This window comes from Bacillus sp. AY3-1, from assembly GCF_008368785.1.
Lineage (GTDB): Bacteria > Bacillota > Bacilli > Bacillales > Bacillaceae_G > Bacillus_A > Bacillus_A wiedmannii.
This window is the reverse complement of sequence record NZ_QORZ01000029.1, coordinates 1-57,671: the sequence shown is the minus strand read 5'-3', so window position 1 is coordinate 57,671 and position 57,671 is coordinate 1. Positions and strand designations below refer to the sequence as shown.

General features: G+C 35.5%; 56 protein-coding genes, 8 tRNA genes, 1 rRNA gene and 3 riboswitches (1 of these 68 running past the window's edge). Of the genes, 23 read left to right on the top strand and 42 right to left on the bottom strand.

Annotated elements, in window-relative coordinates:
• The 5 genes from DN389_RS25110 to DN389_RS25090 all read right to left on the bottom strand — a co-directional run.
• On the bottom strand, positions 1 to 209 hold the start of the coding sequence (locus DN389_RS25110) for a TatD family hydrolase (protein WP_149237726.1). Its footprint begins 556 nt before the window's first position; only the first 209 of its 765 coding nucleotides appear in the window; it begins with the start codon at positions 207 to 209; the stop codon falls past the left edge of the window.
• Between the two features lie 744 nt (positions 210 to 953).
• The gene (locus DN389_RS25105) at positions 954 to 1,310 is read right to left on the bottom strand and encodes a YxeA family protein (RefSeq protein WP_000728373.1); all 357 of its coding nucleotides are present in this window, start codon (positions 1,308 to 1,310) and stop codon (positions 954 to 956) included.
• Between the two features lie 138 nt (positions 1,311 to 1,448).
• Positions 1,449 to 2,285 carry a YitT family protein gene (locus DN389_RS25100; RefSeq protein WP_149237725.1) on the bottom strand — a complete coding sequence of 279 codons (837 nt, stop codon included), beginning with the start codon at positions 2,283 to 2,285 and terminating at the stop codon, positions 1,449 to 1,451.
• 117 nt (positions 2,286 to 2,402) lie between these two features.
• The gene (locus tag DN389_RS25095; protein WP_149237724.1) at positions 2,403 to 2,732 is read right to left on the bottom strand and encodes a PH domain-containing protein; all 330 of its coding nucleotides are present in this window, start codon (positions 2,730 to 2,732) and stop codon (positions 2,403 to 2,405) included.
• Positions 2,733 to 2,879: 147 nt separating this feature from the next.
• On the bottom strand, positions 2,880 to 3,857 hold the full coding sequence (locus tag DN389_RS25090; RefSeq protein ID WP_001273921.1) for a LacI family DNA-binding transcriptional regulator: 978 nt from the start codon (positions 3,855 to 3,857) through the stop codon (positions 2,880 to 2,882).
• 305 nt (positions 3,858 to 4,162) lie between these two features.
• On the opposite strand from DN389_RS25090, the gene DN389_RS25085 reads away from it, so the two are divergent.
• Positions 4,163 to 4,258: a DUF3948 family protein gene (locus DN389_RS25085; RefSeq protein ID WP_001060007.1), complete on the top strand. Its 96-nt coding sequence runs from the start codon at positions 4,163 to 4,165 to the stop codon at positions 4,256 to 4,258.
• A gap of 73 nt (positions 4,259 to 4,331) precedes the next feature.
• On the opposite strand, the gene DN389_RS25080 is transcribed toward DN389_RS25085, so the two are convergent.
• The gene (locus DN389_RS25080) at positions 4,332 to 4,937 is read right to left on the bottom strand and encodes a lysophospholipid acyltransferase family protein (protein WP_000277788.1); all 606 of its coding nucleotides are present in this window, start codon (positions 4,935 to 4,937) and stop codon (positions 4,332 to 4,334) included.
• A gap of 336 nt (positions 4,938 to 5,273) precedes the next feature.
• Here DN389_RS25080 and DN389_RS25075 point away from each other — a divergent pair, with 336 nt between their 5' ends.
• Positions 5,274 to 5,369: a DUF3948 family protein gene (locus DN389_RS25075; protein ID WP_001060011.1), complete on the top strand. Its 96-nt coding sequence runs from the start codon at positions 5,274 to 5,276 to the stop codon at positions 5,367 to 5,369.
• Positions 5,370 to 5,429: 60 nt separating this feature from the next.
• Here DN389_RS25075 and DN389_RS25070 read toward each other — a convergent pair whose 3' ends face one another.
• Both DN389_RS25070 and DN389_RS25065 read right to left on the bottom strand, forming a co-directional pair.
• Positions 5,430 to 5,570 carry a YrzO family protein gene (locus DN389_RS25070; RefSeq protein WP_000894068.1) on the bottom strand — a complete coding sequence of 47 codons (141 nt, stop codon included), beginning with the start codon at positions 5,568 to 5,570 and terminating at the stop codon, positions 5,430 to 5,432.
• A gap of 21 nt (positions 5,571 to 5,591) precedes the next feature.
• Positions 5,592 to 6,560 carry a DMT family transporter gene (locus DN389_RS25065; RefSeq protein ID WP_149237723.1) on the bottom strand — a complete coding sequence of 323 codons (969 nt, stop codon included), beginning with the start codon at positions 6,558 to 6,560 and terminating at the stop codon, positions 5,592 to 5,594.
• A 127-nt stretch (positions 6,561 to 6,687) separates the two neighbouring features.
• Between DN389_RS25065 and DN389_RS25060 the strand changes: the two genes are divergently transcribed.
• Positions 6,688 to 7,554: a LysR family transcriptional regulator gene (locus DN389_RS25060; RefSeq protein ID WP_149237722.1), complete on the top strand. Its 867-nt coding sequence runs from the start codon at positions 6,688 to 6,690 to the stop codon at positions 7,552 to 7,554.
• Positions 7,555 to 7,809: 255 nt separating this feature from the next.
• Complete coding sequence (locus DN389_RS25055) at positions 7,810 to 7,911, top strand: DUF3948 family protein (RefSeq protein WP_001060020.1); 102 nt, start codon at positions 7,810 to 7,812, stop codon at positions 7,909 to 7,911.
• Positions 7,912 to 7,976: 65 nt separating this feature from the next.
• Here the strand turns inward: DN389_RS25055 and DN389_RS25050 are convergent, their stop codons facing one another.
• Entirely contained in the window at positions 7,977 to 8,924 is a 948-nt protein-coding gene (locus DN389_RS25050) for a helix-turn-helix transcriptional regulator (protein ID WP_179955905.1), read from the bottom strand.
• Between the two features lie 133 nt (positions 8,925 to 9,057).
• On the opposite strand from DN389_RS25050, the gene modA reads away from it, so the two are divergent.
• The 7 genes from modA (at position 9,058) to DN389_RS25015 (ending at position 17,627) form a co-directional block, all read left to right on the top strand.
• Positions 9,058 to 9,864, top strand: coding sequence for a molybdate ABC transporter substrate-binding protein (gene modA, locus DN389_RS25045; protein ID WP_001032233.1), 807 nt, complete (start codon positions 9,058 to 9,060; stop codon positions 9,862 to 9,864).
• A 5-nt stretch (positions 9,865 to 9,869) separates the two neighbouring features.
• A complete protein-coding gene (modB, locus tag DN389_RS25040) occupies positions 9,870 to 10,544 on the top strand; it encodes a molybdate ABC transporter permease subunit (protein WP_097857553.1) in 675 nt (224 codons plus the stop codon).
• A gap of 300 nt (positions 10,545 to 10,844) precedes the next feature.
• The gene (locus DN389_RS25035; RefSeq protein ID WP_149237720.1) at positions 10,845 to 11,696 is read left to right on the top strand and encodes a GRP family sugar transporter; all 852 of its coding nucleotides are present in this window, start codon (positions 10,845 to 10,847) and stop codon (positions 11,694 to 11,696) included.
• A gap of 212 nt (positions 11,697 to 11,908) precedes the next feature.
• Complete coding sequence (proC, locus tag DN389_RS25030; protein ID WP_098189282.1) at positions 11,909 to 12,712, top strand: pyrroline-5-carboxylate reductase; 804 nt, start codon at positions 11,909 to 11,911, stop codon at positions 12,710 to 12,712.
• 1 nt (position 12,713) lies between these two features.
• A complete protein-coding gene (locus DN389_RS25025) occupies positions 12,714 to 13,547 on the top strand; it encodes an aldo/keto reductase (RefSeq protein WP_149237719.1) in 834 nt (277 codons plus the stop codon).
• 153 nt (positions 13,548 to 13,700) lie between these two features.
• Positions 13,701 to 13,805, top strand: a riboswitch (SAM riboswitch).
• Positions 13,806 to 13,937: 132 nt separating this feature from the next.
• Entirely contained in the window at positions 13,938 to 15,578 is a 1,641-nt protein-coding gene (locus DN389_RS25020; RefSeq protein WP_098189284.1) for a peptide ABC transporter substrate-binding protein, read from the top strand.
• Between the two features lie 408 nt (positions 15,579 to 15,986).
• Positions 15,987 to 17,627, top strand: a complete 1,641-nt coding sequence (locus tag DN389_RS25015) for a peptide ABC transporter substrate-binding protein (protein ID WP_149237718.1) — start codon at positions 15,987 to 15,989, stop codon at positions 17,625 to 17,627.
• A 42-nt stretch (positions 17,628 to 17,669) separates the two neighbouring features.
• On the opposite strand, the gene DN389_RS25010 is transcribed toward DN389_RS25015, so the two are convergent.
• The 3 genes from DN389_RS25010 to DN389_RS25000 are packed head-to-tail and all read right to left on the bottom strand — an operon-like array spanning position 17,670 to position 19,116.
• Complete coding sequence (locus tag DN389_RS25010; protein WP_098189286.1) at positions 17,670 to 18,017, bottom strand: ABC-2 transporter permease; 348 nt, start codon at positions 18,015 to 18,017, stop codon at positions 17,670 to 17,672.
• Positions 18,014 to 18,205, bottom strand: coding sequence for a hypothetical protein (locus DN389_RS25005; RefSeq protein WP_098189287.1), 192 nt, complete (start codon positions 18,203 to 18,205; stop codon positions 18,014 to 18,016). Before DN389_RS25005 ends, DN389_RS25010 begins: the two co-directional genes overlap by 4 nt.
• 11 nt (positions 18,206 to 18,216) lie before the next feature.
• Complete coding sequence (locus tag DN389_RS25000) at positions 18,217 to 19,116, bottom strand: helix-turn-helix domain-containing protein (protein ID WP_097857548.1); 900 nt, start codon at positions 19,114 to 19,116, stop codon at positions 18,217 to 18,219.
• A 172-nt stretch (positions 19,117 to 19,288) separates the two neighbouring features.
• Here DN389_RS25000 and DN389_RS24995 point away from each other — a divergent pair, with 172 nt between their 5' ends.
• A complete protein-coding gene (locus DN389_RS24995) occupies positions 19,289 to 19,756 on the top strand; it encodes a YusW family protein (RefSeq protein ID WP_001221562.1) in 468 nt (155 codons plus the stop codon).
• Between the two features lie 16 nt (positions 19,757 to 19,772).
• Here the strand turns inward: DN389_RS24995 and DN389_RS24990 are convergent, their stop codons facing one another.
• From DN389_RS24990 to DN389_RS24970, 5 genes are read right to left on the bottom strand one after another with little or no spacing between them, the layout of a single operon-like run.
• Positions 19,773 to 21,386 (bottom strand): peptide ABC transporter substrate-binding protein, encoded by a 1,614-nt coding sequence (locus tag DN389_RS24990; RefSeq protein WP_098189288.1) that lies wholly within the window; start codon positions 21,384 to 21,386, stop codon positions 19,773 to 19,775.
• A 13-nt stretch (positions 21,387 to 21,399) separates the two neighbouring features.
• Positions 21,400 to 22,173 (bottom strand): ABC transporter ATP-binding protein, encoded by a 774-nt coding sequence (locus DN389_RS24985; protein ID WP_088121111.1) that lies wholly within the window; start codon positions 22,171 to 22,173, stop codon positions 21,400 to 21,402.
• The gene (locus DN389_RS24980) at positions 22,170 to 23,180 is read right to left on the bottom strand and encodes an ABC transporter ATP-binding protein (protein ID WP_098189289.1); all 1,011 of its coding nucleotides are present in this window, start codon (positions 23,178 to 23,180) and stop codon (positions 22,170 to 22,172) included. The genes DN389_RS24985 and DN389_RS24980 overlap by 4 nt, the downstream gene beginning before the upstream one ends.
• Positions 23,137 to 24,141 carry an ABC transporter permease gene (locus DN389_RS24975; RefSeq protein ID WP_098189290.1) on the bottom strand — a complete coding sequence of 335 codons (1,005 nt, stop codon included), beginning with the start codon at positions 24,139 to 24,141 and terminating at the stop codon, positions 23,137 to 23,139. Before DN389_RS24975 ends, DN389_RS24980 begins: the two co-directional genes overlap by 44 nt.
• A gap of 16 nt (positions 24,142 to 24,157) precedes the next feature.
• Positions 24,158 to 25,075 (bottom strand): ABC transporter permease, encoded by a 918-nt coding sequence (locus DN389_RS24970; protein ID WP_098189291.1) that lies wholly within the window; start codon positions 25,073 to 25,075, stop codon positions 24,158 to 24,160.
• A gap of 134 nt (positions 25,076 to 25,209) precedes the next feature.
• Positions 25,210 to 25,315: riboswitch (SAM riboswitch) on the bottom strand.
• Positions 25,316 to 25,712: 397 nt separating this feature from the next.
• Here DN389_RS24970 and DN389_RS24965 point away from each other — a divergent pair.
• Positions 25,713 to 25,847: a DUF3951 domain-containing protein gene (locus DN389_RS24965; RefSeq protein WP_087984984.1), complete on the top strand. Its 135-nt coding sequence runs from the start codon at positions 25,713 to 25,715 to the stop codon at positions 25,845 to 25,847.
• Positions 25,848 to 25,865: 18 nt separating this feature from the next.
• Here DN389_RS24965 and DN389_RS24960 read toward each other — a convergent pair whose 3' ends face one another.
• The 6 genes from DN389_RS24960 to DN389_RS24935 all read right to left on the bottom strand — a co-directional run bounded on the left by DN389_RS24960 (position 25,866) and on the right by DN389_RS24935 (position 32,636).
• Positions 25,866 to 26,369 carry a hypothetical protein gene (locus DN389_RS24960; protein WP_000756533.1) on the bottom strand — a complete coding sequence of 168 codons (504 nt, stop codon included), beginning with the start codon at positions 26,367 to 26,369 and terminating at the stop codon, positions 25,866 to 25,868.
• Positions 26,370 to 26,618: 249 nt separating this feature from the next.
• On the bottom strand, positions 26,619 to 27,869 hold the full coding sequence (locus DN389_RS24955; protein WP_080377454.1) for a multidrug effflux MFS transporter: 1,251 nt from the start codon (positions 27,867 to 27,869) through the stop codon (positions 26,619 to 26,621).
• Positions 27,870 to 27,996: 127 nt separating this feature from the next.
• The gene (locus DN389_RS24950) at positions 27,997 to 29,715 is read right to left on the bottom strand and encodes a DUF3981 domain-containing protein (RefSeq protein WP_060486390.1); all 1,719 of its coding nucleotides are present in this window, start codon (positions 29,713 to 29,715) and stop codon (positions 27,997 to 27,999) included.
• Between the two features lie 78 nt (positions 29,716 to 29,793).
• Positions 29,794 to 30,327: an MFS transporter gene (locus tag DN389_RS24945; RefSeq protein ID WP_048567287.1), complete on the bottom strand. Its 534-nt coding sequence runs from the start codon at positions 30,325 to 30,327 to the stop codon at positions 29,794 to 29,796.
• Positions 30,324 to 31,760: an FAD-binding oxidoreductase gene (locus DN389_RS24940; RefSeq protein ID WP_098189292.1), complete on the bottom strand. Its 1,437-nt coding sequence runs from the start codon at positions 31,758 to 31,760 to the stop codon at positions 30,324 to 30,326. The genes DN389_RS24945 and DN389_RS24940 overlap by 4 nt, the downstream gene beginning before the upstream one ends.
• A gap of 111 nt (positions 31,761 to 31,871) precedes the next feature.
• Positions 31,872 to 32,636 (bottom strand): hypothetical protein, encoded by a 765-nt coding sequence (locus tag DN389_RS24935; protein ID WP_000720089.1) that lies wholly within the window; start codon positions 32,634 to 32,636, stop codon positions 31,872 to 31,874.
• Between the two features lie 145 nt (positions 32,637 to 32,781).
• Between DN389_RS24935 and DN389_RS24930 the strand changes: the two genes are divergently transcribed.
• The 4 genes from DN389_RS24930 to DN389_RS24915 all read left to right on the top strand — a co-directional run bounded on the left by DN389_RS24930 (position 32,782) and on the right by DN389_RS24915 (position 36,479).
• Positions 32,782 to 33,690: an NAD(P)-dependent alcohol dehydrogenase gene (locus tag DN389_RS24930; RefSeq protein WP_149237717.1), complete on the top strand. Its 909-nt coding sequence runs from the start codon at positions 32,782 to 32,784 to the stop codon at positions 33,688 to 33,690.
• An 80-nt stretch (positions 33,691 to 33,770) separates the two neighbouring features.
• Positions 33,771 to 33,885: riboswitch (SAM riboswitch) on the top strand.
• An 85-nt stretch (positions 33,886 to 33,970) separates the two neighbouring features.
• Positions 33,971 to 34,783: a MetQ/NlpA family ABC transporter substrate-binding protein gene (locus DN389_RS24925; RefSeq protein ID WP_149237716.1), complete on the top strand. Its 813-nt coding sequence runs from the start codon at positions 33,971 to 33,973 to the stop codon at positions 34,781 to 34,783.
• Positions 34,784 to 34,795: 12 nt separating this feature from the next.
• Positions 34,796 to 35,836, top strand: coding sequence for a methionine ABC transporter ATP-binding protein (locus DN389_RS24920; protein WP_060486387.1), 1,041 nt, complete (start codon positions 34,796 to 34,798; stop codon positions 35,834 to 35,836).
• The gene (locus DN389_RS24915; RefSeq protein WP_060486386.1) at positions 35,811 to 36,479 is read left to right on the top strand and encodes a methionine ABC transporter permease; all 669 of its coding nucleotides are present in this window, start codon (positions 35,811 to 35,813) and stop codon (positions 36,477 to 36,479) included. Before DN389_RS24920 ends, DN389_RS24915 begins: the two co-directional genes overlap by 26 nt.
• Before the next feature lie 37 nt (positions 36,480 to 36,516).
• Here DN389_RS24915 and DN389_RS24910 read toward each other — a convergent pair whose 3' ends face one another.
• Positions 36,517 to 37,293: an SDR family oxidoreductase gene (locus DN389_RS24910; protein ID WP_060486385.1), complete on the bottom strand. Its 777-nt coding sequence runs from the start codon at positions 37,291 to 37,293 to the stop codon at positions 36,517 to 36,519.
• 386 nt (positions 37,294 to 37,679) lie between these two features.
• Between DN389_RS24910 and DN389_RS24905 the strand changes: the two genes are divergently transcribed.
• The 3 genes from DN389_RS24905 to DN389_RS24895 all read left to right on the top strand — a co-directional run bounded on the left by DN389_RS24905 (position 37,680) and on the right by DN389_RS24895 (position 39,835).
• Entirely contained in the window at positions 37,680 to 38,171 is a 492-nt protein-coding gene (locus tag DN389_RS24905; protein ID WP_000514142.1) for an RNA polymerase sigma factor, read from the top strand.
• Positions 38,171 to 39,088: a sigma factor regulator N-terminal domain-containing protein gene (locus tag DN389_RS24900; RefSeq protein WP_046960236.1), complete on the top strand. Its 918-nt coding sequence runs from the start codon at positions 38,171 to 38,173 to the stop codon at positions 39,086 to 39,088. The genes DN389_RS24905 and DN389_RS24900 overlap by 1 nt, the downstream gene beginning before the upstream one ends.
• Before the next feature lie 240 nt (positions 39,089 to 39,328).
• On the top strand, positions 39,329 to 39,835 hold the full coding sequence (locus DN389_RS24895; RefSeq protein ID WP_000236367.1) for a DoxX family membrane protein: 507 nt from the start codon (positions 39,329 to 39,331) through the stop codon (positions 39,833 to 39,835).
• Between the two features lie 51 nt (positions 39,836 to 39,886).
• Here the strand turns inward: DN389_RS24895 and DN389_RS24890 are convergent, their stop codons facing one another.
• Positions 39,887 to 40,453, bottom strand: a complete 567-nt coding sequence (locus tag DN389_RS24890) for a DUF4256 domain-containing protein (protein WP_046960237.1) — start codon at positions 40,451 to 40,453, stop codon at positions 39,887 to 39,889.
• A 151-nt stretch (positions 40,454 to 40,604) separates the two neighbouring features.
• Positions 40,605 to 42,569, bottom strand: a complete 1,965-nt coding sequence (locus DN389_RS24885; RefSeq protein WP_098189295.1) for a S9 family peptidase — start codon at positions 42,567 to 42,569, stop codon at positions 40,605 to 40,607.
• A gap of 574 nt (positions 42,570 to 43,143) precedes the next feature.
• Between DN389_RS24885 and DN389_RS24880 the strand changes: the two genes are divergently transcribed.
• From DN389_RS24880 to DN389_RS24870, 3 genes are all read left to right on the top strand, one after another.
• The gene (locus tag DN389_RS24880; RefSeq protein ID WP_097857568.1) at positions 43,144 to 44,295 is read left to right on the top strand and encodes a DUF3994 domain-containing protein; all 1,152 of its coding nucleotides are present in this window, start codon (positions 43,144 to 43,146) and stop codon (positions 44,293 to 44,295) included.
• Positions 44,296 to 44,639: 344 nt separating this feature from the next.
• A complete protein-coding gene (locus DN389_RS28980) occupies positions 44,640 to 44,768 on the top strand; it encodes a hypothetical protein (RefSeq protein ID WP_000790095.1) in 129 nt (42 codons plus the stop codon).
• A gap of 694 nt (positions 44,769 to 45,462) precedes the next feature.
• Complete coding sequence (locus DN389_RS24870; protein ID WP_149237715.1) at positions 45,463 to 48,078, top strand: immunoglobulin-like domain-containing protein; 2,616 nt, start codon at positions 45,463 to 45,465, stop codon at positions 48,076 to 48,078.
• A 111-nt stretch (positions 48,079 to 48,189) separates the two neighbouring features.
• On the opposite strand, the gene glmS is transcribed toward DN389_RS24870, so the two are convergent.
• From glmS to rrf, 16 genes are all read right to left on the bottom strand, one after another.
• Positions 48,190 to 49,992 carry a glutamine--fructose-6-phosphate transaminase (isomerizing) gene (gene glmS / locus DN389_RS24865; RefSeq protein WP_000334153.1) on the bottom strand — a complete coding sequence of 601 codons (1,803 nt, stop codon included), beginning with the start codon at positions 49,990 to 49,992 and terminating at the stop codon, positions 48,190 to 48,192.
• A 12-nt stretch (positions 49,993 to 50,004) separates the two neighbouring features.
• Positions 50,005 to 50,190, bottom strand: coding sequence for a hypothetical protein (locus tag DN389_RS24860; RefSeq protein WP_001208183.1), 186 nt, complete (start codon positions 50,188 to 50,190; stop codon positions 50,005 to 50,007).
• Positions 50,191 to 50,476: 286 nt separating this feature from the next.
• Entirely contained in the window at positions 50,477 to 51,823 is a 1,347-nt protein-coding gene (gene glmM, locus DN389_RS24855; protein ID WP_000521484.1) for a phosphoglucosamine mutase, read from the bottom strand.
• Complete coding sequence (locus DN389_RS24850) at positions 51,816 to 53,279, bottom strand: CdaR family protein (RefSeq protein WP_149237714.1); 1,464 nt, start codon at positions 53,277 to 53,279, stop codon at positions 51,816 to 51,818. Before DN389_RS24850 ends, glmM begins: the two co-directional genes overlap by 8 nt.
• A complete protein-coding gene (gene cdaA / locus DN389_RS24845; RefSeq protein ID WP_001115707.1) occupies positions 53,272 to 54,093 on the bottom strand; it encodes a diadenylate cyclase CdaA in 822 nt (273 codons plus the stop codon). Before cdaA ends, DN389_RS24850 begins: the two co-directional genes overlap by 8 nt.
• A gap of 249 nt (positions 54,094 to 54,342) precedes the next feature.
• A complete protein-coding gene (rocF, locus tag DN389_RS24840; protein WP_087979131.1) occupies positions 54,343 to 55,236 on the bottom strand; it encodes an arginase in 894 nt (297 codons plus the stop codon).
• Between the two features lie 209 nt (positions 55,237 to 55,445).
• Positions 55,446 to 56,591, bottom strand: a complete 1,146-nt coding sequence (locus DN389_RS24835) for a glycerate kinase (RefSeq protein ID WP_149237713.1) — start codon at positions 56,589 to 56,591, stop codon at positions 55,446 to 55,448.
• 107 nt (positions 56,592 to 56,698) lie between these two features.
• Positions 56,699 to 56,774: transfer RNA gene (locus DN389_RS24830), tRNA-Ala, on the bottom strand.
• A 90-nt stretch (positions 56,775 to 56,864) separates the two neighbouring features.
• Positions 56,865 to 56,940, bottom strand: a tRNA-Lys gene (locus DN389_RS24825).
• Positions 56,941 to 56,945: 5 nt separating this feature from the next.
• Positions 56,946 to 57,020: transfer RNA gene (locus DN389_RS24820), tRNA-Gln, on the bottom strand.
• Between the two features lie 65 nt (positions 57,021 to 57,085).
• Positions 57,086 to 57,169: transfer RNA gene (locus tag DN389_RS24815), tRNA-Tyr, on the bottom strand.
• A 17-nt stretch (positions 57,170 to 57,186) separates the two neighbouring features.
• Positions 57,187 to 57,262, bottom strand: a tRNA-Val gene (locus DN389_RS24810).
• Positions 57,263 to 57,267: 5 nt separating this feature from the next.
• Positions 57,268 to 57,342 (bottom strand) — tRNA-Glu (locus tag DN389_RS24805).
• Between the two features lie 22 nt (positions 57,343 to 57,364).
• Positions 57,365 to 57,437 (bottom strand) — tRNA-Thr (locus DN389_RS24800).
• A 4-nt stretch (positions 57,438 to 57,441) separates the two neighbouring features.
• Positions 57,442 to 57,516 (bottom strand) — tRNA-Asn (locus tag DN389_RS24795).
• Between the two features lie 9 nt (positions 57,517 to 57,525).
• Positions 57,526 to 57,641 (bottom strand): 5S ribosomal RNA (rrf, locus tag DN389_RS24790).
• Positions 57,642 to 57,671 lie beyond the last annotated feature (30 nt).

Below are 57,671 nucleotides of genomic sequence, written 5' to 3'. Positions count from 1 at the left end.
TGAATCGGTTGCTCCGGATGAAAACCTATCGCTGGATGTACAAAAGGATATCGCTTTGCTAAAGATAAAGTTTCTTTACATGATTGATAATTCATAGATACCGCGATAAGCCCCTGTATCTCTTTACTATGTTCCACATCTTTAAGTAATCTACTTTTTTCTTCATCCTTATATTGGTCAACATGTATATGACTATCAATCCATTTCATCTTTATTCCCCCATAAAAAAAACAAGAAAGGATCTCCCTTCTTGTTTTATCATCTATATTATTTAACAATTAAGTTTGTTATGATATCAAATAATCCAATACATACTACGGCAACAGTAAAGTAGCTACAGAAATCTTTAATTGGAAACTTCACTACTTCTTCTTTACGCATCCCAATTTTCTCCCTTCTTACTATATCCCTAATTATTTTATCTATTTGTATCTATTATGCAAAAAATATGACAAATTTACTATCGAATTAACTTACGTAAACCTTACAATGTTGTAAGGTTTATAAAAAGAGCCTCATCTAAATACAGATGAGGGCTATTAAAAAGTAGTTGGTTTTTCATTCTTCATTAATATTACAAACAGAAAGTAATACAGTGAGACTTTCTAATTACACTATATGAAATTAACTATCTTTTAACCATCGAATTACATTACAGAAGACTTACATGTTTGTAAGCTATGTGTAATGTAATTCGATAGTTTCTCTTACCTACATCTCGTACAATAAAGTTAGAAAGCAAGCCAAATAAGAAGAACACTCACATAACCAAATTACATTGCTAGTAGCTACTCTTCTTATACCTTTCACTCATGCTACTACGATGTACCCCCTTCCCCTTTATATAATAAAAAGAGCCTTAGTCCATATAGACTAAGGTTCTTTTATGAACCTTAAAATACCCCTACCTAGTATTTTTATTTTCGACAAAAAATAGGTGGGGGTATAATCTGCTATCTCATCGTTAAAAGTTTACTCTTCGCATTAATAGGAATATTTACAGCTTCAATTTCTTCAATCGCCTCTCCGTAGCGTCCTTTTGCATACACCTTTAACGCTTCATCTCTCTTTAACATATGCTTAACAGTCTTCTTTATTTTTTGTTCTCTTCCACGTTCGTCAAATGCAATAAATTCATATTCATACCACTCATCACCAATATGCTGACCAATTGTATTCACGACCGTATAGTATTCTTTCGTCTTATAAAGTGGATTATATTTATCGATAACTGGTCCAAGTTTCGTAGGCAGTAACATTACTACTATCACTATCATCGCTATTATAGTAGCGATCATTTTTTTCTTCATAATCAATCTTCCTCCTCTGCAGGATATATATACATCCATTTTAAAAAGAAGGAATAAAATCTACTATTGAATCTCATTACATTACACTTACATTTTTGTAAGAATTAAAAAAGGTGAACGAATTTACTCGTTCACCTTTTAGCTCGCTTTAAAGCCACCGCCAAGTACATCACGTACATCATGAATAACAACGAAAGCACCTTCATCTACTCGACTAATAACCTGCTTTAACTTAACAAGCTCTTGTTTATTTATAACAACATATAACACTTCTTTATTTTTACCAGTATATCCGCCGCGTCCTTCTAATACAGTGACACCGCGTGTCATGTTTTTCGTAATAGTTTCACGGATTAAATCCGGTTGATTTGAAATGATTGTAACAGCTGTTTTTGTATCCATTCCTTCTACAATGAAATCAATCACTTTTGCTCCGATGAATACTGCAACAAGTGTGTACATTGCTTTTTCTTGCCCTATTATAAATACAGAACCAGCAATTACCACAATATCAATAATAAGTACGCCTTTACCAACGCTCCACCCTAAATATTGATTGGCTAACCGAGCTAAAATTGCCGATCCTCCTGATGTACCTCCAGCTTTGAACATACAGCCTAATCCGACACCGACAAATAAGCCAGCGAATAGAGCCGCTAATAACGTATCACTATTTACATGATACTCAATATGTTCCGTAACATATAAAAACAAGGATGTTTCTACAATCCCTAAAATTGTATAAACCATCGTTTTCTTATCAAAAAATTTATAACCAATAGCTAGTAAAATTGCATTTATAGCAAAGTTTACAATCCCCGGCGACCAATCAAATAAATAGTACGTAACAACCGTTAAACCAATAATTCCACCCTCTGATAAACGGTTTGGAATTGCAAAGTAATTAATACCAATTGCGAATAATAATGAACCAATTGTAATTAGTGTTATTTCCTTTATACGTTGATTAACCATAGTTCATACCTCCCCCCATTTGACATTGTATCACTATCTCCTAGAGGTTTAGAAGTTGTTTTTATTGCGCATTTTTACTCTTAAAGATCGGGATATTATGTTTAAACAAAGGGGTGATTAATTATTCATATTCGCTCTAACTGTACAGACAAATCGCTCCACATTCCCCTTCTGAATATACTTAGCTCGAATGGTTTCATGATTACAAGTACATTCGAAATGCGGACGAAAATCTATGCTATCTATATGCAAATATGAATAATCTTTAAATGTTGCAGGATAGTATGGAAATTTCCCATAAAAGAGAAGACGTCTAGTAGTAGCAGCAAAAATCCCATGTTGATACGATAGCGTAAAATTATCCTTCTCAAATATCCCTACGACAAAAGCCAAAATCTTTTCATCATCCTCTATATGCTTTTTCATACTCAATAAAAGTTCATTCATGCATATCCCTCCAAATACTATTCTTGAAAAGAATCCATGGATCATTACAGACCGGTGTAACTCCTTTATAAAGTATGAAACGCGTTTCCTGTCAAAGATATTTCAAAAAAATAATCCGTTATGCAATTTACACATAACGGATTAAAACTAAACGGTAGAGCGTTCCACAAGTTCATATGGAATTTCCACCTTTTCTTGTTTAGAACTTTCATCACGTATTTGCCTGTAAAACATTTCAAAGGCCTTTTTACCTATTTCCTTTAAATTTTGATCAATGGTTGTAAGTTGTAACACTTGCGAAATAGGTTGATTATCAAAGCCAATAATCGCTAAATCCTCAGGAACTTGAATACCTAATTTTTCAGCTTCTGTCATAACCCCAATCGCAACTTCATCTCCTGCTACTATTAATGCTTCGGGAAGATGCTGCATCCCCTTTAATTTATGAGCCACTTTCACACCATCTTCTAATGTAAAACATTCTGTGAAAATCCATTCTTCATTCACTTCTTCATCTATAGATTGCAATTGCTGTTTATAAACATCAAAACGTTTTTGACTACTCGGACCTAATTTCCTCCCCGTACAATAACCAATTTTTTTATAACTTTTCTCAATCAAATAATCCATTCCTAATTGAAAAGCTGCCGAATGATTCGTATATACACTTGAGATATTTGAAATATCATTATCTTCACAAGCAACGATTGTCCCATAGGAAGCATACGGCTCTATCGTTTCCCAATCATTCGCACGAGAACAAATAATAAGGCCATCCAATTGTTTTGTTTTTAACATATGTAAACTTTTCATTTCTTCTTTTTTATTATAATTCGTTTGGCAAAGTAGCACTCTGTAATTATGAGCTAACGCCACCTCCATCATCCCGCCCACCATCGCATCAAAACATGGATGATTAATATACGGTAAAATCACACCAACAATATTCGTTTTCCCTTTTGATAAATGAACGGCATTTGCGTTTTGTGAGTAATTCAACTTCTCAACTATCTCCATAACCGCTTTCCTTTTTTCTTCACTTACATATGGGTGATCATTCAACACTCTCGAAACAGTCGTAACTGAAACTCCCGCCATCTTTGCAATATCTTTAATATTGGCCATACACTCACCTCTATTTTTAACTTAATGAATTCCACGAACATATGTCAAACTTTCTCATCATTACACCTTCATTCGTTTTTCTTACAAAAGTGTAATTTTCCTGTAAGCTAATTCGATAGTTACTCTCCTCAATATTTCATACAATTAAGTCAGAAACAGGACAACAACTATTCGAAAGGGAGCGGATTCATATGATGAACAAAATGAAATCAAACAATTTTTTAAATACAATGGGCATGGTATTTTCCGCTCTAATCGATGCTAAAGCTGTTGCTTCTACATTAAACAAGTAAGGAGAATGTATGATGAATAACATCACTTTTAACAAATTAGATTTTTTAGGACTAGCTAGTGGCTCTCTTCTTCTTACTGCTTTTATTTACGCCGCTACGCTTGTATAACTTTTGTGTCCCCTTTCCCCTTTATTATAAATAGTAATAGAAAAGACGACCGTCTATGCCCGGTCGTCTTTTCTTACTTTTGATTTGATTGCAAAGTTTCCTTTAGCTCATCAAACTTCTCATTTAATTGATCTGTCATCATTTTCATAGCTGTTTTTCGATCTATTTGTTCTTCCGCATCAATTTGAATTGGGTCGCCAAAAATTAATTGTGCCTTTTTCCCTTTTATTAATTCTTTTACACTTGATGGACCAACATAAGCTGCCGGTACTAACGGGACATTAGAACGCAATGCAATCGTAACAGCCCCAGCTTTTAATGAAACGTCTTCTGTTGATCGTGTCCCACTCGGAAAAATCCCTACTACTTTCCCTTCTTTTAATAGGCGTGACGGAATTTTGAGTGTACTCGGTCCTGGATTCGCACGATCTACAGGGAATGCATTCACATTTTTAAAGAACCAATTTTTGAACTTCCCTTCAAATAACTCTTTTTTTGCCATGTAATGAATTTGGGTCGGGTACATCCCTGTAGCTAACATTAATACATCCATAAAACTTGTATGTGTACACGCAACAACATATGGGCCGCCTTCTGGTAACTTTTCTCTTCCTTGCACTTCTACTTTCCCAGCTGTTTTAAATATATATTTTAACAAAAATGTAATTGGTTTATACATTTGTTTCGTTCCTTTCTGAACATCCGAATTATAGTCATTCTCTTACAATGATTATAACACTAAGTTTTAGGAGTTGGTAATAAAAATAAGTATTAATTGTTAAATTTCAATTCTTACAAAAGTGTAATTTTCTTGTAAGCTAATTCGATAGTTACTTCCCCAAATATTTCATACAATTAAGTCAGAAAGAAACAACAACTATTCGAAAAGGAGCGGATTCATATGATGAACAAAATGAAATCAAACAATTTCTTAAACACAATGGGCATGGTATTTTCCGCTCTAATCGACGCAAAAGCTGTTGCTTCTACATTAAACAAGTAAGGAGAATTCATGATGAATAACATCACTTTTAACAAATTAGATTTTTTAGGATTAGCTAGCAGCTCTCTTCTTCTTACTGCTTTTATTTACGCTGCTACGCTTGTATAACTTTGTGTCCCCTTTCCCCTTTATATAGAAAAAGACGACCGTCTATGCCCGGTCGTCTTTTTACATTTTTCTTTCTTTTAACTCTTTTAAAAGCTGTATCATTTCAGCTTGTTGTTTTATCTTTTTACGACCATTTCGGTTAATTGCTGCAAGCTCGCAGGCAACTCCGACGGCGAAGAAAAACAATAAACTTTCTAACATGTGAAATCCTCCAATTGCCTATTAAACAGCTTGACGTAATTGCTCTTCTTGTAAAATTCGCTTGTTTATATTTTCTTCTTTTCTCTGACAAACGTTATTGCGAATAAGTGCTGCAATAACAAGTAAAGTCCCTATAATATCAAACATTGTTATTCGATATCCTTGCATCATCATAATAACTAAAGTCGTGATTGGTACAAAATTAATAAATAAAATCCCATTAATGGACGATAAAATTTTCACACCATAGTTCCAAGCAAGTAACGCTACGATACCTGGTAATGTCATCATAAACAATAAATCATATCTCACGATAGAAATCGTTCCCATACTCGGAACCGATACGTATCCAAACGATGTAATGATTACAGTTATAATACCTGTGACAGTCGTACCAAATACACACGTCAACGTAGAATAACGTAATGTTGACCAATCGCTACACGTTTGACCACCCATCGTATAAATAACCCAACCTACAACACCCACAAATATAAAGGCCAGCGAAAACACGTTATCTTTCAATGTTAAAAAGAAACTCATATCACCTTTCGTAATAACGAATATAGCTCCTACAAAAGCGATAATCATACTCGTTATCATATACTTTTTCGGTTTTACATGCTTATAGCCCCATAGAATACAAATAGAAATCATCGGCATAAGTGCTTCCATAATGGAGGCTACCATCACGCCTGATTTTCCCATTAACATTTGACCTAAAAATATAAGTACATTATATACCGTAAACGCCATCGTTCCGAAAAAGACGAGTAACTTTCCTCTTCCCTCTAAACGAAATGCCTGCTTTCCTTCTTTCGCTAACAACAATACAATCAGTACGATCGCCACCGCTCCATAGCGAATAAGCGAAAAATAAAATGGATCTATGTATTCTAGCGCATGATCAGCAACCGGAAACATTGCTCCCCACGACATACTTGCAATTAAACACGCTAAAGCCCCTATTATCATTTGACCTTTTTTCACCACAATCCCCCACTTCTTTCTATTTGCACAAAGAGAATTGTAAAAGAAAAAATATATCACGTAAAATGATTCAAAATGATGTTAACTATCACTTATAATGATAGTTAACATCAAGGAGGAGCATAAAATGGAATTAAGAGACTTACAAATCTTCCGAAGCGTTGCCGAACAAGGCAGTGTAAGTAGCGCAGCAAAGGTATTAAACTATGTACAATCAAATGTCACCGCGCGTATTAAACAACTAGAAAATGAACTGAAAACACCGCTCTTTTATCGTCATAAACGAGGCATGACTTTAACAGCTGAAGGAAGAAAAATGCTCGTTTATGTTAATAAAATTTTGCAAGATGTTGACGAGCTAAAACAAGTATTTTTAGATAGTGAAACACCGTCTGGTATATTAAAAATTGGCACAGTCGAAACAGTAAGTACATTACCTACCATTTTATCTTCTTACTATAAAAGCTATCCGAATGTCGATTTATCATTACAAGCGGGTCTAACAGAAGCATTGATTAGAGAAGTACTTGATCATCAATTAGATGGTGCCTTTATATCAGGGCCTATTAAACATCCACTAATTGAACAATACGATGTTAGTACAGAAAAATTAATGCTTGTAACACAAAATAAAGCTTTTCATATAGAAGAATTTACAACAACGCCCCTACTCGTTTTTAACCAAGGATGTGGATACCGTTCCAAACTAGAACGATGGCTTAAAGATGAAGGTTTGCTCCCAAAAAGAATTATGGAATTTAATATATTAGAGACAATATTAAACAGTGTTGCACTCGGCCTTGGAATTACACTCGTACCACAGTCTGCTGTCCACCATCTTTCTAAAGCTGGTAAAGTACATTGTCATGCAATCCCTGAAAAATATGGTAGTATTTCAACGGTTTTCATACGCCGCAAAGATAGCTATATGACGAATTCAATGCGTAGCTTTTTAAAAATAATTGAAGAGCACCACCACATTAATATGCTTTAAGGGACATTCTTACACGAATGTCTTTTTTTCTTACAAAAGTGTAAGTCTTACGTAAGCTAATTCGATAGTTGCAGGCGATCATATTTCCTATAATTAAGACATACAGCAGGGCAACGACAATTCGAAAAGGAGCGGATACGCATGATGAACAAAATGAAATCAAACAAATTTTTAAATACAATGGGCATGGTGCTATCCGCACTTGTCGATGCAAAAGCTGTTGCAACTACATTAAACAAATAAGGAGAGATTATAATGAACAACATTACTTTCAACAAATCAGACTTTATCGGACTTGCAAGTGGAGCTACTCTTCTTACGGCCTTCATTTATACACTTGCTCAAAGTCTTGTTTAATACTTTGTTTCCCCAAACCCCTTTATATATAGAAAAAGCTGCTTGTCTTATAGACAAGCAGCTTTTTAGTTTGTTTCATATATAATTTGACCTATTTTCGTCATATCGTATCCGCCAATCGCTTTTAATTCATTATGAAATTCTTCCGATTGCAAAATATCTTTCACGACTTCGATCAGCTCTTCATTTTCTTTATTCTTCAAAATCACTAAATCATACTGTTCTTTCATGATTGGAATAAAGTCTACATTTACAATCTGTGAAAACTTTTCTGAACCTACTCCTACATCAGCTTTTCCATTTGCGACTTGCGTGGCAACACCAAGGTGATTTGATTCTTCCCATTCATATCCACTAATACGTTCTTTATTTAACTTTTGAATTCGCAATTGTTCATCCACTAATACCCTAATACCTGAACCTTTTTCTCGATTTACAAATCGTATAGATGATTGAGATAAATCATCCCATGTTTTTATATTTTTCGGATTTCCCTTTTGCACATAAAACCCAACGTTCCTTGCTAATAAATTAATCATCGTACATGGTTGTCCAACTAAAATACGTTTTACATATGGAACATTATATGTCCCCGTTTCGCCATCAAACAAATGAAGACTAACAATACTTCCTTCTCCTTGATACATTTTTATTAAACTCGTTAAACTACCTTGATATGCCCGTAATATATTTGAACCTATCAGGCGATTTTCTATACGTTTTGCCAACATATCTAACGTTAGTTCTTGTCCGCTAATAATACATGTATCCAAGCCCCTACTATCTTCGCTCTTTACAGGAGTCCCTTGTATTTTCCCTGTTTTCATTTGCTTTATATATTGTTCTAAATCCGTTGCATCAATGCGCATCTGTCTACCAATTCTATAAGAAGGTAGTTCTCCTTTTTTAATTAGATCGTATACAGTTAATTTTGATACTTTTAATCGCTTCGCTACTTCTTCCGTTGTGTAGGAATGATGATCCATAGACGATTCCTCACTTTCTTCCTTCATTGTAACAAAGAAAAGAATATTTCTCCTATATTAAAAAACAACTACATCGTTCAAATTATATTCAATTATAACTAGTTATATCTATTTATAATTAGTTATAATTAAACATGTCAAAACGAAAGGGGATTTTTTTATGAACAAGTTTACATTACGATCCATCGGAGCACTTATACTTTCTTTTCTTCTTATATTTAGTGCTGCATGTACAAGCGGCGAAAAGAAAGAGAAATCAACTGCTAAAGAAGGAAAAGCAGTAGAACTTACTATATCAGCTGCTGCAAGCTTACAAGATGCACTAAAAGAAATTGAAACAAAATATAAAGAAAAAGAACCTAATATTAAACTTTCTTTTAACTTCGGTGCTTCTGGTGCACTTCAACAACAAATTGAACAAGGCGCGCCTGCTGATTTATTCTTCTCAGCAGCCGAAGATAAATTCCAAACCCTTGTTAAAAAAGGATTCATTAATAAAAAAGAAGGGAAAAATCTTCTTGGAAATGAACTTGTTCTAGTTGTCCCAAAAGATAGTTCTCTTACGAAAATTCAAGATTTAAAAGATGAAAAAATTAAGAAAGTCGCACTTGGTACACCTGAATCTGTACCCGCGGGAAAATACGCAAAGGCTTCTCTCACGCATGAAAATCTTTGGAATGACATTCAAAATAAAATCGTATTTACAAAAGATGTTCGCCAAGTGTTAACATATGTAGAAACAGGTAATGTCGATGCTGGTATTGTATACAAAACAGATGCTCTTATTTCAAACAAAGTAAAGATTGGTGAGACAGCAGCAGCTACTTCTCATGAGCCAATTCACTATCCTTTAGGTGTTATAAAAGAATCTAAGCACAAGAAAGAGGCGACTTCATTTTATGAGTATTTGCAGTCAAAAGATGCACAATCTATCTTTAAAAAATATGGATTTACAGTCCTGTCATAATTGCCATGAGCTTTGATGCTATTTTGTCACCAATCTTTCTATCTATACGAGTAGCTGCATGCGCCACCATTATCGTTACAATTTTAGGGACGATTATCGGACGGGCGTTAGCACGCTCCTCATGGAGATATAAAGTACTATTAGAAACTATTTTCTTATTACCAATGGTACTTCCACCAACTGTAATCGGCTTTTTTCTCATTATCATTTTTGGAAATAATAGTCCCATTGGAATGTGGATAGAATCAATATTTCAGCAGTCCATTATGTTCACATCTACTGCTGCAATCATCGCTTCTACAGTTGTTGCATTTCCGCTCATGTACCAATCAGCAAAAACAGGATTTTCTATTGCGAATATACAAATTGAAGAAAGTGCTCGTGACCTTGGTGCCAGTGAATATCAAGTTTTTCTACACGTCACACTTCCGCTTGCATTTCCCGCCTTACTAAGCGGAATGATTTTGAGCTTTGTTCGTGCGCTCGGTGAGTTTGGTGCTACACTCATGTTTGCTGGGAACATTCCTGGTAAAACACAGACTATCCCAACTGCAATTTATATGGCGATTGATGCAAGTAATATGCAACTCGCTTGGACACTAGTAGTTATCACTATTAGTATGTCACTCCTATTTCTGCTATGTATTCAGCTTATTAATAAAAGAATTACTAACTCTTAAAGCAGCTTTTTCGAAGCTGCTTCTTTATTTCTTAGGAAATAAAAATATACCATCGGGAAATAACTGAATTTTACCTTTTATTAAAATATACATTTTATTTGAATTCACTTTCTAAAATAGGCAATTTCCTGTTATTATATGGAGGTGTTTCAAAAAATGAAGAAATGAAAACGCATTTATATCGTGAATTCTTCATCCTGTTTTAGCGATCGGTAATCTTCTACTCTAGTAGTGGGGCATTACCGATCGTTAGAACGATATGTAATTATATTGGTATAGAAAACCGAAGGGAGTCTTGTAATGGACATTTTATTAGCGCTTCTTCCTGCAATTGCATGGGGAAACATCTTATTAGTAAGCGTAAAAATGGGCGGTGGTGCATATAGCCAAACGGTAGGTATGACAATCGGTGCTCTATTCTTCGCAACAATTATGTATGTATTTACTCAACCAGCTTTAACAATGACAGTCTTAATTGTTGGTTTTATTTCAGGTTTATTCTGGGCATTAGGACAAGTAAACCAATTAAAAACAGTTGAAAAACTAGGTGTTTCAACTACTGTAACAATTTCTACTGGTATGCAACTTGTTGCAACTTCTATCTTTGGGGTTATCGCTTTCCGTGAGTGGACTACTACAACAACGATTGTTCTGGGAACGATTGCAATCCTATTAATCGTAGTTGGTGTTGTATTCACATCACTAGATGACAAAGAAAATGCACAGCCACCAGGACAATTGAAAAAAGGACTTCTTACTTTAATTGTTTCTACTTTCGGCTACCTTGTATATGTAATTATTATTCGTTGGTATAATATCGATGGTTGGTCTGCTATTTTACCACAAGCAGTTGGTATGTTTGTTGGTGCGGTTGTATTGACATCTAAACATAAACCATTTAACAAATATGCAATCCGTAATGCTTTATCTGGTTTACTATGGGGAACTGGAAACTTATTCTTACTTCTTTCATTACCACGTGTCGGAGTAGCAACAAGCTTCCCATTATCTCAAACTGGAATCGTTATCTCAACATTCGGTGCGATTGTCTTCTTAGGTGAAAAGAAAACAAAACGTCAATTGATCTTTATTGCACTAGGTAGTGTTTTAATTATCGGCGGTGCTGTATTGTTAGGTATGACAAAAGAATAAACTTATAATCTATTAATCCCTGAAGCAGTTATGCTTCAGGGATTTTTTATTACAACTATTTTTTAAGTATAATAATTTTTATAACCTTATTTATATTAACCCTCCTCCTTCCATTTCCATCCTTTTCACAATAAGTCTTTTCTTTTTACAAAATTCTCTTAAAGATGGTATCGTTTTTTATAACATATCTTCACTAGAAAGGAATAAAGGATATGCTAACTAAACATCGAATTCTATTTATTGGTGCTGGTCGTATGGCAGAAGCTATATTTTCCGGATTACTTAAAACAAGCAAAGAATACATCGAAGAAATTATCGTTTCTAACCGAAGCAACGTAGAAAAGCTAAAGGAATTACAAGGGCGATATAATGTATCTACTACAACAGATTGGAAACAGCATGTTTCATCTGTTGATACGATTGTTTTAGCAATGCCGCCTTCTGCACATGAAGAATTATTAGCAGAATTATCTCCGTTACTATCGAATCAACTTGTCGTAACGGTAGCTGCTGGCATTGGTCCATCTTATTTAGAAGAAAGACTTCCCGAGGGGACACCTGTTGCTTGGATTATGCCAAATACAGCTGCTGAAATTGGCAAGTCTATCTCCTTATATACAACGGGACAATCAGTAAACGAGATGCATCAGGAAACCTTGCAACTCCTTTTAAGAGGCATTGGTACTTCGCAACTTTGTACTGAAGAAGAAGTTCATCAGCTTACTGCAGTTACTGGAAGTGCACCAGCTTTCCTTTATTACTTTGCTGAAAGCTTAATTGAAGCAACAAAAAGTTATGGAGTCGATGAAGCAACTGCAAAATACCTTGTCATTCAAATGATTTCTGGCTCTGCTTCTATGCTTGAACAAACGCAAGATCCAGCTAACCTCCGCGAACAAGTAACAACACCAGGTGGTTCCACAGCTGAAGGTCTCAAAGCTTTATATGAATATAATTTTTCAGAGGCAATTCAAAAAGCAGTAGAAGCAACAAACAAAAAAGCTAGGGGGAAATAATATGAATTTAACAAGTTTAAAAGACTATACTACATTACATAACGGTGTAAAAATGCCTTGGTTCGGTTTAGGTGTTTTTAAAGTAGAAGATGGTTCAGAAGTAATTGAATCTGTAAAGGCAGCAATTAAAAATGGCTACCGCAGCATCGATACTGCAGCAATCTATCAAAACGAAGAAGGCGTTGGACAAGCGATCCGTGAAGCAGGTGTTTCACGTGAAGAATTATTTATTACATCAAAAGTATGGAATAGCGATCAAGGATATGAAACAACACTTCAAGCATTTGAAACTACATTAGAAAAATTAGGTCTAGAATATTTAGATTTATATTTAGTACATTGGCCTGTAAAAGGGAAATATACTGAATCATGGAAAGCGTTAGAAAAACTTTATAAAGATGGCCGTGTTCGTGCTATCGGTGTGAGTAATTTCCACATTCACCACTTACAAGACGTATTTGAAATCGCTGAAATTAAGCCAATGGTCAATCAAGTGGAATACCACCCACGTTTAGCACAAGAAGAATTACACGCTTTCTGTAAAGAACATAACATCCAGCTTGAAGCTTGGTCACCATTAATGCAGGGACAACTACTGGATAACTCCACATTACAAGACATTGCGACAAAATATAATAAATCAACTGCACAAATTATTTTACGCTGGGATTTACAAAATGAAGTTGTAACAATCCCTAAATCTATTAAAGAACATCGCATTATTGAAAATGCAAATATATTCGATTTTGAATTAAGTGCTGATGACATGAAAGCAATTCAAGCTCTAAATGAAGATCGTCGCGTTGGTCCAGATCCAGATAACTTTGACTTCTAGTAGAAAAACCACTGCCATATGCAGTGGTTTTTCTCGTTAAATAAAACTGAAAATTTAAACTATATTCCAATTGGTTGACACTTCATCATCCAAGGTGTAAGATTTTGAATTATCAAAGAAACACAAAAATTAATAAAATTTATTCGTTTACTCATTGTATCAAGAGAGGTGGAGGGACTGGCCCTTTGAAACCTCGGCAACAGGTTCATTTTGAATACTGTGCCACTTCCTGCAAGCATTGTGCTTGAAAGATAGAATGAGGGACTTCGTTTATATACGGGTGCATAACTTGTACGTAAAAATCCCTCTTTCTCAATATGAAAAGAGGGATTTTTTATTTTTCATTTCCCTCATCATCATCCAAACTTAATTATTTAGGAGGAAAATCAAATGAAAAAGAAGTTTGTACCCGGTATTGCATCAGTTGTAGGAGTAAGTATTTTATTAACTGGTTGCGGTAGTTATAAAAACGAAGCAAGCGGAGCAAATGCAAAAGACGAGGCGCCTAGTAAACAGGTTTTAAACTTATCTTCACCTACTGAAATACGAACAATGGATACAGCTCGTGCTACAGATACCGATTCTGGTCAAGTAATGAGAAACGTATTTGAAGGTTTGTATAATCTTGGTGAAGGTAACAAACCTGTCCCTGGCGTTGCAAAATCTCATGAAGTAAGTGGCGATAAAACGAAATACACATTCCACCTACGAGATTCAAAATGGTCAAACGGCACTCCTGTCACAGCAAAAGATTTTGTCTTCGCTTGGCAAAGAGCTGTTGATCCAGCAACAGCCTCTGAATATGCATTTCTATTCTTTGATATTAAAAACGCAACAAAAATTAACAACAAAGAACTTCCAGCCGATCAACTTGGTGTAAAAGCAATTGATGACCATACGTTTGAGGTAGAATTGGAACGTCCTGTTCCGTACTTTATAAGCTTAACAGCGTTCCCAACATTTCTACCAATTAACGAGGAATTCTTTAAAGCACAAGGTGATAAGTATGCGTTAGAAGACAATACAATTTTGTACAACGGAGCTTTTACACTAAGCGATTGGAAGCATGAGCAAAGCTTTAAATTTAAGAAAAACCCTACCTATTGGGATAAAGATACTGTCAAACTGGAAGAAATCAATTTTAACGTCGTAAAAGAAAAATCTACAGAAGTAAATTTATTCGAGTCAAAACAATTAGATCGTATCAAACTAACATCTGACTTCGTTGATAAATATAAAAAGGATGCTAACTTTAAAGAACGGCCAAACGTAGGGGTACAGTTTCTACGTATGAATCAACAAAACAAAGTACTTCAAAACGTTTCTGCACGCCAAGCAATCGATCAAACAATTGATCGAAAATCTTTTGTAAATACGTTATTAAATGACGGCTCCACACCAACCTCTAGTCTCGTGCCGAAAAACTTTGCAAAAGGACCTGACGGAACAGACTTCCGTACTGCAAACGGCGATTTAACAAAGGTTGATACAAAATCTGCTCAAGAATTATGGAAAAAGGCAAAACAAGAACTTGGGTCTGAAAAAATAACATTAGAACTATTAATAAGTGACGGTGACCTTGAAAAGAAAACTGGTGAGTTCTTAAAAGGACAATTAGAAAAGAATTTAGATGGCTTAACAGTAAATATAAAGCCGCAACCACGTAAACAACAAGTTTCACTTTTATTAAAAGGTGACTACGAAATTGGAATTGACGGCTGGAGCCCTGACTTTGCAGATCCAATTACATTCCTTGAGCTATTTACAACGAATAACCCTTACAACTTAGATCATTACTCTAATGAGGAGTTCGATGAAACAATAGCAAAAGTGAAAACAACTTTAGCCGGTGATGAAAAAGCTCGCTGGGAAGCATTACTAGCATCCGAGAAAATATTATTTAAAGACTCTGTTATCGCTCCTCTTTACCAAAAAGGCGAATCTTATTTAGAACGTTCTTATGTGAAAGGAATTGTGCAAGTAGACTTTGCAGGTCAATTAAACTTCAAATGGGCCAAAATTGAAAAATAAAGCGAAACTTTAATCAGTTGGGTTTTCTTCATCCCCCACTGATTATTAGCCCACACCAATTGTTTTTTTAGCAAAACATATTAAAAGCAGATTCCCTAATGCGAGGAAATCTGCTTTTTTAATATATTATTCTAAGAAATTAACAATCTATTTTTATTATTGACATATAGTTCTTTCTAGTGTTAATATTCTAAATAATCAAAGAAACAAAATATTTCACCATCAAAATATAACGTCTACTACGTTGAAACATATAACGATAGATTATAGCTCAACATGTATATACATATAGAACACCTGATTACCTACATACACATATCTATAATAGGTTTTCTCTTCTTCTATAGCTACACTTCAAAACGTGGACATTACGACGTTACGAACAACACATTTAGGGAGGAACGAACAATGAAGAAAAAAGTTGTACCTGTTGTTGCATCTGTTTTAGGGGCAAGTCTATTACTAACTGCTTGCGGAGGAGATAAAGATCATGCAAGCGGAGCGAAAGCAAATGATAAAGCAAATGATAAACAGGCAATTAACTTATCATTCGCTTCAGAAATTCCAACAATGGATGTTGCAAAAGCAACGGATGGGGAATCCATGAGCGTAATGCGCAATGTTTTTGAAGGTTTATATGCAATGGGAGAAGATAACAAACCAATTCCTGGTGTTGCTGAGTCGGTTGACCTTAGTCCCGATAAAACAAAATATACATTCCACCTGCGTGATTCAAAATGGTCAAACGGTACTCCAGTTACAGCAAAGGACTTTGTCTTCGCTTGGCAACGTGCCGTAAATCCTGATACAGCAGCTGAATATGCATTCTTATTCTTCGATATACAGAATGCGAAACAAATAAGCCAGAAACAATTGCCAATTGATCAACTAGGTGTCAAAGCTCTTGATGATAAAACGTTAGAAGTACAACTAGACCGTCCTGTTCCCTACTTCTTAAGCTTAACAACATTCTCAACATTCTTACCAATTAATGAAGATTACTTAAAATCTCAGGGCGATAAATATGGTTTAGAAACAAATCATTTAATTTACAACGGTGCTTTCATATTAGATAACTGGAAACACGAGCAAAGCTTCCAATTGAAGAAGAACCCTAACTATTGGGATGCTAAAACTGTAAAATTAGAAGCAATCAACTTCAATGTCGTTAAAGATAAATCTACAGAAGTTAACTTATACGATTCAGGACAAATTGATCGCGTTGCTTTAACTGCGGAGTTTGTTGATAAATATAAGAGCGATCCAAACTTCAAAGACCGCGCTGAAGTTGGCATTCAATTCTTACGACTCAATCAAAAAAATGAAACATTAAAAAATCAACATGCACGCCTTGCTATTAACGGAGCAATGAATAAAAAAGCATACGTAGAAACAATTTTAAATAACGGTGCTGTTCCAGCTGAAGGAATAGTACCTGCGAAATTCGCGAAAAGCCCAGAAGGCACTGACTTCCGTAAAGAAAATGGAAACCTAGTCAAAGATGATGTGAAAACAGCAAAAGAAAACTGGAAAAAAGCGAAACAAGAACTTGGTACTGACAAAGTAACAATCGAACTATTAACAAGTGATAATGCCTTAGCTAAAAAGACTGGTGAATATTTAAAAGGTGAGCTAGAAAAGAATCTAGATGGATTAACAGTGACGTTAAAACCACAACCACGTAAACAACAGCTGAAACTACTATTAAGTGGTGACTATGAAATCGGTATTGATGGCTGGGGCCCTGACTTCGCTGATCCAATTACATTCTTAGATTTATTTACAACAGATAGTGCTTATAACTTCGATAAATACTCTAACAAAGAGTACGATGCGCTCATTCATAAAGTGAAAACAGATTTAGCTGGCGATGAAAAGGCTCGCTTTGAAGCAATGAAGCAAGCTGAAAAAATCCTATTACAAGACGGTGCTGTCGCTCCTTTATACCAACAAGGTCGTTCTTACCTACAACGCGGATTTATTAAAGGGCTTGTAACAACTGACTTCGGCGGTGAGTTTAACTACAAGTGGACAGAAGTTGCAAAATAATAAAGTAAAAAAGGTATCCAATCGCAGGATACCTTTTTTATTTTATACTTCTTTAACTACATGACTTCTTCTCTTTACTATTCCTTTTATAGATACAGTAATTACTGCTACCAATTGTGTAACGAATATAATGACTAATAATAAAATAATATTTTTCTCTAAACTTACTCCCCCAAATATTATTGTATAATAGCCATTCGCTGCATATGTTGCGGGAAATAATTCACCGATTGTTTCATATGTTTTAGAAAGCATCTCATGTGGTACAATTACACCCGAACTTACAAGTTGTAATGATAGTGAAATTATATTAAAGATCATACCTGCATTTCCGAAAACAGTTATGAACATTTGTGTTAATGAAAGAAAGGCGAAGAAAACTACTGTCAATAATCCTCTTCCCCTTCTTTTTGCATCGAACTAAAACTCATCATAAATATAAACATAAACATCAAATATGTTCTCCACGTCAAAGAAGGTATATGCTCTGACCACAGATAGCTAATGAAATAGTTAATTCCCATAATACAAGACGATACTACTAAACTAATACATATTAGTTTTACATATTTGAGCATATCTTTTCTCCTTACTTTTCTATCTCTTCAAATTGCAGATTTACCGGCTCTTCTAGGAGTGTTTCATAAAAGTTTTCAGCCAAATCTGTTGAAGGAATTTTTTCATCCACTTCATCAAATCGAATACTATCTAGCCACACACAACCTTCTCCTGATAATAAAACACCAAATGCAATACCAAGCGCTTCTTCTTTTATATCTAATACAACCGAGTACGATTGCCAGTTATTCGTATTTTTAATTGGGCGATTTTGCATGTTATCCATAGCGAGTGGTTCTGTATCTTTTCCGTCTACTCTCATCCACAATCCCGCCCAATCTCTTACGTTCTCACTCTTAACAAATGCTGTTAAACGTAATCTTTTACCTACATATTTATCCGCTCGGAACATTTGCATTAATGTTGTAAATCCTCCATGTGTAACATTCTCTTTTGCCTTTATGTATGCAGATACTTTTCCTTGATGGGCAACTTCATAGTCTAAACCCATCTCATATTCAGCAGGATGACTTCCACTTAAGATCCATCCTTTCGGTATACCTTTTTGCATTGAAACACCCTCTCTTTCTATATAAAATGACTGGAAGTACTTTCGATATTTCTTCGGTGGCAATTGAAACATTCTTTTAAAAGCTCTCGTAAATGCCTCTTGTGAGGAAAAGCCGTATTGTACTGCAATATCAATAACAGCCCTCTCCGTTGACACTAAGGCTTGCGCAGCATGAGTTAACCTTCTCTTTCGAATATAATCCGTTACACTCATCCCAACATATCTTTGAAAGATGCGATGAAAATGGTACATCGATACTGCACTGTGAGACGCCACTCTTTCCGTTGTAAGCTCCTCATGTAAATGCTCCTCTATATATTCAATTGCTTTTTTTATCATCTCTTTATATTCTTCATGCATTTTAGTACCTCCTCACAACCTTAATTTACCATATACATACAAATCATTTTTGATTTAAATTGCGGATTAAACTTTGTGGCTACAAGTTAATAATTTATTTTCAACACATACATAATTACATGATTTTGGGAAAAACTTGTATAGAACGAATTTACATAAGGAGGAATTTATAATGAGAATTTTACTATCAGTTTTATTAGCTCTTATGCTAGTACCTGTATTAACAGGATGTAAAGCTCCTGCAAAAGAAGATACAACTTCTAATAAGAAAACTACTGAAGAAGCAAAAAATGAAGCTCCTGCTGATTTAAAACTTAACTTCAATGAATTTAGTTTAGATGCAGACTATCAAGATACGAAGAAAGACTACGAGGCTGATTATAAGAATGTAGCAGCTGATAAGAAAATGGAAGCAAAACTTGAAGACCATAAATCAAATGCAAAGTTTACAGGTGACGAGGCTATTACAAAATTAAGCCCACTTCTACAAGAATTAAAATTTGATAAAGATACTCCTGACCAAGAAGTAATCGATCAAGTAGTAAATGTGTTCAAACTTGATAAAGACTACCAAAAATTTGATTTAGAAGTTGTCTTCTCTGATGGAACGAAAAAAGAATATAAAAGAGAAATAAAATAAAGAAGTAGGCGGTTGCCTACTTCTTTATTTTTGCATATCTTAGTTCTGGGCTAGACCCGATAATGAATTGGACGCCAGATACTGATGATTTTTGTAAATACGAAGCACTTGGGAAAATAATTGGGATCAATGGTGTATCATCAAACATAATATCTTCTGCTTTATGCAATAAATCAAAACGCTTATCTTCATTTTGTTCAACTTCTGCTTCTTTGATTAGAGCGTCAAATTCTTTATTATGCCATTTTGCATAGTTGTTTGGACCATCACCTGCATATAAATCTAGTTTAGTAATTGGGTCTAATAAAGAACCGCCCCATCCCATATAAGCTAATTGGAAATCACTTTGCTTATATGTATCAATGTAGCTCTTCCACTCTTTATTTTCTAATTTAATATCTACGCCAAGATTTTTCTTAAACATTTCTTGCATTGCTTCTGCTACTTTTTTATGTTGTGTATCTGTAGTGAACTTTAATGTTACTTCAGGTAATGTAGACCACCCTTGCTCTTTCATACCTTCTTCTAGTAATTTTTTCGCTTCCGCTGGATCGAATTTAACGTAATCACCTTTTTCTTTACGGAAATCACGACCACCTTGTGTTTTTGCTCCTTCTGGAACGAATGCATATGCTTCTTCTGCATTATTTTTATACAATTTTTCAACAATAAACTTACGATCAACCGCTAATGAAAATGCCTTACGTACTTTCTCATTTGTAAAAGGCTCTTTTTCTACGTTAAACGAATAAATATAAGATGAGAACCCTGCAACACGCTTATATTCTTTGTTTCCTTTTTCTTTCTCAATCATTTCTTGTGGTAAACCACTTAGTAAATCTAATTCTTTTGATTTGTATAATTGGTACGCTGTTTTAGAATCTGGAATAATACGAAACTCAATTTCTTTTAATGTTACCTTTTTATCATAGTATTCTTTATTTTTTTGTACTGTAATTGCTTGGTTATGCTTCCATTCTTTTAACGTGAATGGTCCATTTGTAATTAACTCTTTTGGATCTGTTTTTAATTTGTTGTTATCATCAATTGATTTTTTAGATAATGGAATAAATAATGAACTCGCTAATTTTTGTTTAATAGAAGCAACTGGGTGCTCAAGTGTTACCTTTAATGTTTGAGGATCAACGACTTGAATACCAACTTGTCCTTCTTCACCTTTTCCAGTATTATATGCCTCTGCTCCTTTAATAAAATACATTTCTGTCGCATTCATAGAACCTGTTTTCGGGTTTAATAATCGCTTCCATGCGAACTCAAAATCATTTGCTGTAATAGGCGAACCATCTGACCATTTAATATCTTTCTTTAAATGAATTGTATATTCAGTTCCATCAGCATTTACTTCTTCTTTCTCTGCTAATTCATTTTGATATTTCCCATCACTATCTTGCGTATATAAACTTGAAAACAACTGTCCAATTATGTAACCTGACGTGCTATCTGTCGCAATGGCAGAATCAAGCGTATAAGGATCACTGCTAATATTCGTTACTAATCGATCTCCTTCTCCCTTACCAGCACTCGCCTTTTGTGTGTCTTTCTTATTACCGCAAGCGACAGAAGTAATTGCTAATATGGTCATAATGACAAATAATAAAAACTTCTTCATTTTACATTCCCCTTTAACCTGAAATTTTTGGTGTTGATGCTAATAATGTTTTTGTATAAGAATGTTGAGGATTACGGAACACTTCATCCGTATTTCCAAATTCAACAAGTTCTCCTTTATATAAGACAGCCACTTTTTCACATAAATAGTGAACCATCGGTAAATCATGTGCGATAAATAAATATGTATAGCCTTGTTCCTTTTGAATTTTTTGCAGTAAATGCACAATTTGAATTTGCAATGAAACATCTAATGCTGAAATTGGTTCATCAAGGATTAATACTTCTGGCTCACATAATAGCGCTCTTGCAATAGCAATACGTTGACGTTGTCCTCCGCTAAATTCGTGTGGATATCGATCAATATATCGTCTATCTAATCCAACACGCTCTAGTGCATCACCTGCGACTTTATCTTTCAATCCTTTATCGCCTAAACCGAATGAAATATAGCCTTCTGTTACGATATCGCGTACTTTCCAGCGCGGATTTAATGCAGCTGTGGAATCTTGAAAAATGAATTGTACTTTCTGCAAGAAATCTCGCTTATGAGCTGACTTCAACTTGTGAACAACTTGACCGTTATAATCAATTTGACCAGACGTTGGGCTCTCGATCCCAGCTATGAGCTTACCAAGTGTTGTCTTTCCTGAACCACTTTCTCCAATAATTCCGAGCGTCGTTCCTTTCGGGATAGAAAGTGATATATCTTTTAGCGCTATGATTTCTTTCTTTTTACTTCCATACGTTTTCGTTACTTGCTTTACAGTAATTAAATCTGTCGTCATGAAGCATTCACCTTCTCTTTTGATTTTGCTTCGTTATGCTCAAGAACATGCTGCCAGCAATGTGAGCTATGCTCCCCAGAATATGTTGTTCTCTCTGGAAAACGATGAATACATTCTTTGATTGCTACCGGGCAACGATTGACAAAAGGACAACCAAAGCTATTTAACGTTTCAATTGATGGTGTTGTTCCCTCAATTGCCCTAAGTACCTTTTCAGAATCATCCATATTCGGAATTGCCTGTAATAAGCTTTTCGTATATGGGTGCTTAGGTGAACCTATCACTTCTTGTATCGTCCCTTTTTCAACAACACGTCCCCCGTACATCACAACTACTCGATCTGCTACTTCACGTACAAGTGCCAAATCGTGTGTAATTAATAAAATACTCGTATTTTGTTTTTCTTTTCGCTCTTTTAATAACCCCATAATTTGCTTTTGAATCGTTACATCTAATGCAGTTGTAGGCTCATCTGCAATAACGAGCTTTGGATGACAAGCAAACGCAATTGCTAAACAAATACGTTGCCTCATACCTCCGCTTAATTGATGTGGGTACTGTTCAAAACGTTTCTCTGCTTCATGTATCCCTAAATCCGTTAATAAATTAATCGCAATTTCTTTTGCTTCTCTTTTCGACTTTTTCTCATGTTGCAAAATCACCTCTGTAATTTGCCTTCCTACTTTCATCGTCGGATTTAAAGAGGACAGAGGGTCTTGAAAGATAAACGAAATGTCTTTCCCTCGAATTTGATTCCATTCTGATTCTTGTAAATTCGTTAATCCTTGAGATTGGAAAGAGATGCTTCCGTCATCGATGTGAATAGATTCTTGATTTAATCCGACAATAGATTGTGCTGTAACACTTTTTCCTGAACCACTTTCTCCTACAAGTGCAACGATTTCACCTTCGTTAATAGAAAAGGAAACATGCTTCACAATTGCTTGCTTACTATTCTCTTTTTCAACGGCCAATGTTACGTTTTCTAAAGATAAGATTTGTGCCATGTTTTTTCTCCTTTCGATTCCGTTTGACGATTTTTGGATCAATTGCATCTTGCAAACCATCACCAATTGCATTAAATGCGAACATGATGAGTGCAATCATGATTGCTGGGAAGAATAGTTGCCACCATTCTCCGCTTAGTAACGTCCCAAGTGCATCGTTCGTCATCGTGCCCCAGCTTGCCGCTGGTGATTGTACCCCAAGTCCGATAAAGCTTAAAAATGATTCTGAGAAAATAGCTGCGGGAATTGTAAATGATAAATTTACGATAATAATACCTGTTAAGTTCGGAATTAAATGCCCATATATAATCTTCATATGCGATGTACCTAATCGCTCTGCTGCAATAACAAATTCTCTTTGCTTTAAAGATAATACTTGTGCCCTAACGAGACGTGCCATGCCAATCCATCCTGTTAATGCAAGGGCAATAATAATTGTAAAAAGCCCTGGTTTCATAACGATTAATAATAAAATAACAATTAATAAATATGGGATACCGTATAACACTTCAATCCCTCGTACAATCCACTCATCAATTAACGTTCCAAGGCGACTACGTCCTCTCACATATCCACTAAAGCCCCCGATTAGTACACCTATTCCTATATCAAGAGCCGCTGCCACTAATCCAACTGTTAGTGAAATTTTCCCTCCAGCCCAGGTGCGCGCCCATATGTCCCTTCCTAAATCATCTGTTCCGAACCAATGCTCACTACTAGGTGGGAGGTTTGTTGCTTCTTTTACTTGTTCACTCGCAGTAAATGCCGTTAAACTTTCGCCAACCAGTGAGAAAATAATAATTAGTAATAACGTCACTGCCCCTAAAACTGCTATAGGGTTTGATATAAACTTGCGAAACACCTCCTTCTTTCGACTAATCGTTTGCTGATCTTTATTTATCGTTAATTCTTTTTTCTCCTCATTCGTTAATAACTGTTTATTGATTTCATAAGCTCCCATTTAAATGCCTCCCTCCTTACGTAATAGAACGAATACGCGGATCAACAATACGGTGAATAATATCTGTAATGAAAATACAAGAAATTAATAATGCACTATAGAAAATCGTTGTTCCCATAATGACCGGATAATCCCGGTTAAAAATACCATCTACAAAATATTTTCCTAGACCAGGAATGGAAAATATTTTTTCAATAACGAAAGTCCCTGTTAAAAGTCCAGCCATTAACGGTCCAACAAATGTAAGTACTGGAACAATCGCATTTCGAAGAGCATGTCTTATAATGATTTTCTTAATTGGTATGCCTTTCGCTCTCGCTAGCTTAATATAATCACTCTGCAAAACTTCAATCATATTAGAGCGAACAAATCTTGTAATAACCGCGATTGGTCCTAACGCTAATGCGAAGGATGGCAATACCGTATGTTCGAATGTGCCCCAAGACGCTACTGGTAAAAGTTCAAATTGAATAGCAAATACTTGTATAAATAGTGGTGCTAAAATAAAACTTGGAATAGAAATACCGAGAATCGCAAGTAAGCTCACACTATAATCAATTACTTTCCCATGATATAGGGCTGCAAATGTACCTGCTGCAATTCCGACTAACAATGAAATAACAAGTGCTTGTAAACCAATAATCGCTGATGGACCAAATCCTGTCGTTATAATTTCTGATACACCTTGACCTGTCGATTGAACAGATTCACCAAAATCAAAATGAACTACGCCATCTAAATAAGCAACATATTGATTCCATAACGGTTCATCAAGGTGATACTTCGCTCTCATGTTTTGTATCACTTCTTCAGGAAAGATTTTCGCATCTGATGAAAATGGATCCCCTGGAATGATATGCATAATCAAAAATGTTACTGTCGTAATGACCCATAGCGTGAACACCATAACCGATAGTTTTTTAATAACATACACTTCAATAACCCCCTAAACGAATGTATTTACTTTGTTTTATTGACATATTTGTTCCTATTACTTTTCCGCTTCTTAAAACACAAAAAGCCTTGATCTTAAAAAATAAGATCAAGGCTTAATAAACGAAGGCCCATCACTTATCTTTCAAGACTTGCTTGCTGGAATTAGCACGGTGTTCCTGTTACAGAACCCGCTGCTGAGGTGTCATAGGGCCAGTCCCTCTACCTCTCTGGATAAGTAAATTGCTATATTATTATTTGGTTCAAATTGTATATTTTGAATTATAATTCTGAAAAAATGAAAAGTCAATCAAATTGGGTATATTTAGAAAAATCAGTTTTCATTCCTTTTATGGAAATTACAGTTTTCTCTTATAATAAAAAGAAATAATATTAAAGAAGTTATAAGATGGATCCCTTGCTTCTTGCTACTATAGGATTACCATTAACAATCGTTATACTTGTCATCATCGGGGTCTATAAAGTGAAACTTTAATCAGTGGGGGGCATCCCCCACTAATTATTAGTTGAACCAATCGGGCTTTTAGGGGCAGTGGATCCCCTACCTAACTTCTTTGCTTTCACTGAATTTTGAGGTGGGGGTCTTACTGCCCGGCAAATAGCGGGATAAACTCTTTATTAAAAAGAAACGTATCACTTCTTTTTATACTCCATTCGATAATATTACCAGACAAACAATCTCTGAATTTCACGAAAAACAAAATGTATTAGTATCCGAGGATGAAGACGGAGATGGTAAGAAGAAAAAATAACCTTGCGCGTACGCAAGGTTATTTTTTCGTTTCTGCTTGAAAACGTTTATAGTATGTTGATGCTGTTGCAAAGTTAATTTCTATATCACGAATCAATGATGAGTCTTCTTCTTTAGCTAACTTCTGTAATTTTTTCATTGCTTGTTCCGATTCATTCAAGAAACCAGCGTATACCTCATGTTCTTGCTCTTTCGACTTTGGAACACGAATTTCTTTACGTATATTATCAATATCTTCTAACATGCTAGTCGTTACCTTTTGCACATCTTCTTTATATGTAGCATTCGTTATTTCCTTACCGCCCTTTTCTTTTGCCACTTCAAATAACTGTAGTGCTTTATTAATTTCTTTATTCATTTTCATATCGTATTTTTCATGTACTGCACGGTATTCTTTCATCTCTTCTGTTTGCTCAGTAGATTGCTCTACCTTTTCTTTCGGTTCTTTCGTATCTTTATTTCCATTACATCCTGCTAGAAGGATCATACTTCCCATTACAGCAATACCCAAAACCTTCTTCATCTCTTCTTCTCCTTTTATCTACAGCTACTACTCATTATAGTTTCTTTTATCTCCACTTGTTATTATACCGAGAACATCCTACTTTTTACACTTAAGACGCTACCTTAATATACATGCCTACATTTTTGTCACAGTATCGTCACTTTATGCAAATAACTTTTGCATCACCTTACAAAGCTGTATGAGTTATTTCAAAGAAATGAAAAAAGAGCTGATTCAAAAATATTTGAATCAGCTCTTTTTTATAAATTAAGCCTCTAAATTTTGTCTTTGTTGCAGTTCAAACTGCTTTTCACTTCTTCTGGCCATAAATAGATAACATAACACAGCACCAATTTCACAAAGAGCTATTACAACCCCCATCGGTAATGCGGTGTTGCTTCCACCAATACCTACTAACGGTGCAACAAGTGCTCCTGAAATGAACTGTAATAAACCTAATAAAGCCGATGCCGTTCCTGCAGCTTGTTTCTGATTTCTCATCGCTAATGAGAACCCAGTTGTTGATACAACCCCGACACTTGATACAACAAGGAATAACGAGCATAAAACACCAATTAAACCTATTCCTAGTAAGATTGTCAGTAGTAAAGATAAACCACCAACGGCCGCAATAATAATACCGGAAACGAATAACGTTTTCTCATTCACTTTCCCTGCTAAACGGCCCGTAACCTGACTAGCAATAATAATACCGATACCGTTAATCGCAAAGAATAAGCTAAATTGCTGTGGTGATGCTCCGTATATGTTCTGCAACACAAATGGTGAGCCTGAAATGTAAGCAAACATCGCCGCCGTTACTAGCCCTTGTGATAATGCATATCCCATAAACAAACGATCTTTTAACAGTTTTCCATACGTCGCCAATGTCCCTGACAAACCACCTGTTTCTCTTTCTTCAGGAGGTAATGTTTCACGTAATACGAAAGTAGCTGATATTAACATGAATACACTAATTGCTCCGAGAACGATGAAGACACCGCGCCATGTTGTGAACTGTAGTAATTGTCCCCCAATAATCGGTGCCAAAATAGGTGCTGCTCCGTTTACTAACATGAGCAGTGAGAAAAACTTCGTCATTTCAGAACCTGAATACATGTCACGTACCATTGCACGTGATATAACAATCCCGGCCGATCCTGAAGCCCCTTGTAAGAAGCGCAATAACACTAAACTCCAAATAGATGGTGCAATAGCACAAAGTAAAGAAGAAGCAACATAAATAATAAGAGCGATAATAAGAGGTTTGCGCCTTCCGTAAATGTCACTAATTGAACCAACAAATAATTGTCCTACTGAAAGCCCAAGCAAACAAGCTGTCAATGTAAGCTGTGCAAGAGATGCGCCTGTTTGTAAATCATCTGTTAATTTTGGTAAAGAAGGCAAATACATATCAATAGATAATGGCCCAATCGCCGTAAGTGTCCCTAATACAAGAATCATCCATAACCTATTTGTCTTTACAGGTTTATATATTTCGTGATTAACTCCATTCACTTTTTCCGTTCACCCTTTCCGATAAATACTAAATCGTAACAATTATAGTTACAACATAAACATACGTCAAGTATAGTGCATTTTCCTGTTTCATACCGTAAAAAAAAGCGATAGAATTTCTATCGCTTTACTTTTTCAAATTGCTATTTGTAAATTTAGATACGGAAGACATCGCCTCTCCTGTATCTAAATATGTTATTTGAATTGGATCTCCCACTTCTGTAAACATAGCATATGGGAATTTCTTCACCGGTATCATAAATACTTTTTGTTCATTCTCTAACAGTACATACACAATTGTATTTTCACCTGATTTTTCTTTATATACACGTTGTACAACGCCTTCTTTTTGTGCTTCTTTACCATTTGAAGTCGGTCTAAATGAATCTCCACTTCCGCTCAGCGCATTTTTATAATTCTCAAGCGCTTCTTTTTGCGTCGAACCTGTTGCAAATATTTTCGCATTAGAAGCATATATAACTGTATGAGCACGTACTAATCCCCCGTCATCAATAACAGGTACAATCCAAGAAGGTTTACCATACACGTTATAAATAACCGGCATCGTTCCATGCCATTTCTCTCTCTTAAAGGAATTATCCACTACTTCCGAAGCAGCTGAACCATCCATAATCCCCTTCACTTCTTTTCCGTTATAGTAATACAACTTACCTGTACGCGCATCGATAAGCGAGTAACCTAACGCAGAATCTACTCCCTTTTTTGGAGAGGTGAAATCAGTAAAGTAATATAACGTTCCATCCTTACCGAAAATTGGTGTAACTCCTTCTTTCGTTCCCCACTCAGTCGGAATCTTCATATCCGTTTGCGAGAATTTCGTATTCCAAAATCCGTGAATATATTTACCGAAGTATGTATTTAATGTAGATGCGGTCTCGTGATTTAATACACCATCAACAAATTTAGGCGCTTTTCCTTTATCATATCTTTTCACTTCACCTGTTTGTGCATCTACTACTACAACGCCCTCTACCTCAAATCCAGATCTTCCTGAAATAAATTCACCATACGTCATTGTATAATACGGTTTCCCTTTATCATCCACTTCAAATTTAGGTTTCCCTTTAAAGATTAGATTTGGTTCTGCTTGCCTTACAACACGCTCTAAATTATTCCCGAAGAACATGCTCGGCACATATTTCATTTTATAACCAAGATGCAGTTTCGCTTCCGCATCAGGATTCGTACCTGACATCGTTACGTACCCTGGAATTGTCTCAGCTTTACGTGCTTTAAAAAAGCCTGAAACTTCAATCGGTGCTACATATAAAGCCTCACCATTTACCATTTGTGGCGTTAATTCCCCTAGCTCAAAATAAGCTACTTTCGGAATATCCCCAAATACTTTTTTCATTTTATTCTCCGCTGTCTTTGGCGGCACTGTAAACGGTTGATCATTTTCAGTAAACGGCTCTGAAATATCTTTCTCGATCTTCACAACAGAATCATATTTTTTTTGCGTGATTACTATATCGTGTAAATAACCAAAATAGCCGTAACTTGCGAGTAAAACAAACATTAGAAGTCCCTTTAACGTACCTTCTAATTTCCCTATTTGATTTTGTGAAAATAAAACAAGCCCAATTAAAACTGCTACTGCAACAGCATAATGAGTAAGAATCGAATCTGCTCGATCATCGATTAGCCAAAGATATTCATAGATTGCAATACCTATCCAAAATAATACAGGAATAACTAAAATGGATGATTTCTTACCCTTTACAACCTTCTCATCCCCTTTCTTATCCACTGCTCGAAGTTTACTACCGCTTCTTGTCCATGGAATCAAAAACAAAGTGAGAATAGCTAAAATTAAAAATTTCATCAAAGGCAATGTCCCCTTTTCTTTTATTTTCCCTTTTAGTATAACAAATAAAGGGTATTCAGGTAAAAATGGGGATAATTATATTTTTTTACTACTTAATACAATCCCACTCACTACATATAAGATAGATGCAATATAAAAAATGGTGCCAATCGTAAAGAAATCTACTAAATATCCCGTTGCAATAATTGCTATTGCTCCTCCAATCGATGTCCACACATGATATTTTCCAATCTCATAACCAGCATTTTCTTGCACAACCTTTCGTGCTAACGACGTCTTCTCGGTATTACGCTGCACAGCACCTAAAACTCCCATTACAATTTGAAGAATATACACATGCCAGACTTCCGTGGCAATCGGGAAACAAAGCATTAATATTGCCATGGACCAAGCATATATAATTAATAATTTTTGATCGCCTACTCGATCAGACATCTTTCCTACTAATGGATATACAAGTGCTGAAGTTAAAGCAAATAAGCCATACGCCCAGCCAAACTGCGAGAAGCTATTCCCAACATTCCGAAGCAATAGAATGTAAAAAGGAAATACCATACTTCCCGCCATCATAATTATGCTTTGTGACGCTACAAATCTTCTATATGTCATTTCGTATACTCCCTATAAAATAAATTCACAAATCTCTCTTTTGGATCCGCTTCTTTTTTCTTCTGAAGAAATTCTTCTATACGAGGATATGCCCTCTTTAACTGCTCCTTCGTTGGATACGAATAGTACGGTAAATAATAACTACCATTATGTTTTAAAGTAACATCAATCATTTTCTGAATGACATCTTCTGTTTTCTTTATTTCACCCTCTGAGCGTCCTTGGTTAATTAACAGAACTAGCGCAAACATATCATCTTTCGCATAGGATAAAACTGCATTTTCATTCTTTTCCACATAACGAATCGTAATATTGAGCAAATTAAACTCTTCTTCATTTAATACGTTACGTAAATCATCTATGTATTCCGTGAAGAAATCTATAGGCACAAAGTATTCTTGTAACACTTCTGTTCTATTCGGATTTTCATATTCCATAAAGGCACTATCTGACCTCATAACATTATTTCGCGTCTCATACGCTCCATCTGTACGCTCAAAATAACTTCTTTGTATATCCCAAAATGTATTCTTTCCCCAATCGCTATAACGGGATAATCCGAGTAAAAATTTCGGTGCAGCTATAATAGTTTCCTCTTTTAATTCACTGTACTCTTCCCTCATATTTTGATTTTTCGCCAATGTATAATCTGTCACATACATCTCTTTTAAAAATGAATTGGGGGCAACAGAAATACGGGCTAAGTGCATACGAACATTTTCATCTCTTTTCACTTTATCTTTGAAATAAGATGTGTATTCTTTATAATCTATCATTCTCGTATGCATTTCATATAATTCATCATCAGTTAACTTTAATGTCACATCTAAAATGACACCAAATAACCCGTAACCACCTATGACATATGGAAATAGCTCTGCATTTTCTTCTCTACTTACATTACGTACCGTACCATCTGCCATTAACAATCTGAATGACTCTACTGTATCAATCAATGCTTCATGACGAATATCACGCCCATGTACATTCACACTTAATGAACCACCCACAGTAAAAATGTTTTGAGATTGCATTACTTGAACCGCAAGACCATATGGATTGATTTTCTGTTGAATGTCATTCCATGTGACACCGCTTTGCACCCTAATCCTCTTCTCTTCCGGATCAAATTCTAATATTTTATTATACCCCTTCATATCAAGCATCGTGCCGTTCGGATAATACGTCTGTCCTCCTTGGCTATGTTGCATACCTGCAATGGAAATTTTCTCTCCGGAAGTATTTGCATCTTTCACTACCTGTTTTAATGAACGTTCATCCTCAGCATTTTCAACACGTTTAATTTTCGTTGGAAGCAACTTTCCTACATCGCTCATAATAGGGTGCTTTAGTTGCTCTTTATATGTATTTACAGATGTTGCAAGCAACACTGTATAAGCCACAATGACCACCGCTATCTTTCTTTTTTTCAAATGACACTCTCCTCTTCTACAGTTTTCCCTCTTCATATTGTACCTATTTTCCTATGAAGAAAGTATACAAAAAAGAGGGCACCTTATTTTAGGTCCCCCTCATCAAAACTGTTACTTTGCTGCCGGCAATTGTATTGGGTCAAACTTTTCGTACGACGTATATTTTGCGTTCGTAATAATGTGTGCTTTATCCTTGCCGTTACTACTCATAATCATGTCTATCTTTGCTGATTCATATTTAAAATCTTTTGTAATGATATATTCTGCATCCACTTCTTCTATCTTCGCATTTTGTGCTTGTAACATTTTCTTCTGTGTTTCATCCATGCTAGTTAACATACTTTCTGTTTCTTGCCCTTTTAATGTAAATTTCAGTTTATATTTATCTCCGCTTTTCTCCATCTTCATTTTATCTAAAACTACTGCTGGTACTTCTAACTTATCTATAATATCTTGAGTCGCTTTCATTCCACCAGCGTTTAATTGCTCCTCTGGTACGGTTATAACTTCTCCTGTATTAGGGTTTTTTACCTCGCCAGCAACTTTACCATCCACAGTATACACTACAACATCTGTACCGGAAATATTCATTTCAGAACGAGAATTTTTTGTCTTTGGCTCCAATTGCATCTTAGCCTTTAATATATCCATCTCTGTTCCCTCAGCTTTTACCCCTACACCATATGTCATCGTTACATGCTCTTCATTTTTAAAAGCTTCGTTCGTTTTCTTGAAAACATCCTTCGCTGCTAATTCCTTTTCTTTTTGAACTGATTCTTTTTTCGGTTCATCCGTCTTTGCTGTTTTCTCATTACTACACCCTACCCCTAGACTGATTGCAAGTACTAAACTTGAAACAAAAATAATTTTTTTCATAATGTCGCCCCCTTTCTCAAAATAATATCACCTCCTTTCCTATGAAATCTATATAATTTTTAATCTATATTCGCTATATAGCGACATGTTTAATGAAGGTTTTAAATATGATGTAAATAACAACAACTCATTTCAGGAGGTCATTATGAAGGCGATCATTTGCACACAGTATGGACCACCTAACGTTCTTCAGCTTCAAAATATAGAGAAGCCTACACCTAAAAAGAACGAAGTATTAATTAAAATTCACGCAACAAGTGTATCGACTGGAGATTGTAGAATACGCGGTTTTAATAGTCCCCTCTTATTTTGGATTCCTATGCGGATCATATTAGGTTTCAGAAAACCGAGAAAACCTGTACTCGGCGTAGAGTTATCCGGTGAAATCGAAGAAATAGGAACAGATGTAACTCAATTTAAAAAAGGTGATCCAATTTTTGCATTAACAGAACTAAACCTCGGTGGTTACGCCGAATACACATGCGTACATGAAAGTGGATTAATAACATTAAAACCTACCAATGTGACGTATGAAGAAGCGGCAGTTATTTCTTTTGGCGGAACTTCAGCATTACATTTCCTGAGAAAGGGCCGTATAAAAAAAGGGCAACAAGTGCTCATATATGGCGCCTCCGGATCAGTAGGAACAGCTGCTGTACAACTTGCTAAATATTTCGGCGCGATCGTTACGGCTGTTTGTAGTAATTCAAATTTTGAACTCGTGCAATCTTTAGGAGCCGATAAAGTAATTGATTATACGAAAGAAGATTTTACTAAGCTGGGTGAACGCTACAATATTATATTTGATGCAGTTGGAAAACATAAAAAATCCCTTTGTGAAAAGGCATTAACACCTAATGGGAAATATGTATCTGTGAATGGAATGATGGCAAAAGTAAGTAAAGAAGATATGATTCTACTAAAAAAACTAACTGAAGCAGAACATTTAAAGCCTGTTATTGATAGAACTTACCGATTAGAAGAAATTGCTGAAGCTCATATATATGTAGAAAAAGGGCATAAAAAAGGTAATGTTTCGATTACCTTAAAATAAAATATATTCAGAAAATAACATTGACAATTCTTTTTGTAAGATTTACTATTAGTACCATATTAAAAAACTACATACACATACTCTTATCAAGAGTGGCGGAGGGACTGGCCCGATGATGCCCGGCAACCGAGCTTATGACGTATAAGCTAAGGTGCTAATTCCTGCAAAACGAGTTTTCGTTTTGGAAGATAAGAGAGGAACCTATTTCGTCTATTCGGCACCTCTCTTATTTTTGAGAGGTGCTTTTTATTTTGGAACGTATATGAAGGGGGAACTATAGATGAAAAAAGTATTATTGAGCATTGTAAGTGGAGCGGTATTATTGTTAGGTGCATGTGGTGCTAATTCTGATAAAGAGGTAAAAGCATTAGATGAGAAAAAGATTACTGTCGGTGTAACGGGTGGACCGCATGAACAAATTTTTGAAAAGGTAAAAGAAGTGGCAGCGAAAGACGATCTCGAAATTGATGTAAAAGTATTTAATGATTATGTAGCACCAAACGTATCCCTAGATGAAAAAAGTCTTGATGTAAATAGCTATCAAACGAAATCTTATTTAGACGTATTTAAAGCTGAACGTAATATGAAATTAACGGAAGTATTTTCAACAGTAACATTCCCTATGGGCGTATATTCTAAAAACATAAAAGATGTAAAAGATTTAAAAGAGGGCGACGCAATCGCTGTACCAAATGACCCAACGAATGAACTTCGAGCTTTAAAGCTATTTGAAAAAGCAGGTGTTTTAAAAGTGGATCCGAAGGCTACAGAAAAAGCGACTGCAAAAGATGTAATTGAAAACCCGAAAAATTTAAAGATTGTTGAATTAGAGGCATCTCAATTACCAACACAGCTAGGTGAAGTGAAAGCAGCTGCAATTAATACAAACTTTGCATTAGGTGCAAAATTAAGCCCTGCGAAAGATTCTATTTTCCGTGAAGGAAAAGATTCACCATATGTAAACTGGGTCGTTGTTCGTACTGAAAATAAAGATGATGCTGTTGTAAATAAATTAAAGAAAGCGTATCAATCTAAAGAAGTAAAAGAATTTATCGAGAAAAAATTTGATGGTTCAGTTTTACCATCTTGGTAGGAGCTGACGATAATGATTGAATTAAAAAATGTATCCAAAGTATTTACAACAAAAAAAGGGAACGTAGAAGCTCTTAAACCTACTTCCCTTCAAGTAAAAAAGGGCGAAGTATTTGGAATCATTGGATATAGTGGCGCTGGTAAAAGTACATTAATTCGATGTGTAAATTTATTAGAAAAACCAACGACAGGAACTATCATTGTAAACGGCCAAAACTTAACAACTTTATCAGCAAAAGAACTAGCAAAATCGAGACAAAAAATCGGAATGATTTTTCAAGGATTCAACTTACTTAAAACTGTGACAGTTTATGAAAATATCGCATTACCTTTACGTCTATCTGGTCTTCCCAAAAATGAAATTGAAAAAAGGGTAGAAAAGTATTTACGTATTGTCGATCTTTTTAATCGAAAAGATGCATATCCGAGCGAACTTTCTGGCGGCCAGAAGCAGCGTGTTGCCATTGCACGTGCACTATCACATGAACCGGAAGTGTTATTAAGCGACGAAGCAACGAGCGCTTTAGACCCAGAAACAACGGATTCTATTCTCGACCTATTACTAAAGATTAATGAAGAAATCGGGATTACAATTTTATTAATTACACATGAAATGAATGTCATCCAGCGTATATGTGACCGAGTTGCTGTTATGGAACATGGAGCAGTAGTCGAAAGCGGGACTGTGAAGGATATCTTCACAAACCCACAGCATACAACAACGAAAAAATTTGTAAACAGCGCCTTTGCAGCTAAAATTCCAGGAGAGGTACAAAAAGAACTACAAACTACCGGTGAAATTGTAACTCTCTCCTTTATAGGGAATGCTTCAGGAGAGCCAGCATTAGCTGTTGCTACAAAACGTTTCCAAGTGTATCCGAATATTTTATCCGGTAATATTACACAGTTAAAACATGAAGCATATGGGAAACTAGTCATTCATATGCAGGGTGAAAAAAATGAAGTAGACCGCGCTTTATCATTTTTACAAGAGCAAGGGATCATCGTAGAAGGAGGTAGAACAGACTATGGGAAACAGATCCTTTTTGGATGAATGGGGTAAAGTCATATGGGAAGCAACCATTCAAACATTTCAAATGACATCTATTTCACTATTCATCTCTATCCTTATTGCATTACCACTTGGCGTTACACTTGTTTTAACGAGACCTGGTGGACAGCACGAAAATAAAATCATTTATCCAATCCTTAATACAATTATTAATATAATTCGCTCTCTTCCATTTATCATTCTATTATTCTTCATTTTACCTTTTACAAAGTTTCTAATGGGAACATCCATTGGCGTGCAAGGAGTTATCGTACCACTTGTCGTATTCACAGCTCCTTATATTGCACGATTAATGGAGACAGCTTTATTAGAAGTAGATCGTGGTGTTATTGAAGCTTACCAAGCGATGGGCATTTCTACTATAAAAATCATTTGGCACGTTATGGTGAAAGAAGCTCGTCCCTCCCTTATACTTGGATTAACAATTGCAACGATTGGTTTAATCGGTGCAACAGCAATGGCTGGACTTGTAGGTGCTGGCGGTCTTGGTGATTTAGCATATCGATTCGGACATTTACGCTACGAACCTGAAGTAATGTATGCAACTGTCTTTATTTTAATTATCCTCGTTCAAGGGCTACAATCTTTAGGGAATGGTGTTGCACGAAGATTGAAGAAAGATTAAAAAAGAAGGTATCTCACCAGGGTGAGATACCTTCTTTTTATCTTTTAAATCCACCTTCAGAATGAATAACTTGTCCCGTAATCCATTCTGCTTCTTCACTTACTAAAAATGTAATGAGTCTTGCTGCATCCTTTGGCTCACCAATTCTACCAAAAGGAAACATCGGCTTTAATCCTTGCTTTATCTCTTCAGTCATCCATCCTGTACTAGTTGGACCTGGGTTAATTGCATTCACTGTTATTCCTAAATGAGCTACCTCAGCTGACAACGTACTAGTAAGAGCATCAATAGCTCCCTTCGTTGTTGCATATGCTAGTTCTCCTGCCATAGGTCCTTTAAATTGTCCCGATGTCATATTCACAATTCTACCACCAGATTTCTTATCAAACCCTTGGGCAAATTGACTACTTAACAACGTAGTCGCACGAACATTTACCATGTAGTGCTTATCTAATTCTTCAGCAGTCAAATTAGAGAAGTCATTATTTGTGGAATACGCTGCATTATTAATTAATATATGAGGGTAGCCCAGTTGTTCAGTAACTTTATGTATAAGCTCTTTCGGTGCACCATTCTGAGTTAAATCTAACTCCATACTCGATACTTTAACACCGCTTTTTAGTAACTCTTCTTTTAATTGTATTTGTTCACTTTGATCAACGCCCCAAGGCATCTCTTTATCGTAGGCTATCCAATACGTAAAAAATATATCGTATCCTGCTTCAGCTAATTCTTTACAAATTGCTGCGCCTATACCATCTAGACGACTTACACCTGTAACAACTGCTATTTTATTTTTTAATTGATTCATCATATACTCCTCCAATTTTAAAGGACGCATATTTTATATAAGAGATATGAATTTCCCTACGCATTAGCCTTACAAAAGGGATGTACAAGCCAAATATGCAGTCCTTGAATGATTTATAGACAGCTAAATAAGCCCTCACTTATGAGAGAAAAATTTATCTATCTAAATTTCGAATCATCACAAGTTCATCCACATATCGAGTCTTTATCCCCTCTCCATATATCTCCAAATTTTATTTTAGCATTAAAGATTTAATATTTCAAAAATAAAATAACCACTCCTATTTATAAAGTATCATGTACTATAAACCATAGTTAATAACTAATTTAAGTTTAAGTGTATACATTTACCATTACCTGTTCGTTGTATAAGTGTAGGGAGGAAAAATGATGGGAAAAGAAAATATATTGACCTCCTATCTTATCAATTTAGGAGAGGAAGTGTTCAAACTACTATTAGCGAAAGGAGCTATAAAGGAAGATGCAGAAGACATCATCCAAAATACTTTCTATAAAGTATACACATTGCTAGATGACTTAACCGAGAGTAACATTCGTCCGTGGTTTTTTAGAGTCGCATTAAATGAATACATTGATTTAAAACGAAGAAAAGAACAGCAAAATATCTACTTAACTGAAGAAATTTATTCAAAACTTCAATATACAGACCGAGAATTGGATGCAGTTTTAAATAAAGATGAGATTTTCTATTTATTAAAAGATATAAAACTAGAATACAAAGAAGCCTTCTTTTTAAAATATTACTACGATTTTACATACGAAGAAATCGCTCTAATACTAGATATTCAAGTAAACAGCGTCAAACAAAAGTTACAGCGTGCACGTAAAGCAATTCACTCAAAAATAGGAGGAACACCTTAATGGATACTTCTTTAAAAGATGCATTAAAAAAGGCTAAAAGAAAACAGTTACTTAAAATCATCATTACCTCTATTATCGTTGTCATGGTGCTTATCCCTATCATTTATAAAGTTGGCAATTACTTTGCAGCGAAAAGCTCTACAAAGCTTCACGAACGACTCTTTTTACATAATGCAATTGCAGAGCCCAATGTCCATATTGATTCTCAAGTTACGAGTAATTCCTCTATGTTTGGTGGCAATATCGTATCTAATCGTTCTAAAAACATTAACGGTTACTTAGTGCGATGGAATACACTGACAAGCTCTTACGACTGGTTTCGTTCTAACATCGATTACAACGAGTTAATACCAGGTTCTTATTGGTCTAGTTCTAGTACCGAGTCTTACAATTATGATAAACAAACGAAAAATAAAGTTGCTACATTTTATAATCCAGCCATCAAGAAATATCATGATGGCGTCAAAAATGAATTAAGTGCAGTTTCAACAATGGATAACTATGTAGCAGAAGTTGCTATCTCTTTCGATAAAGCTTATACATTAAAAGAAATTCAAAAGAAACTACCAGATAACTTAAATATCGTATGGCTATATATGGTCTCACCTATTAAAGATGAAAGCAGAGGTCCTTCCGGTATGCCAGTTTACGGATTTAATCCAGAAAAATCCCCTGAAGAAGCATACAAAAGGTTCTTTGATTCACTTAAACAATTCGATGACGATGGATATGACGAAGATATCCAAAAGTTTTTAAAATCAAACAAGGACAAACCATTCGATCAAGTGAAAATTTTAGGTGTTATGCTAACTGGGAGAACGGAAAACTTTAAGGCGTTAGAAAACCAAGACTTTATTCGCGGTGCTTCTGTAGGGGTGACTGCACAAGTTGTTCCTTATATAAAGCCAGAGAAATAATACGGAATGCCCATATGAACTTAAAGAGCATACATGAACCTGTTTACTACGGGAGCTATCCATTACAATAGATAGCTCCTATCCTTGATTTATTGCTTAATTTTCAAAAATAAACTTCACAATATTGTATGTGCAATTTTATAAATAAAAAATCATAAATTTGTTCACATTATATCCATTGTGAATTTTTTCACAATGGATATATAATAAACGTGTAAATACAATATTGGAGGGATTTCAATGGTTATCAATTTTTTAAGAACTGATAAACGTGCTACTTTCATATTATTACTTTTACGGCTTTATATAGGATATACATGGCTCGCTGCTGGGATAGGCAAAGTCTTCGGACAATCTTTTGACGCAAGTGGTTTTCTAAAGGGTGCTATTGCTCAAGCATCAGGTGACCACCCTGCAGTACAAAGTTGGTGGGCAGATTTCCTTCAACATTTTGTCCTTCCAAACGCAGACCTATTTAGCTTTTTAGTTCAATGGGGAGAAATTTTAGTAGGTCTAGGTTTGATTTTAGGTGGATTAACAAAAACAGCTGCATTTTTCGGAATCATAATGAATCTTTCATTTTTATTAAGCGGAACTGTTAGTGTAAACCCAAACCTGCTTATTTTAACTATGTTCATTTTAGTTGCAGGGCAGAACGCTGGACGTATTGGATTAGATGGCTATGTTTTCCCTAAACTGTTCCGTAAAAACAACCACGGAACATATAAATTAAGTAAAACTGCATAGTAATAGTTCATAAAAGAGCCTTAATACAGGCTCTTTTTATTTGTATAAAACTTAAATCTTTAACAAACCACGAAAACCTCTGGCAGCATAATAAGAGTCTGCTCCATTGTGATACACGAAAACATGTCCGAAGCGATAATCGCAAAATAGAGCACCACCGAGTTCTCGAATATCTGAAGGTGTTTGTACCCAACTTGATGATTTCATGTCAAAATCCCCAAGTTGTTGCAATTCCCGATATTGTTCTTCCGTTAATAGTTCAATGCCCATAGCATTTGCAACATCAATAACGTTATTTTCTGGTTTATGTTTTTTTCTTGATTCTAACGCTTCAAGATCATAACAAAGACTTCTGCGGCCTTTAGGACTCTCCTTTGAACAATCATAGAAAGTATACTCGTCCTTCTCTTCATTATAACTAACAACATCCGGCTCACCGCCAGTTACTTCCATTTCATGAATTGACCACAATTTTTCAGTATTAGTAGCCAGCTTCGCTTCAATCTTAGCCCATTCAAGGCCTTCATGGCGGTTCATGTTTTTCTCAAAACGAGCTTGTAATACTTTTAGTAGTTCTTCACGTTGTTCTACAGATAACTCATTTTTATTCTCTGTCATATTAGTCCTCCGAATTACGTTTCCTTATAATCATTTACATTTTTTCAATACTGGTTTGCATGCAGTTTACAATAAATTATATAATTTGTTGTATCTCTTTTTCAACAATCTGACACGATTGCACAACGAAAAATCCCTGTGTGGATATCCATTATATAGTACTAAAATCTTTCGTACTATCCCCAAGAATATAGTGTGAAAACCACATCAAATTCTGCTTCATAATAGCTACATTCATTCCTGGCTGATTAGGACTATATGCCATTCCTTTAAATATAATTAACTCTGTATCGACTTCCATATCTCTTAACCCTTCATATACCTCATATGCATTTGTAATTGGAATTCTTGCATCCTTTTCCCCATGTTGAATTAAGGTAGGCGTACAGGCTGATTTAATATATGTCATTGGTGATGTTTTCCTATATATATCCGGATCATTCCATGGAGTATTTCCTAAATACATGCTAATAAAGTAAGGGATATCTGTATTTACATAATGGGTACTCCAGTTAGTGATTCCGCCCCCAACTGAAATAGCTTTAAATCTATCACTAAATGTAGAACAGAAAGCTGATATATATCCTCCGTTACTCCATCCCATAACTCCTACTCTATCCTTGTCTACCATCCCCTTTTCAACTAGTTCATCCACTCCAGATATAATATCATCATAATCAGCAATTCCTTGTTTTCTATAGTTTGCTTTTAAAAATTCATTACCATAACCAGAACTTCCTCTATAGTTTGGTTCTAAAACGATAAAGCCTTTTTCGATAAATTGTTCAATCGGATATTTCTCATTAAAACAGTCTGAAAATATCGGAAAGGATGCCCAAGCTGGACCACCATGGATTACTACTAATAAGGGATATTTTTTATTTGCGTCAAACTCTACTGGAGTTGATAGAACACCCTCTATTTCAAGACCATCACTACTTTGCCATGAGATGATTTCCCTATTACTTTTAAGCTTACCTTCGAAAAAGCTATTTTCATTCGTTATTTTTTTATAATCCAAATAGATTTCAAAGGTTTCATTTGTTATAGCCTTAGTATATGTTATATGATTTCCATCCCTTGTTATAGAGGCATCCATTATAAAGCTATCTACTTTTTCGCTTAACATTTCCACAGTGCCATCCTCACATAGCAAGCCAATAAGGTAATTCGTTTTATCCTGCCATCTAATTAAAATTCCTTTAGCTGCCCACTGTAATGGCATAACCGTACTATCAAAATTTGTTAAAGGTTGAATTACCTCTCCCGTATTCATATCATATACCTCTAATGTATTATCTTGTATATGATTTCTATAGTAATCCTTCTCTCTTATGCTTGCTGAGTAACATATTTTATCGCCCTCAGGAGAAAAGCAGACGCTCCCTCCTAACAACTTATCTATATTCATCTTTTGTAGTTCCCCAGCTTCAACATCTAATATGTATAGATCACCATTCATATAATCGTTTAGGCTTGGTGTAGCCATACATACAACCTTTTTCCCATCATTTGAAATATCAAAGTTATGTATATAAAATTCCTTACCGTCCGTTAGTTGATAAACACCGCTAACCTTCCGTTCCTGTTTATCATTTTGTTTCACTTTTTCTATTTCAATGTAGTATAAACAATTATTCCAATGTTCCTTACCTACATGATGGAAATCTCCATATAGTTCCTTACGTTTCTTTATCTCCTCACATTCTTTTGACTGTGCAATATAATAAAAACCTTTACCAGTAGGTTCCCATTTGAATATATTAACTCCTTCCTTCTCATCCGTAATTTGAACCTCACTACAACCGTCTATTGACTTAACAAAGATCTGATTTGTATTAGCTCCGTCACCGCCTGGGCTAAGGTATGCAATGCTCTTAGAATCTGGAGACCATAATGGATGTGTACTATCTATATCCCCAGTTGTTAGTGGATAACTCTGCCCTTTATCTTTTTCATATATCCATACATGATTTCTATACGTATTGTCTTCCCAGTTAGCTGTCTTCTTTACAAATGCTACGTTTTTGCCATCATCACTTATGTTTGTACTTGATAAGGCCGGTAATGAAATAATCTCTTTTATACTTAAATATGTTTTTGCTTTCACTTCCATATAATAAGCCCCCTTGTAATGACCATGAATCTATCGTCTCTTCTTGTCGTACGTAATAAAGGAAATTGTTCACGCATACTTAAAATGATAATGAAAAATTCAGATAAATAAAAGTAGTTCTATTCCAAATTTGATAAAATAAAACTTTAATCAATTTAGGTCTATCCACTTACTAATTTTAGATGTTCTTTTTCAACAGAAAAATCCCTTTAGATAATAATAATACTATCTAAAGAGGTACAAATTCGTAAATTTATTTTAAAAGCTACAACTATTGTTAGTTTGGAATAAAGTTTAATAAAAATGAAGTCACAAACCTTTATTTAACAGCAACAACAAAAACTCTATTTGAAAAAAAGATTGATCACCACTCACTTAGAATCTTTTACTTGAAGGAATAAAGCATCACATCTCTTTTATGAACATCGTTAAATTAAAATGAATTTTGACCATATCTGTAATTACTTGTAAAATATTATACATAGAAAGATATTTTAGAATAAACATAGAAGGGGTATGTTTTTTAGTGTTAAAGGGGCTAAAGTGCATCTATTTTATGTTTTTAGAGGGAGAATTGAAAAATCATATGAAGAATTTTAAAAAGAGCACAGGTAAAATTTTACTAGCATCCGGATTAGTAGTTTCTATGTCAGCTTGTAGTGTAACTAGTTTATTTGGAGACAAAGAAAAAACAAATGCTGAATCTGGTAAACAAGAAAGTAAGGAGACTAAAACAGAAGGAATAAGTTCAACTAAGTCAGAAGGTAAATCATCTGAAACAAAGGACAAATCAACTAACTCGAAAGAAGAAAGTAAAGATGTTAAGATGATTATGGTTTTACCTGAGGATTACCCACAACTTATGGTAGACATTGAAGAAGACTTATTAAGACGTCTAGATTACTATGATGCTTCTGTAAGGGATAATAAAAAGGGAAGTAAGTCAAATGAAGAGGTACGAGATAGTATTAAAGACTTAGATAAAGTATTTAATAAAATAGAGCGTATAGATGCACCAGAAAAATACAAGGAAGACCATAAGGAAATTGTAAAAGCTGTTCAAAAGTTAAAAGAGTCTTTCATAGAAGTAGCGAAGTTATTTGATTACTCTAAAACACTTAAAGATACGGATGATGCAATCATAGATAAAGCAAACAATAAATTAGATGAAGCAAAACGCATTTGGAAACCTGTATTTGATAAGTTAAAAGCGGAAGCTAAGGGTGGTTCAACAACTACTTCTACAACAAGTGGTACTAGTTCTTCTAACTCACCAAGTTTATCTAGTGGTAATACAGTTAAAACATACAGTGCCCAAGATAACACTGGTATATTCAAAGGAAAAATTGATACACCAGACGAGGATTCCGCTAAGTTTAAGAATGTACAGAACAACTATAAAGACGGTACAGAGCTTGTAGGTAATTGGGGTATTGATTACGGAGACGGAGTCAAAACTACGTTAGTCCTAAAAGCAGATAAGACATTTGAAACATATGCAAATGGTTCTTATCCAAATAAAGATAATTACTTAACAGGAACATACCAAGCAGACGTTTCTTCCCATCAGTTAACGCTAATGGTGGAAAAAGGAACTCAAAATGGTCAAGAAGTGAAATTGGAAAGACCTATTTATTCATCATATGAGGTTAAAAACTTAGATGGTAAAGCATTACAGATTTTCCACATAGACGAACAAGTAACAATTTGTTATGTAAAACAATAAATAACTAAAAAAAACTCTGTAAAATGATTTTTACAGAGTTTTTTTCTTAGTTTTAATTTATTATAAACGATCAGACTTTTTTATAAACTATCAAAATTTATTTCAAACGCATACAGCTGTTGGTTTGGAATAAAGTTTAAGCAGAAAGATTACGCAAACACAGATTATATAGTAAATAAGAAGCATCCATTTTGAAATAAGTTTGATCATTTTGTTCTCTGTAAATTTAAGTATCTTTCCTCCCATTATATTTAATAGAGCTAAGCATAATAACTATTAATCATTATATAAATATTTATGATAATATATAAACTAAGATTAAAAACGCAATGGAGGTTTACAATATGAAAAATATACAGGAATCCTTAAAAAAACCATTTATTAAATATCCATTAGCCATAATTTCAGCTATAGCCATAATAAAAACAGGCTATGATTTAGGCTCTTTTATAATAAAGTTAAAATACATTTAAATCATAAAAAAAGAAATTACTCTTTTGTTTAAAAAGAGTAATTTCTTTTTTTATCGCAACTTTCTTTGAAACATCGCGTCTTTTTTATAAACGCTATGATTTAGGCTCTTTTATAATAAAGTTAAAATACATTTAAATCATAAAAAAAGAAATTACTCTTTTGTTTAAAAAGAGTAATTTCTTTTTTTATCGCAACTTTCTTTGAAACATCGCGTCTTTTTTATAAACATCATAACTTTATTTAAAAACAACAAATAATGTAATTCTTCTTCATTGGCACTTAACTCTTACTCCCAATTTTCAAAGTTTGTTTTATGTAAGGATAGTTCATGTGATTCCGGCGATCCTATTTCTCATTTTATTCTGCAATTCTGTTAAATTAAATGCTGTCATTATATTAAACACAGTAGAAATAATTTTATCTTCTCTCCACAGGTTTATATATAATTCAATAAATCATTTTATATTGATATTCTATTTAAATATAATTTTCAAACCATCTTCATAAAGGCTCTCGTCATCAATATAAACTTATCTTAATAGAATCAAAATGTGACAATCACAATTATAAATTTAACTTTGTAAATATCTACATATAAGCCAATCTTTTTATACATATATTGGATAAATTACGGTAAGATATCATTGAATATTATAAAAATATTAATTTTTCCAATAACGGAGGCTTATTAAAATGGGGAAGGCAACAGCAACAGCAAAATCAAAGAAACTAGTAGGAATTGTGGCAACAGCAACATTAGCTACATCAATGATAGCAGGAACAAGTAACGCAAGTGCACAAACGACAGATTCATTAAAAGTTAGTGAACCAGTACAGGAAAGAGCAGAAGATAAGAAACTTACACTGTTTGTTCCTCCTCAAAATGTTGTTTTTGTAGGTGATACATTTGATCCTATGAAAGATGTATGGGCTAAAGATAAAAACGGTAAGGATATTACTTCAAGAGTAACTTATACAGGTGATGATAAAGTAGACTTAACTAAAATGGGAGATTATGAATTAACTTTTACCATTTCAGATGATGAGGGTAATACTGTTGTTCAAAAACAACGTGTAGTAGTTACATATAAGAACGTTGATAATACCGCTCCAATTATATTTATAAAACGTGATAAAATTACACTTAATATTGGTGATTCATTTGATCCGATGGAGGGTGTAAAGGGTTCAGATTCGGAAGAAGGAGATCTGACTCATAAAATAACTTATGATAATGGGCTAGATACAAGCAAGCCTGGTACTTACTATATAACGTATTACCTAATGGATTCTCAAGGGAAAATGGATCTAAAAACTAGAACTATAACAGTAATAGACCAGTCCCCAGTAATTACAACTCCAGATGAATTTGTAATTACTGAAGGTGAACAGTTTGATCCAATGGCTGGTGTTAAGGCCACTGACCCTGAGGATGGTGATATTACTTCTAAAGTAGAATATGAGTATTATACTGGCTCTGTAAATAAACCGGGTACTTATAAAGTGTATTATAAAGTGAAAGACTCTTTCGGAAACACAGCAAGTACAGTTGCTACGTTAATTGTAAGAGAGAAACTTAAACCGATAGATGAAGCACCAGAACTCAAAGTACCTACTGTAACCACAATTACTGAAGGTGATATATTTAACCCTATGACGGGAGTAGCTGCTACTGATAAAGAAGACGGTGACATTACTTCTAAAGTAACAGTTGATGGCAGCGTTGATGCTTCTAAACCGGGTACGTACGAATTAACTTATACTGTTTCAGATTCCAAAGGACATACCGTTACCGCTAAACAAACTGTAACTGTGAAGCAGAAAGTAGAAATAAAAAATGAAGCACCCGAATTAACTGTGCCATTTACTAGTACACTTCGTGTTGGTGAAAAATTTGATCCAATGGCTGGTGTATCTGCAACTGATAAGGAAGATGGTAATTTAACTAATAAAGTTAAATATAAAGGTAATGTGGATACATCTAAACCAGGTAAATATATTGTAGAATATTGGGTTGTTGATTCTAAGGGAGTTAATGCTACAGCTACACAATCCGTAATCGTGAAAGAAAATGAAGAAACTCCAGATATGGAACCGAAATTAACTGTACCTACTGGAGCAACGATTAATGTAGGGGATAAGTTTGATCCAATGGCCGGAGTTAAAGCTATTGATAATGAAGATGGCGACATTACTGATAAAGTAACCGTTGACGGCAGCGTTGATGCTTCTAAACCAGGTACGTACGAGTTAACTTATACTATTTCTGACTCTAAAGGACATACTGTTACCGCTAAACAAACTGTAACTGTAAAACAAAAAGTAGAGCCTACAGATGAAGTGCCAGTTTTAACGGTACCTACTGAAGCTACTATTAATGTAGAGGATAAATTCAACCCACTTGCTGGTGTTAAAGCTATCGATAATGAAGATGGCGACATTACTGATAAAGTAACCGTTGACGGCAGCGTTGATGCTTCTAAACCGGGTACGTACGAGTTAACTTATACTGTTTCTGACTCTAAAGGACATACTGTTACCGCTAAACAAACTGTAACTGTAAAACAAAAAGTAGAGCCTACAGATGAAGTGCCAGTTTTAACGGTACCTGCTGAAGCTACTATCAATGTAGGGGATAAATTCAACCCACTTACTGGTGTTAAAGCTATCGATAATGAAGATGGTGACATTACTGATAAAGTAACCGTTGACGGCAGCGTTGATGCTTCTAAACCGGGTACGTACGAGTTAACTTATACTGTTTCTGACTCTAAAGGACATACTGTTACCGCTAAACAAACTGTAACTGTAAAACAGAAAGTAGAGCCTACAGATGAAGCTCCAGTTTTAACGGTACCTGCTGAAATAATTATCAATGTGGGTGATAAATTCAACCCACTTGCTGGTGTTAAAGCTATCGATAATGAAGATGGTGATATTACTGATAAAGTAATTCATATGGGCGAAGTTGATACATCTAAAGCGGGAAATTTCGAAGTAAAGTTCCTAGTTCGTGATGCAAGTGGAAATGAAGTAACCGCAACACAAAAAGTTATTGTGAAAGACAAAGACACTGAAGACGGTTCTGATAATGACAATAACAACACTAATTCTGGAAACGTCTCTGACAATAATAATACTAGTAGCAATAACAATACTAGTAGTACTTTGGAAAACAAAAAAGATACCATTAAAGAGCTTCCAAAAACAGGTGCAAGTTCAAATAATGCAACAGCAGCAGGCATATTAGCAATCCTTGCAGGTATGTTAATTACTTTTGGTCGTAAATTTAAAAAAGTTATTAAATAATCTTTTCTAAATATTAAAAGCCATTATCACTATGAAGTGATAATGGCTTTTTTATTAATCCAAACTAATTTCTTCATTATTTTTTACAGCAATTATTAACCTACTAATCTCCTACTCAACTGTAACAGACTTAGCTAAGTTACGCGGCTTATCAACGTCACACTCGCGATGAAGTGCTGCGTAGTATGAGATAAGTTGGAATGGAATAACTGCTACTAGCGGTGCTAGTGCTTCGTGTACAGCTGGTAATACGAAGCTGTCACCTTCCATTTCTAAGCCTTTCATTGAGATGATACATGGGTTAGCTCCGCGTGCTACTACTTCTTTCACGTTACCACGAATTCCAAGGTTTACGTGCTCTTGTGTAGCAAGTGCGATAACTGGTGTACCATTTTCGATTAAGGCGATTGTACCGTGTTTTAATTCTCCTCCAGCAAATCCTTCTGCTTGGATGTAAGAGATTTCTTTTAGCTTTAACGCACCTTCTAATCCTACGTAGAAGTCTACGCTACGTCCGATGAAGAAACAGTTACGAGTTGTTGCTAAAAATTGTTTTGCTAATGCGTCCATTTCTTCTTTTTGATCACAAAGTTCTATCATTGCATTTGCTACAAGTCCTAATTCGTGTGTTAAATCGAAATCAAGAACTTCGCCTTTTGCTTTAGCAATGTCCGCAGCTAAAATTGAAAGTACTGCAAGTTGTGCTGTGTACGCTTTCGTTGATGCAACTGCGATTTCTGGTCCCGCGTATAACGGAAGTGTGTAATCAGCTTCACGAGAAAGTGTAGAACCAGGTACGTTTGTAATCGTTAATGCTTTATGCCCCATTTCATTTGTTTGCACAAGTACTGCACGGCTATCAGCTGTTTCACCACTTTGTGAAATATAAATGAAGAATGGTCTTTCTGTTAATAATGGCATGTTATAAGAGAATTCACTTGCTACATGCACTTCAACTGGCATTTTTGCAAACTTCTCGATAAATTGTTTTCCAACAAGACCTGCATGATAACTTGTTCCACATGCAATGATGTAAATACGATCGCTATCTAAAATCGCATTGCGGATGTCTGCATTCAGTTCAATCTCGCCATTTTCATCTTGATACTTTTGAATTATATTACGGATTACAAGTGGTTGCTCATCGATTTCTTTAAGCATGAAATGAGGGTATGTTCCTTTTTCAATATCACTTGCGTCTAATTCCGCTGTAAACGGTGCACGTTCAATCGTTTCACCTTGTAAGTTTTTAATTGTAATACTTTCTTTCGTTACGATTACGATTTCTTTATCCATTAATTCGATAAATTGATCTGTAACTTGTAACATCGCCATAGCGTCGCTCGCCACAACATTAAAGTTGTCACCAACACCTACTAATAGCGGGCTTTTGTTTTTAGCAACATAAATCATGTTTGGATTTTCAGCATCAAGTAATCCGATCGCATAAGAGCCATGTAAAAGAGATAGCGTATTACGGAACGCTTCTTCTACACTTAATCCTGTGCTCACTTGTTGTTCCATAAGCTGTACGATAATCTCTGTATCCGTTTCACTTACGAACGTTACATCTTGTAAATATTCTTTTTTCACTAATTCATAGTTTTCAATTACACCGTTATGAACTAGTGTAAAGCGTTTTGATGTACTTTGATGCGGATGCGCGTTTACTTTGCTTGGAACACCATGTGTAGCCCAGCGTGTGTGACCGATTCCCACGCTTGCTGCTACGTTCTCATCTACGATTTCGCGAAGTTTTGCAATACGACCTTTTTCTTTGTATACAACAACACCGTTTTCTGCTTGTACTGCAATACCTGCTGAATCATATCCACGATATTCTAGCTTTTCTAAACCTTTTAATAAAATTTCCTTTGCATCTTGCTCTCCAATAAATCCTACGATTCCACACATGTTTAGTCGCCGTTACAAATGCTTACATTGCTCTGCGAACATGTAACGACATAGTCCGATACCATTTTTATTTATACTAAAAAACGGATTACATATTGCTAGCCCTGTAAGCTTGTAACGGCTTTCACCTTCCTCTCGATTGGGTTTAAGTCCGTATATACTTATACAGCTAGTTTGTATCCGTTCCTTTTCTCTCATCACACTTTCACCTTTGTCCACTAAGTCACCTTAATGATTTAAGTAAAAGCTTGCGGTTGTGATGAACAACCGGGAGTCATCCGCCGAAATCTCGATAAACTCCACCTCGTCAACTACACTACTTGTAGTTCTGGCGCTTCTATAATTTACAATATTTCCTTTGAGAAAAAGAACAAGACCATCTTATAACAAACATAGATAAACCGTCAATGAAATTTTTTTCATCGTCTATAAAACATATGAAAAAGGAGCACTTCTTGTGCTCCCTTTTCATAAATTTATTGAATTATTCAGCGCCAACTTCAGCTTTCACAACTTCTACAATGCGATGTACATATGCGTCACACACTTCTTGTGTTGGTGCTTCTGCCATTACACGAATAAGTGGCTCTGTTCCAGATGGACGAACAAGAATGCGGCCATCACCGTTCATTTCTTCCTCTACAACACGAATAATATCTTTAATTTTTTCATTTTCTAATGCTAATTTTTTATCTGTTACACGAACGTTTACTAGTAATTGTGGGAATTTTGTCATCTCACCTGCAAGCTCAGATAATGGTTTTTTCGTCATTTTCATGATGTTCACCAATTGAAGTGCACTTAACATTCCATCACCAGTTGTAATGTAATCAAGTAAGATAATATGACCCGATTGTTCTCCACCTAAGTTGTAACCACCACGCTTCATCTCTTCCATTACGTAACGGTCACCAACTGCTGTTTTATCACTTGTGATATTGTTAGCTTCAAGTGCTTTGTAGAAACCTAAGTTACTCATAACAGTTGAAACGACTGTATTATGCTTTAATTGACCAGTTTCTTTCATGTACTTCGCACAAATAAACATAATTTGATCGCCATCAACGATGTTTCCTTTTTCATCTACAGCGATTAAACGGTCACCATCACCATCAAAGGCAAGACCGATATCAGCGCCTTTATCTTTTACTAATTTAGCTAATACTTCTGGATGCGTAGAACCTACTCCATCGTTAATGTTCATGCCGTTTGGTGAAGTTCCCATTGTTGAAATATCAGCCTCTAAATCCGCAAATAAGTATGGAGCTAAAGAAGACGTAGCACCATGCGCACAATCTAAAGCGATATGTAAACCAGAGAAATCTTCCTCTACAGTTTGTTTAATATATTGTAAATATTTTTGTCCGCCTTCAAAATAATCACTCACTTGTCCAAGATTCGTACCTGTTGGACGTGGTAGTTCATCAACTTCTTTGTCTAATAAAGCTTCGATTTCTGCTTCTTGCTCATCTGTTAATTTAAAACCGTCAGAACCGAAGAATTTGATTCCGTTATCCTGTACTGGATTATGAGATGCAGAAATCATAACACCTGCTTGTGCATCTAACGCTTTTGTTAAATAAGCAACACCTGGTGTAGAAATAACACCAAGGCGCATTACTTCTGCTCCAGTTGATAATAGACCTGCTACTAAAGCTCCTTCTAACATATGTCCTGATATACGTGTATCACGGCCGATAATTACTTTTGGACGATCTGTATCTTTTGTTAATACATAACCACCAAAACGTCCAATTTTGAACGCTAATTCAGGTGTTAACTCCTGGTTCGCAACCCCGCGTACTCCATCTGTACCAAAATATTTACCCATTATGATTCGCTCCTTTTTCTGGCTCTTTTTGATTATCTACTGTTGGCTCTTGACTAGTTTCTTTATCTTTATTTTGTTCCTGTTCCGTGTCAGGCTTAGGTTCAGGTTCAGGATTTTTTGGTTTTTCAGTTTGATTATCTTGGTTATTATTTGAATCTGGTTTTTCACCGTTACCCTGTACTTCTTTATCTGGATTTTCTTTCTTCACAATTGTGACTTTGGCACTTTTTTGCTTTGGCTCTATTGAAATATTACCAGGACCGCTCACTTGAATAGAAACATCCTTCGTCCCCGGAGATACATTTTGCAGATTAATGGCTGCTGTTATTTGAGCAGCTGTTATTTTATCTACTATACTTGTTTCTCCTGAAATATCAACGCTTATCTTCCCATCTTGCGGTGAAAGTAGCTGGGCCGTAACATCTTTAGAAAGTCCATTTTTTTGAATTGATATACCATCAATCGTTCTTGTTTTCGTTTGTTTTGTTTTTTGCACTCCTACCGAAACCTTCACTTGATTCGGTTTTGCACTTGTTACACCCTTTGGCAATAAAACAGAGGTATCGAATGTTGTAGACTCTGTCAATTGACTAAGATCTACTTCGACCCCCTCTATCGATTGTATATTATCCAAGATATCTTTTGGACCTGCTATTGTTACTTCTCTCGGCTCAATGCTAATATTTGTAACGGCCAATCCTTCTGGTAAACTCCCCTTTTTCGTATACGTTACAGGAACAGTTTTTTCAGTATTATTGGCCGTAGCTTGCGTCGCCACATTCAATGTTACACTAATTTTAGATGGACTCGTTCTTACATTTAAACGTTTTCCTTCTCTATTGTATAATGTAACTTCGGCTGTTTTTGTAACAGTTTTATTAACACCTTTTAAATCAATATACGCCTTAGCAGATGAAATACTTTCAATTTCTTCTTTCGTCCCAACTACCTCAACAGTATCAGGTTTAATGTTTGATTTTTCAAGAGTTGAACCCGCTGGCATTTGATCCTCATTTGATAATTTTAAGTCTACATGAACGTATTTTCTCGCTTTTTCATGTAGAGTAATTTTAATTGTTGATGGCTGAACTGTTCCTTTCACATCATCTGGAAGCCCGTTCGTTTTCAAAGAAACTTCATAAGTTCCTTTTTCGCTATCTCTCAAATCAACTGGTATATCAAATTGTTTTTTCGCTTTTGCTGTAGCAACTGCTGCTTTTGGGCCCTCTAACTTCACCTTAACGCCCTCTGACGGAATACCACTTACAATATATTTCTCTTCATCATACTTAAGATTAATGGCATAATTAGTTAAGGTTTCTTTCGCATCATTTGCGAAAGGTATTATCCCCGATGTCGTATTTTTTTCAGTTAAAGTCGCTGACATAAAAAGCATACACGCCAATAGTAATGAGATCCCTTTTAAAAACCAATGATTCTCCATTAACTTATCCATGACGCTTTCTCCTCCAATTCCATAAAGACGAAGAAGTCGTTTTTTCGCTCGCACTAAATTCAGCTAACAACATATCTTTCAGTTGTTCTGTCTTCAAATCACGATGCAACTTACCATTTTTCGTTAAAGAAATTTGGCCAGTTTCTTCCGACACAACTACTGTAATACTATCAGTAACTTCACTAACTCCCATTGCAGCGCGATGCCTAGTTCCTAGTTCCTTAGAGATAAACGGACTTTCCGATAACGGAAGATAACACGCTGCTGCTTTAATGGTACTTCCTTGCATAATAACCGCTCCATCGTGAAGAGGTGTATTAGGAATGAAAATATTAATAAGTAATTCCGATGATACGTGTGCATTTAGCGGAATACCTGTTTCCACATAATCACCCATACCAGTCTCTTTTGACAAAGTAATTAATGCACCAATTCTACGTTTCCCCATATATTCCGTTGCTTTCGCTATCGCTGTTGCAACGATTTCAGGTTCATCATCCTCATGAGTTCCAACACGCGAAAATAAACTCCCGCGTCCTAGCTGCTCAAGTGCTCTTCGCAATTCTGGCTGGAAAATAATAATAACGGCTAAAAATCCCCACGTTAATACTTGCTCAGTTAGCCAATAAAGCGTATGCAATTCAAGGAAAATACTGATCATCCGAACGACAATAATAACTGTAATCCCTTTTAAAAGTTGAACAGCTTTCGTCCCTCGGATTATGAGAATTAGCTTATATATAATAAACCATACAACGGCAATATCTAATACCGTACTAAGATATTTCAAAATGGTCGTATCTTCAAAAGGCATGCTAACCCTTCCTCCTACTTACGAGCAATTCTATCCATATATTGAAATATTGTTTTATGCTCTATCTGTATGTATTTCCAACAACTAGTTAATTATACCATACATGAAACAAACGACAATTACAAACAACCCCCCTTTAGTCTAAATTGGCAAGATGTCAAACATTATTATTGTACAGTATAATATAAATCATTATTATACGCTTATTTTCAAATAAAAAAAGCAACTTCTCAGTTGCTTTTCTTACATTTATTTTAGTTTTTCACCGAATAAAGAACCCATTAAAGCAACTGCCGTTGTTGCCGTTCTGTTTCGCTCATCTAAAATGGTATTTACTTCAACAAACTCAGCAGATGTGACAATATCAGCTTCCGCTAACATTTCCATTGCTAAATGGCTTTCACGATAAGATAGGCCACCAATTACAGGCGTTCCAACTCCTGGTGCATCATGAGGATCAAGACCATCTAAATCTAATGATAAATGTACACCATCAGTATGAGATAAATAAGCGATTGTTTCTTCCATAACAGCCGTCATACCCATACGATCAATCTCGTGCATCGAGAATACTTTAATACCTTCCTCGCGAATAAAGTCTTTTTCTCCTTCATCTAATGCACGTGCACCGATAATTACAACATTCTCTTTTTTCACCTTTGGATATGCCCCGTATAAATCTACAAGCGTTTGATGTCCATACCCTAAACTTGCTGCAAGTGACATGCCATGAATATTTCCAGATGGTGAAGTTTCTTCTGTATTTAAGTCACCATGTGCATCGTACCAAATAACACCTAAATTTTTATAATGTTTCGCAACACCAGCTAATGTACCAATTGCGATACTATGGTCACCACCTAATACAAGTGGAAAACGTCCCTCTTCTATAATATGATCCACCTTACTTGCTAATTCGTTACATACAGTTGCAACTTGTGTAAGGTTTCTTAAGTTTGTATTTACATCTACTTCTTTTTCTCTCTCTATACATATATCTCCTATATCTTTAACGTCATATCCAATTTCTTCAATTCTTTCAATTACGCCTGCATAACGGATTGCACTCGGCCCCATATCTACCCCGCGACGCATCTGTCCTAAATCCATTGGAACTCCAATAACTGAGATTTCTTTTTTCATAGATAGTATCCCCCTTTTATGCCTTCACTAAATATTTTAAATCTTTTATATAGTCTGACTCAACTCGACATTTTTCTGTATGGATATACAAATTATTCACTTATATTCGCTTTAAAAACCAAATTTCAAGACTATTCTATGTATAAAGTTAACTTAATGAAACAACTACCATCATTATTATTAAATAATAATAAAAAACACTCCTACATTTAGAAGTGTTTTTCTGATGCTATTTTCCATACTGTGGCAATATTCTTTGCTGTCATTTCGATATTCTCTTCCGCTACTTTATATGCCTCTTCTAATGTCATAGGACTCGCTGTAATACTAAATACTGCATCGATTCCTTTTTCATGAACAGCTGAATAATTCGGAGATACAGATCCTCCAATAGCAATGACAGGAATACGAAAATGCTTTGCACGCTCCGCAACACCTACAGGGGCCTTTCCATATGCTGTTTGTTCATCTATTCTTCCTTCGCCAGTTATAATTAAATCTGCACCTTCTATATGCTTATTAAAATTTGTATAGTCTAATACAATTTCAATTCCTCTCCGCAAGCTTCCCTTTAACACTGCAATAACAGCTGCTCCCATTCCTCCTGCGGCTCCTGCGCCAGGTATTTCAGATACGTCGCAAGATAAGTATTGTTTAAGGATATTCGCATAATGCTTTAAATTCTCATCCAGCTCTTTCATCATCTCTGCATTCGCACCCTTTTGCCTCCCAAATACGAAAGATGCTCCCCTTATTCCAACTAACGGATTATCTACATCACATGCTGCTTCTATCTTTATATGCATTAAGCGTGCATCCATGCATGAAAAATCAATAGCGACAATCGAATGTAATGTTCCTCCAGATGGCTCTATTACTTCCCCTTTTCCATTTATAAACCTGACTCCTAAAGCTGACAACATACCAGCTCCGCCATCATTTGTAGCACTTCCGCCAAGTCCTAAAATAATGTGCTCAGCTCCTTCGTCTAGCGCATGTAGTATAAGTTCTCCTGTTCCTTTAGTCGTTGTAATAAGTGGGTTTCGCTTTTTAACCGGAACATGTTGTAATCCTGATGCTGCTGCCATTTCAATAAACGCTGTCTTTTTATCTTTAGACATACCGTAAAAGGCTTGTACACGTTCTCTAAGCGGTCCTGTCACATGAAGGGGTATCATTCTTCCATCTGTAGCATCCACAAGTGAATCAACCGTTCCTTCACCTCCATCTCCAATTGGTATTTTTACGTACTCTGCTTTAGGAAAAATTGCTCCAAATCCTCTTTCAATAGCTTCACATACTTTTATAGCTTTTAAGCTTTCTTTATATGAATCAGATGCAATAACAACTTTCACAATTATCCCCATCCTTTATTTTCGCGTTTTCTCCATTTTAAATGACAAATATGAAACTGTTATCTAGTTTTCAAAGAACATACCATTTGCTATTTAAAATAGCTTTTTGGTGGAGCCTAGCGGGATCGAACCGCTGACCTCCTGCGTGCAAGGCAGGCGCTCTCCCAGCTGAGCTAAGGCCCCAAAAGTTGTATGGTGGGCCTAAATGGACTCGAACCATCGACCCCAACCTTGGCAAGGTTGTATTCTACCACTGAACTACTTCCGCGAAAATGGTGAGCCATGAAGGATTCGAACCTTCGACCCTCTGATTAAAAGTCAGATGCTCTACCAACTGAGCTAATGGCTCGTAAATGGCTGGGCTAGCTGGATTCGAACCAGCGCATGACGGAGTCAAAGTCCGTTGCCTTACCGCTTGGCTATAGCCCATTAATATTTACTAGTATGGTTATCTTTTCAAAAAAATAAACCCTCTCAGGTTATTTTTAAAAAAATGGTGGAGGGGGGCAGATTCGAACTGCCGAACCCGAAGGAGCGGATTTACAGTCCGCCGCGTTTAGCCACTTCGCTACCCCTCCGACATTTAAAATATATATGGTGGAGGATGACGGGATCGAACCGCCGACCCCCTGCTTGTAAGGCAGGTGCTCTCCCAGCTGAGCTAATCCTCCAAAAGTGGTGACCCGTACGGGATTCGAACCCGTGTTACCGCCGTGAAAGGGCGGTGTCTTAACCACTTGACCAACGGGCCAAAAATTTTAAAACTCTTCCCAAGCTTCCAACCGGGCTTGAACCGGTGACCTCTTCCTTACCATGGAAGTGCTCTACCAGCTGAGCTATGGAAGCATAATGGCTCCGCAGGTAGGACTCGAACCTACGACCGATCGGTTAACAGCCGATAGCACTACCACTGAGCTACTGCGGATTAATAATTGCTTGGCGACGTCCTACTCTCACAGGGACAAGGTCCCAACTACCATCGGCGCTAGAGAGCTTAACTTCCGTGTTCGGTATGGGAACGGGTGTGACCTCTCTGCCATCATCACCAAACTATGAAGGCATATTCCTTCAAAACTAGAT

What these genes read in the sequence shown, in the direction of transcription:
- DN389_RS24980 (WP_098189289.1), bottom strand. Translation starts at nt 23,180, where the DNA reads ATGGCACAAATCTTATCTTTAGAAAACGTAACATTGGCCGTTGAAAAA.
- DN389_RS25080 (WP_000277788.1), bottom strand. Translation starts at nt 4,937, where the DNA reads ATGTATAAACCAATTACATTTTTGTTAAAATATATATTTAAAACAGCT.
- DN389_RS25100 (WP_149237725.1), bottom strand. Translation starts at nt 2,285, where the DNA reads ATGGTTAATCAACGTATAAAGGAAATAACACTAATTACAATTGGTTCA.
- DN389_RS24995 (WP_001221562.1), top strand. Translation starts at nt 19,289, where the DNA reads ATGAGAATTTTACTATCAGTTTTATTAGCTCTTATGCTAGTACCTGTA.
- DN389_RS25090 (WP_001273921.1), bottom strand. Translation starts at nt 3,857, where the DNA reads ATGGCCAATATTAAAGATATTGCAAAGATGGCGGGAGTTTCAGTTACG.
- DN389_RS25000 (WP_097857548.1), bottom strand. Translation starts at nt 19,116, where the DNA reads ATGCATGAAGAATATAAAGAGATGATAAAAAAAGCAATTGAATATATA.
- DN389_RS24930 (WP_149237717.1), top strand. Translation starts at nt 32,782, where the DNA reads ATGAAGGCGATCATTTGCACACAGTATGGACCACCTAACGTTCTTCAG.
- proC (WP_098189282.1), top strand. Translation starts at nt 11,909, where the DNA reads ATGCTAACTAAACATCGAATTCTATTTATTGGTGCTGGTCGTATGGCA.
- DN389_RS25050 (WP_179955905.1), bottom strand. Translation starts at nt 8,924, where the DNA reads ATGAAGGAAGAAAGTGAGGAATCGTCTATGGATCATCATTCCTACACA.
- DN389_RS25075 (WP_001060011.1), top strand. Translation starts at nt 5,274, where the DNA reads ATGAATAACATCACTTTTAACAAATTAGATTTTTTAGGATTAGCTAGC.
- glmS (WP_000334153.1), bottom strand. Translation starts at nt 49,992, where the DNA reads ATGTGTGGAATCGTAGGATTTATTGGAGAGCAAGATGCAAAGGAAATT.
- DN389_RS24935 (WP_000720089.1), bottom strand. Translation starts at nt 32,636, where the DNA reads ATGAAAAAAATTATTTTTGTTTCAAGTTTAGTACTTGCAATCAGTCTA.
- cdaA (WP_001115707.1), bottom strand. Translation starts at nt 54,093, where the DNA reads ATGCCTTTTGAAGATACGACCATTTTGAAATATCTTAGTACGGTATTA.
- DN389_RS24910 (WP_060486385.1), bottom strand. Translation starts at nt 37,293, where the DNA reads ATGATGAATCAATTAAAAAATAAAATAGCAGTTGTTACAGGTGTAAGT.
- DN389_RS24950 (WP_060486390.1), bottom strand. Translation starts at nt 29,715, where the DNA reads ATGAAATTTTTAATTTTAGCTATTCTCACTTTGTTTTTGATTCCATGG.
- glmM (WP_000521484.1), bottom strand. Translation starts at nt 51,823, where the DNA reads ATGGGTAAATATTTTGGTACAGATGGAGTACGCGGGGTTGCGAACCAG.
- DN389_RS24990 (WP_098189288.1), bottom strand. Translation starts at nt 21,386, where the DNA reads ATGAAGAAGTTTTTATTATTTGTCATTATGACCATATTAGCAATTACT.
- DN389_RS24860 (WP_001208183.1), bottom strand. Translation starts at nt 50,190, where the DNA reads ATGAGAGAAAAGGAACGGATACAAACTAGCTGTATAAGTATATACGGA.
- DN389_RS25060 (WP_149237722.1), top strand. Translation starts at nt 6,688, where the DNA reads ATGGAATTAAGAGACTTACAAATCTTCCGAAGCGTTGCCGAACAAGGC.
- DN389_RS24945 (WP_048567287.1), bottom strand. Translation starts at nt 30,327, where the DNA reads ATGACATATAGAAGATTTGTAGCGTCACAAAGCATAATTATGATGGCG.
- DN389_RS24975 (WP_098189290.1), bottom strand. Translation starts at nt 24,141, where the DNA reads ATGGGAGCTTATGAAATCAATAAACAGTTATTAACGAATGAGGAGAAA.
- DN389_RS24895 (WP_000236367.1), top strand. Translation starts at nt 39,329, where the DNA reads ATGGTTATCAATTTTTTAAGAACTGATAAACGTGCTACTTTCATATTA.
- DN389_RS25095 (WP_149237724.1), bottom strand. Translation starts at nt 2,732, where the DNA reads ATGAATGAACTTTTATTGAGTATGAAAAAGCATATAGAGGATGATGAA.
- DN389_RS24985 (WP_088121111.1), bottom strand. Translation starts at nt 22,173, where the DNA reads ATGACGACAGATTTAATTACTGTAAAGCAAGTAACGAAAACGTATGGA.
- modA (WP_001032233.1), top strand. Translation starts at nt 9,058, where the DNA reads ATGAACAAGTTTACATTACGATCCATCGGAGCACTTATACTTTCTTTT.
- DN389_RS24850 (WP_149237714.1), bottom strand. Translation starts at nt 53,279, where the DNA reads ATGGATAAGTTAATGGAGAATCATTGGTTTTTAAAAGGGATCTCATTA.
- DN389_RS24960 (WP_000756533.1), bottom strand. Translation starts at nt 26,369, where the DNA reads ATGAAGAAGGTTTTGGGTATTGCTGTAATGGGAAGTATGATCCTTCTA.
- DN389_RS24885 (WP_098189295.1), bottom strand. Translation starts at nt 42,569, where the DNA reads ATGGAAGTGAAAGCAAAAACATATTTAAGTATAAAAGAGATTATTTCA.
- DN389_RS25070 (WP_000894068.1), bottom strand. Translation starts at nt 5,570, where the DNA reads ATGTTAGAAAGTTTATTGTTTTTCTTCGCCGTCGGAGTTGCCTGCGAG.
- DN389_RS25015 (WP_149237718.1), top strand. Translation starts at nt 15,987, where the DNA reads ATGAAGAAAAAAGTTGTACCTGTTGTTGCATCTGTTTTAGGGGCAAGT.
- DN389_RS28980 (WP_000790095.1), top strand. Translation starts at nt 44,640, where the DNA reads ATGAAAAATATACAGGAATCCTTAAAAAAACCATTTATTAAATATCCA.
- rocF (WP_087979131.1), bottom strand. Translation starts at nt 55,236, where the DNA reads ATGAAAAAAGAAATCTCAGTTATTGGAGTTCCAATGGATTTAGGACAG.
- DN389_RS25005 (WP_098189287.1), bottom strand. Translation starts at nt 18,205, where the DNA reads ATGCTCAAATATGTAAAACTAATATGTATTAGTTTAGTAGTATCGTCT.
- DN389_RS25085 (WP_001060007.1), top strand. Translation starts at nt 4,163, where the DNA reads ATGAATAACATCACTTTTAACAAATTAGATTTTTTAGGACTAGCTAGT.
- DN389_RS25020 (WP_098189284.1), top strand. Translation starts at nt 13,938, where the DNA reads ATGAAAAAGAAGTTTGTACCCGGTATTGCATCAGTTGTAGGAGTAAGT.
- modB (WP_097857553.1), top strand. Translation starts at nt 9,870, where the DNA reads ATGAGCTTTGATGCTATTTTGTCACCAATCTTTCTATCTATACGAGTA.
- DN389_RS24890 (WP_046960237.1), bottom strand. Translation starts at nt 40,453, where the DNA reads ATGACAGAGAATAAAAATGAGTTATCTGTAGAACAACGTGAAGAACTA.
- DN389_RS24900 (WP_046960236.1), top strand. Translation starts at nt 38,171, where the DNA reads ATGGATACTTCTTTAAAAGATGCATTAAAAAAGGCTAAAAGAAAACAG.
- DN389_RS24920 (WP_060486387.1), top strand. Translation starts at nt 34,796, where the DNA reads ATGATTGAATTAAAAAATGTATCCAAAGTATTTACAACAAAAAAAGGG.
- DN389_RS24905 (WP_000514142.1), top strand. Translation starts at nt 37,680, where the DNA reads ATGGGAAAAGAAAATATATTGACCTCCTATCTTATCAATTTAGGAGAG.
- DN389_RS25105 (WP_000728373.1), bottom strand. Translation starts at nt 1,310, where the DNA reads ATGAAGAAAAAAATGATCGCTACTATAATAGCGATGATAGTGATAGTA.
- DN389_RS25025 (WP_149237719.1), top strand. Translation starts at nt 12,714, where the DNA reads ATGAATTTAACAAGTTTAAAAGACTATACTACATTACATAACGGTGTA.
- DN389_RS24925 (WP_149237716.1), top strand. Translation starts at nt 33,971, where the DNA reads ATGAAAAAAGTATTATTGAGCATTGTAAGTGGAGCGGTATTATTGTTA.
- DN389_RS24870 (WP_149237715.1), top strand. Translation starts at nt 45,463, where the DNA reads ATGGGGAAGGCAACAGCAACAGCAAAATCAAAGAAACTAGTAGGAATT.
- DN389_RS24915 (WP_060486386.1), top strand. Translation starts at nt 35,811, where the DNA reads ATGGGAAACAGATCCTTTTTGGATGAATGGGGTAAAGTCATATGGGAA.
- DN389_RS25035 (WP_149237720.1), top strand. Translation starts at nt 10,845, where the DNA reads ATGGACATTTTATTAGCGCTTCTTCCTGCAATTGCATGGGGAAACATC.
- DN389_RS25055 (WP_001060020.1), top strand. Translation starts at nt 7,810, where the DNA reads ATGAACAACATTACTTTCAACAAATCAGACTTTATCGGACTTGCAAGT.